The sequence below is a fragment of the Pseudomonas lurida genome (assembly GCF_002563895.1).
GTDB classification, from domain to species: domain Bacteria; phylum Pseudomonadota; class Gammaproteobacteria; order Pseudomonadales; family Pseudomonadaceae; genus Aquipseudomonas; species Aquipseudomonas lurida.
Window position 1 is genome coordinate 6,164,742 of sequence record NZ_PDJB01000001.1, and the last position, 57,671, is coordinate 6,222,412.

At 61.3% G+C, this 57,671-nt stretch carries 49 protein-coding genes (2 of these 49 cut by a window edge); 24 read left to right on the forward strand and 25 right to left on the reverse strand.

The genetic code is table 11. The features are described from left to right. Positions 1-472, reverse strand: the start of a protein-coding gene (locus tag ATH90_RS28230) for an NAD(P)/FAD-dependent oxidoreductase (RefSeq protein WP_098467592.1). 677 nt of this gene lie to the left of the window's left edge; the window shows 472 of its 1,149 coding nt (coding positions 1-472); its start codon is at positions 470-472; its stop codon lies beyond the left edge, outside the window. Positions 473-509: 37 nt separating this feature from the next. Continuing rightward, complete coding sequence (locus ATH90_RS28235) at positions 510-677, reverse strand: rubredoxin (RefSeq protein WP_015886569.1); 168 nt, start codon at positions 675-677, stop codon at positions 510-512. Between the two features lie 195 nt (positions 678-872). Between ATH90_RS28235 and ATH90_RS28240 the strand changes: the two genes are divergently transcribed. Beyond that, positions 873-1,436: a chorismate--pyruvate lyase family protein gene (locus ATH90_RS28240; protein ID WP_034110339.1), complete on the forward strand. Its 564-nt coding sequence runs from the start codon at positions 873-875 to the stop codon at positions 1,434-1,436. After that, a complete protein-coding gene (gene ubiA, locus ATH90_RS28245; RefSeq protein ID WP_098467593.1) occupies positions 1,436-2,326 on the forward strand; it encodes a 4-hydroxybenzoate octaprenyltransferase in 891 nt (296 codons plus the stop codon). Before ATH90_RS28240 ends, ubiA begins: the two co-directional genes overlap by 1 nt. Before the next feature lie 128 nt (positions 2,327-2,454). On the opposite strand, the gene ATH90_RS28250 is transcribed toward ubiA, so the two are convergent. Then, positions 2,455-2,832, reverse strand: a complete 378-nt coding sequence (locus tag ATH90_RS28250) for a COG4315 family predicted lipoprotein (protein WP_034110343.1) — start codon at positions 2,830-2,832, stop codon at positions 2,455-2,457. A 155-nt stretch (positions 2,833-2,987) separates the two neighbouring features. Between ATH90_RS28250 and phoB the strand changes: the two genes are divergently transcribed. The 3 genes from phoB (at position 2,988) to ATH90_RS28265 (ending at position 6,697) form a co-directional block, all read left to right on the forward strand. Then, positions 2,988-3,677 carry a phosphate regulon transcriptional regulator PhoB gene (gene phoB / locus ATH90_RS28255; protein ID WP_003176964.1) on the forward strand — a complete coding sequence of 230 codons (690 nt, stop codon included), beginning with the start codon at positions 2,988-2,990 and terminating at the stop codon, positions 3,675-3,677. Between the two features lie 133 nt (positions 3,678-3,810). Continuing rightward, on the forward strand, positions 3,811-5,097 hold the full coding sequence (gene phoR / locus ATH90_RS28260; protein ID WP_234010497.1) for a phosphate regulon sensor histidine kinase PhoR: 1,287 nt from the start codon (positions 3,811-3,813) through the stop codon (positions 5,095-5,097). A 259-nt stretch (positions 5,098-5,356) separates the two neighbouring features. After that, on the forward strand, positions 5,357-6,697 hold the full coding sequence (locus tag ATH90_RS28265) for a hemolysin family protein (protein ID WP_034110347.1): 1,341 nt from the start codon (positions 5,357-5,359) through the stop codon (positions 6,695-6,697). Positions 6,698-6,880: 183 nt separating this feature from the next. Here ATH90_RS28265 and ATH90_RS28270 read toward each other — a convergent pair whose 3' ends face one another. The 7 genes from ATH90_RS28270 to ATH90_RS28300 all read right to left on the reverse strand — a co-directional run bounded on the left by ATH90_RS28270 (position 6,881) and on the right by ATH90_RS28300 (position 16,381). Next, on the reverse strand, positions 6,881-7,789 hold the full coding sequence (locus ATH90_RS28270; protein WP_034110355.1) for a response regulator: 909 nt from the start codon (positions 7,787-7,789) through the stop codon (positions 6,881-6,883). Between the two features lie 168 nt (positions 7,790-7,957). Then, positions 7,958-8,719 carry a phosphate signaling complex protein PhoU gene (gene phoU / locus ATH90_RS28275; protein ID WP_025856390.1) on the reverse strand — a complete coding sequence of 254 codons (762 nt, stop codon included), beginning with the start codon at positions 8,717-8,719 and terminating at the stop codon, positions 7,958-7,960. A gap of 111 nt (positions 8,720-8,830) precedes the next feature. After that, entirely contained in the window at positions 8,831-9,664 is an 834-nt protein-coding gene (pstB, locus tag ATH90_RS28280) for a phosphate ABC transporter ATP-binding protein PstB (RefSeq protein ID WP_015886578.1), read from the reverse strand. Between the two features lie 81 nt (positions 9,665-9,745). Then, positions 9,746-11,416: a phosphate ABC transporter permease PstA gene (gene pstA, locus ATH90_RS28285; RefSeq protein WP_069078583.1), complete on the reverse strand. Its 1,671-nt coding sequence runs from the start codon at positions 11,414-11,416 to the stop codon at positions 9,746-9,748. 15 nt (positions 11,417-11,431) lie between these two features. Further along, positions 11,432-13,465 (reverse strand): ABC transporter permease subunit, encoded by a 2,034-nt coding sequence (locus ATH90_RS28290; protein ID WP_174555889.1) that lies wholly within the window; start codon positions 13,463-13,465, stop codon positions 11,432-11,434. A 384-nt stretch (positions 13,466-13,849) separates the two neighbouring features. After that, the gene (locus ATH90_RS28295; RefSeq protein ID WP_032884460.1) at positions 13,850-14,836 is read right to left on the reverse strand and encodes a phosphate ABC transporter substrate-binding protein PstS; all 987 of its coding nucleotides are present in this window, start codon (positions 14,834-14,836) and stop codon (positions 13,850-13,852) included. A gap of 255 nt (positions 14,837-15,091) precedes the next feature. Further along, positions 15,092-16,381: an MFS transporter gene (locus ATH90_RS28300; RefSeq protein ID WP_034110371.1), complete on the reverse strand. Its 1,290-nt coding sequence runs from the start codon at positions 16,379-16,381 to the stop codon at positions 15,092-15,094. A gap of 456 nt (positions 16,382-16,837) precedes the next feature. On the opposite strand from ATH90_RS28300, the gene ATH90_RS28305 reads away from it, so the two are divergent. Continuing rightward, positions 16,838-17,242 carry an acyl-CoA thioesterase gene (locus ATH90_RS28305; protein ID WP_003176975.1) on the forward strand — a complete coding sequence of 135 codons (405 nt, stop codon included), beginning with the start codon at positions 16,838-16,840 and terminating at the stop codon, positions 17,240-17,242. Between the two features lie 58 nt (positions 17,243-17,300). Next, positions 17,301-18,200, forward strand: a complete 900-nt coding sequence (locus ATH90_RS28310; RefSeq protein ID WP_098467594.1) for a D-hexose-6-phosphate mutarotase — start codon at positions 17,301-17,303, stop codon at positions 18,198-18,200. A 77-nt stretch (positions 18,201-18,277) separates the two neighbouring features. On the opposite strand, the gene ATH90_RS28315 is transcribed toward ATH90_RS28310, so the two are convergent. From ATH90_RS28315 to ATH90_RS28335, 5 genes are all read right to left on the reverse strand, one after another. Further along, positions 18,278-18,814, reverse strand: a complete 537-nt coding sequence (locus tag ATH90_RS28315; protein ID WP_034110375.1) for a DUF3299 domain-containing protein — start codon at positions 18,812-18,814, stop codon at positions 18,278-18,280. A 78-nt stretch (positions 18,815-18,892) separates the two neighbouring features. After that, positions 18,893-19,138 (reverse strand): GlsB/YeaQ/YmgE family stress response membrane protein, encoded by a 246-nt coding sequence (locus tag ATH90_RS28320; RefSeq protein ID WP_015886585.1) that lies wholly within the window; start codon positions 19,136-19,138, stop codon positions 18,893-18,895. 106 nt (positions 19,139-19,244) lie between these two features. Continuing rightward, the gene (locus tag ATH90_RS28325; RefSeq protein ID WP_034110377.1) at positions 19,245-20,330 is read right to left on the reverse strand and encodes a 5-(carboxyamino)imidazole ribonucleotide synthase; all 1,086 of its coding nucleotides are present in this window, start codon (positions 20,328-20,330) and stop codon (positions 19,245-19,247) included. A gap of 11 nt (positions 20,331-20,341) precedes the next feature. Continuing rightward, positions 20,342-20,833, reverse strand: coding sequence for a 5-(carboxyamino)imidazole ribonucleotide mutase (gene purE / locus ATH90_RS28330; RefSeq protein WP_003176980.1), 492 nt, complete (start codon positions 20,831-20,833; stop codon positions 20,342-20,344). A 331-nt stretch (positions 20,834-21,164) separates the two neighbouring features. After that, positions 21,165-22,073, reverse strand: a complete 909-nt coding sequence (locus tag ATH90_RS28335; RefSeq protein WP_034110379.1) for a LysR substrate-binding domain-containing protein — start codon at positions 22,071-22,073, stop codon at positions 21,165-21,167. Positions 22,074-22,255: 182 nt separating this feature from the next. Between ATH90_RS28335 and aspA the strand changes: the two genes are divergently transcribed. The 7 genes from aspA to ATH90_RS28370 all read left to right on the forward strand — a co-directional run bounded on the left by aspA (position 22,256) and on the right by ATH90_RS28370 (position 34,670). After that, positions 22,256-23,680, forward strand: coding sequence for an aspartate ammonia-lyase (gene aspA / locus ATH90_RS28340; RefSeq protein WP_010207594.1), 1,425 nt, complete (start codon positions 22,256-22,258; stop codon positions 23,678-23,680). 392 nt (positions 23,681-24,072) lie between these two features. Next, positions 24,073-25,524, forward strand: a complete 1,452-nt coding sequence (locus tag ATH90_RS28345) for an alanine/glycine:cation symporter family protein (protein WP_034110381.1) — start codon at positions 24,073-24,075, stop codon at positions 25,522-25,524. Positions 25,525-25,607: 83 nt separating this feature from the next. Then, a complete protein-coding gene (locus tag ATH90_RS28350) occupies positions 25,608-26,585 on the forward strand; it encodes an asparaginase (RefSeq protein ID WP_034110383.1) in 978 nt (325 codons plus the stop codon). A gap of 49 nt (positions 26,586-26,634) precedes the next feature. Beyond that, positions 26,635-27,627 carry an AraC family transcriptional regulator gene (locus tag ATH90_RS28355; RefSeq protein ID WP_098467595.1) on the forward strand — a complete coding sequence of 331 codons (993 nt, stop codon included), beginning with the start codon at positions 26,635-26,637 and terminating at the stop codon, positions 27,625-27,627. 166 nt (positions 27,628-27,793) lie between these two features. Then, positions 27,794-28,828: a histone deacetylase family protein gene (locus tag ATH90_RS28360; protein ID WP_098467596.1), complete on the forward strand. Its 1,035-nt coding sequence runs from the start codon at positions 27,794-27,796 to the stop codon at positions 28,826-28,828. Next, the gene (locus ATH90_RS28365; RefSeq protein ID WP_098467597.1) at positions 28,825-29,916 is read left to right on the forward strand and encodes a polyamine ABC transporter substrate-binding protein; all 1,092 of its coding nucleotides are present in this window, start codon (positions 28,825-28,827) and stop codon (positions 29,914-29,916) included. Before ATH90_RS28360 ends, ATH90_RS28365 begins: the two co-directional genes overlap by 4 nt. A gap of 122 nt (positions 29,917-30,038) precedes the next feature. Beyond that, positions 30,039-34,670, forward strand: coding sequence for a dermonecrotic toxin domain-containing protein (locus ATH90_RS28370; RefSeq protein WP_098467598.1), 4,632 nt, complete (start codon positions 30,039-30,041; stop codon positions 34,668-34,670). Here ATH90_RS28370 and pdxR read toward each other — a convergent pair. Next, a complete protein-coding gene (gene pdxR / locus ATH90_RS28375; protein ID WP_098467599.1) occupies positions 34,630-36,165 on the reverse strand; it encodes a MocR-like pyridoxine biosynthesis transcription factor PdxR in 1,536 nt (511 codons plus the stop codon). The two genes, ATH90_RS28370 and pdxR, sit on opposite strands and share 41 nt — an antisense overlap. Before the next feature lie 102 nt (positions 36,166-36,267). On the opposite strand from pdxR, the gene ATH90_RS28380 reads away from it, so the two are divergent. From ATH90_RS28380 to ATH90_RS28395, 4 genes are all read left to right on the forward strand, one after another. After that, complete coding sequence (locus ATH90_RS28380) at positions 36,268-36,906, forward strand: FMN-binding negative transcriptional regulator (RefSeq protein WP_098467600.1); 639 nt, start codon at positions 36,268-36,270, stop codon at positions 36,904-36,906. Further along, positions 36,903-37,349 carry a GNAT family N-acetyltransferase gene (locus ATH90_RS28385; RefSeq protein ID WP_069078593.1) on the forward strand — a complete coding sequence of 149 codons (447 nt, stop codon included), beginning with the start codon at positions 36,903-36,905 and terminating at the stop codon, positions 37,347-37,349. Before ATH90_RS28380 ends, ATH90_RS28385 begins: the two co-directional genes overlap by 4 nt. A gap of 10 nt (positions 37,350-37,359) precedes the next feature. Beyond that, complete coding sequence (locus tag ATH90_RS28390) at positions 37,360-38,031, forward strand: GNAT family N-acetyltransferase (protein WP_069078594.1); 672 nt, start codon at positions 37,360-37,362, stop codon at positions 38,029-38,031. 234 nt (positions 38,032-38,265) lie between these two features. After that, positions 38,266-39,558 carry an autotransporter outer membrane beta-barrel domain-containing protein gene (locus ATH90_RS28395; protein ID WP_098467601.1) on the forward strand — a complete coding sequence of 431 codons (1,293 nt, stop codon included), beginning with the start codon at positions 38,266-38,268 and terminating at the stop codon, positions 39,556-39,558. A gap of 75 nt (positions 39,559-39,633) precedes the next feature. Here ATH90_RS28395 and oadA read toward each other — a convergent pair whose 3' ends face one another. Beyond that, positions 39,634-41,442: a sodium-extruding oxaloacetate decarboxylase subunit alpha gene (gene oadA / locus ATH90_RS28400; RefSeq protein WP_034110401.1), complete on the reverse strand. Its 1,809-nt coding sequence runs from the start codon at positions 41,440-41,442 to the stop codon at positions 39,634-39,636. Positions 41,443-41,543: 101 nt separating this feature from the next. After that, positions 41,544-42,959, reverse strand: a complete 1,416-nt coding sequence (locus ATH90_RS28405; RefSeq protein WP_003195732.1) for an acetyl-CoA carboxylase biotin carboxylase subunit — start codon at positions 42,957-42,959, stop codon at positions 41,544-41,546. A gap of 196 nt (positions 42,960-43,155) precedes the next feature. Between ATH90_RS28405 and ATH90_RS28410 the strand changes: the two genes are divergently transcribed. Continuing rightward, positions 43,156-44,130: a LysR family transcriptional regulator gene (locus ATH90_RS28410; protein ID WP_034110403.1), complete on the forward strand. Its 975-nt coding sequence runs from the start codon at positions 43,156-43,158 to the stop codon at positions 44,128-44,130. On the opposite strand, the gene ATH90_RS29685 is transcribed toward ATH90_RS28410, so the two are convergent. From ATH90_RS29685 to ATH90_RS28425, 3 genes are all read right to left on the reverse strand, one after another. Next, positions 44,060-44,257: a PA3496 family putative envelope integrity protein gene (locus tag ATH90_RS29685; RefSeq protein ID WP_078050795.1), complete on the reverse strand. Its 198-nt coding sequence runs from the start codon at positions 44,255-44,257 to the stop codon at positions 44,060-44,062. The two genes, ATH90_RS28410 and ATH90_RS29685, sit on opposite strands and share 71 nt — an antisense overlap. Positions 44,258-44,396: 139 nt before the next feature. Continuing rightward, a complete protein-coding gene (gene hexR, locus ATH90_RS28420; RefSeq protein WP_003177007.1) occupies positions 44,397-45,263 on the reverse strand; it encodes a transcriptional regulator HexR in 867 nt (288 codons plus the stop codon). Between the two features lie 158 nt (positions 45,264-45,421). After that, positions 45,422-48,298, reverse strand: a complete 2,877-nt coding sequence (locus ATH90_RS28425; protein ID WP_098467602.1) for an EAL domain-containing protein — start codon at positions 48,296-48,298, stop codon at positions 45,422-45,424. Between the two features lie 247 nt (positions 48,299-48,545). Between ATH90_RS28425 and uvrD the strand changes: the two genes are divergently transcribed. From uvrD to ATH90_RS28440, 3 genes are all read left to right on the forward strand, one after another. After that, the gene (uvrD, locus tag ATH90_RS28430; RefSeq protein ID WP_098467603.1) at positions 48,546-50,729 is read left to right on the forward strand and encodes a DNA helicase II; all 2,184 of its coding nucleotides are present in this window, start codon (positions 48,546-48,548) and stop codon (positions 50,727-50,729) included. A gap of 277 nt (positions 50,730-51,006) precedes the next feature. Further along, positions 51,007-51,876: a Tim44 domain-containing protein gene (locus tag ATH90_RS28435; RefSeq protein ID WP_098467604.1), complete on the forward strand. Its 870-nt coding sequence runs from the start codon at positions 51,007-51,009 to the stop codon at positions 51,874-51,876. 134 nt (positions 51,877-52,010) lie between these two features. Then, the gene (locus tag ATH90_RS28440; protein ID WP_010207624.1) at positions 52,011-52,418 is read left to right on the forward strand and encodes an SMI1/KNR4 family protein; all 408 of its coding nucleotides are present in this window, start codon (positions 52,011-52,013) and stop codon (positions 52,416-52,418) included. Between the two features lie 122 nt (positions 52,419-52,540). On the opposite strand, the gene ATH90_RS28445 is transcribed toward ATH90_RS28440, so the two are convergent. After that, positions 52,541-54,304: a cation:proton antiporter gene (locus tag ATH90_RS28445; RefSeq protein ID WP_069078597.1), complete on the reverse strand. Its 1,764-nt coding sequence runs from the start codon at positions 54,302-54,304 to the stop codon at positions 52,541-52,543. A gap of 291 nt (positions 54,305-54,595) precedes the next feature. Here ATH90_RS28445 and ATH90_RS28450 point away from each other — a divergent pair, with 291 nt between their 5' ends. Beyond that, a complete protein-coding gene (locus ATH90_RS28450) occupies positions 54,596-55,081 on the forward strand; it encodes an acyl-CoA thioesterase (protein ID WP_034110411.1) in 486 nt (161 codons plus the stop codon). A 36-nt stretch (positions 55,082-55,117) separates the two neighbouring features. Here ATH90_RS28450 and ATH90_RS28455 read toward each other — a convergent pair whose 3' ends face one another. Both ATH90_RS28455 and pdxY read right to left on the reverse strand, forming a co-directional pair. Next, the gene (locus ATH90_RS28455) at positions 55,118-56,146 is read right to left on the reverse strand and encodes a hypothetical protein (protein WP_098467605.1); all 1,029 of its coding nucleotides are present in this window, start codon (positions 56,144-56,146) and stop codon (positions 55,118-55,120) included. A gap of 82 nt (positions 56,147-56,228) precedes the next feature. Continuing rightward, on the reverse strand, positions 56,229-57,101 hold the full coding sequence (pdxY, locus tag ATH90_RS28460) for a pyridoxal kinase PdxY (protein WP_034110415.1): 873 nt from the start codon (positions 57,099-57,101) through the stop codon (positions 56,229-56,231). Between the two features lie 117 nt (positions 57,102-57,218). Between pdxY and ATH90_RS28465 the strand changes: the two genes are divergently transcribed. Then, positions 57,219-57,614: a DUF3301 domain-containing protein gene (locus ATH90_RS28465; protein ID WP_015886608.1), complete on the forward strand. Its 396-nt coding sequence runs from the start codon at positions 57,219-57,221 to the stop codon at positions 57,612-57,614. On the opposite strand, the gene ATH90_RS28470 is transcribed toward ATH90_RS28465, so the two are convergent. Next, positions 57,608-57,671 carry the 3' end of a CobW family GTP-binding protein gene (locus tag ATH90_RS28470; RefSeq protein ID WP_098467606.1) on the reverse strand. 899 nt of this gene lie beyond the right edge of the window, so 64 of the gene's 963 nt are visible here — the last part of the coding sequence; its start codon lies off the right edge, out of view; the stop codon is at positions 57,608-57,610. The genes ATH90_RS28465 and ATH90_RS28470 overlap by 7 nt on opposite strands.

Consider the following 57,671-nt stretch of genomic DNA (forward strand, 5'->3'; position numbering starts at 1 on the left):
ATTCACAGCCGATCAGGCCGGCGCCAAGCAGCAGCACGCGGCGTTTGCCGGCGGCGGCGGCACGAAAGCGTGCGTAGTCTTCGAGGTCGTTGATCGGGAAAATCAGCTCAGCCGCATCGCCTTCAACCGGCACACGCACGGTTTCTGCGCCCCAGGCCAGGATCAGGTCGCGGTAGGCCACCGCTTCCTCGCCGATCCACAGGCGCTTGTGACCAGGGTCGATACCGCTGACGCGGGTATGGGTGCGCACTTCGGCCTTGAGTTGCTCGGCCATGGCGCCAGGTTCAGCCATGCTCAAGCCATCGGCTTCCTTGTTCTTGCCAAAGCCGGTGGAGAGCATGGGCTTGGAGTAGGAGCGCCCGTCATCCGCGGTGATCAGCAGCAATGGGGTCTCGCTGTCGAGCTTGCGAAACTCCCGGGCCACGTTGTAACCGGCCAATCCTGTGCCGATGATCACGACAGGTGCGCTCATTCCTTTCTCCTTCTAGTACTTATCTGAAAACCGAAAATTAGCCGATTTCGATCATTTCGAAATCCATTTTGCCCACGCCGCAGTCTGGGCACAGCCAGTCTTCGGGGACGTCTTCCCAACGGGTGCCAGGCAGAATTCCGTCATCCGGCCAGCCGTCTTTCTCGTCATAGATCAGGCCACAGACTACACATTGCCACTTCTTCATCACTTGCTTCCTCAGGGTCCAGGCATCTTGGCCGACGGTCGATAGACCCGCGTTGCCGTGCGGCTCAGGGCGTTTTGTACTGATCGGGGCCGGCAGATGCAAGCACGATCGACGCAAACAGCCGGTTCAGTCCGGCAAAACCCCGGGACGCCATGGTAAGCTCGCCGCCTCTTTTGCTGCCAATACTGACTCACCGTGCCGCACTCAATCGTCCCTCCCGATGCTTGCCAATGGCTGATCCAGAGCCTTCTGAGCCCTGCGCCCGCACCCTTGATCCTCAATTGGCTGTTCAACGAAGACTCGCTGACGCGGCGACTGACGTGGCTGTCCAACGATGGTTTCAGCGTCACGCCACTGTTCGAGGGCTGGCAGCCGCTGCGCGATGATGAATGCGCCGCCCTGGCGCTGGCACCGGCCAGTATCGGTTGGGTGCGCGAGGTGTATCTGCGTGGGCATGGCCAACCGTGGGTGTTCGCGCGCAGTGTGGCGGCGCGCAGTGCCTTGCAGGGGGACGGCTTGCACATGGATGAATTGGGCAGCCGCTCGCTGGGCGAACTGTTGTTCTGCGACAGGGCGTTCACCCGCCAGGCGATCGAAGTGTGCCATTACCCACGAACCTGGTTGCCCACCGCCGATCAGGTCGACGGGTTGTGGGCACGCCGCTCACGCTTCGATCGCGGCCCTTTGAGCGTGCTGGTCGCGGAGATCTTTTTGCCTGGCTTCTGGCACGCGCTGCACGCCCATCCGGAGAACTGCTGATGTATCAACGTCTGCTCAAGTCCCTCAACCACCTGAACCCCAGGGCCTGGGATTTCATTCAGTTGACGCGCATGGACAAACCCATCGGCATCTACCTGCTGCTGTGGCCAACGCTATGGGCGCTGTGGATCGCCGGCAAAGGCTCGCCGTCCTTGGTCAATATCGTGATTTTCGTACTGGGTGTGGTACTGACCCGCGCCGGCGGCTGCGTGATCAATGACTGGGCCGACCGCAAGGTCGACGGCCATGTAAAACGCACCGAACAGCGCCCACTGGTGAGCGGCAAGATCAGTTCGAAAGAAGCCCTGGTGTTTTTTGCGGTGCTGATGGGCATCAGTTTCCTGCTGGTATTGCTGACGAACGCCACCACCATCCTGCTGTCCCTCGGTGGCCTGGCCCTGGCGGCGAGCTACCCGTTCATGAAGCGCTACACCTATTACCCGCAGGTGGTGTTAGGGGCTGCGTTTTCGTGGGGCATGCCGATGGCGTTCACCGCCGAAACCGGCAACCTGCCCGCCGCTGCGTGGCTGTTGTATATCGCCAACCTGCTGTGGACCGTGGGCTACGACACTTATTACGCCATGACCGACCGTGATGATGACTTGAAAATCGGCGTGAAATCCACCGCCATTCTGTTCGGTGAAGCCGACCGCGTGATCATCCTGACCCTGCAGGGCCTTTCACTGGCGTGCCTATTGCTGGCGGGCGCACGGTTCGAGCTGGGGGGCTGGTTTCACCTGGGGTTGTTGGCGGCGGCGGGCTGTTTCGCCTGGGAGTTCTGGTACACCCGGGACAAGAACCGCCTGAAGTGCTTCAAGGCATTCCTGCACAACCACTGGGCAGGGTTGGCGATATTTGTCGGGATTGTGGCGGACTACGCGTTTCGCTGAATTTTTTGTGACAGCTGGGCTGACGTCTTCGCGGGCAAGTCGAATCGTCGCACCGCCGCTCCCACATTTGGAATGCCTTCCCCTGTGAGAGCGGGGTTGCCCGCGAAGGCGTCAGCGGCGCCGCAGGATCAGGGCTTGATGACGTGCCACGCCCCACCCTTGCCATCACCCGTCATATCACCGGTCTTCTTGTCATCCTTGTAGGTGTAGACAGGTTTACCGTCATAGGCCCACTGGCTGGTCTGGTCGTCGCGGGTGATGACTGTCCACTTGCCCATCGACTTGTCGGTGGACTCCGCCTTCAACGGCGGCCAATTGGTCGCGCACTGGTCCTTGCACACTGACTTGCCGTCAGCATCCTTATCGAAGGTGTAGAGGGTCATGCCCTTGTGGTCGACCAGCATCCCGTCTTTAGTCATCGCTGGCTCCGCCGCAAATGCCAGGGTCGGCAGCGTCAACGCCGCCGTTACCAGCAGGGCTTTCCAGGAAATCGTGCTGTAAGTCATCGGAACCTTCCTTTTTCGGTTGTCAGGATTCGGACCCAAAGCGTAGTCCAGAGAGGCACGAATTGCCCAAGCGACTAAATTACTGTCACACGACTGCAATAATTCCGTTATCTAATGCGGCGCAAGACAGTTAAATGACAAGAGGATTTTTGAGCATGGTTGGCAGGAGCATTCTGATTGTTGACGACGAAGCGCCCATCCGCGAGATGATCGCCGTTGCGTTGGAAATGGCCGGCTACGACTGCCTGGAGGCGGAGAACTCCCAGCAGGCCCATGCCATTATCGTCGACCGCAAGCCAGACCTGATCCTGCTGGACTGGATGCTGCCCGGCACCTCCGGCATCGAACTGGCCCGCCGCCTCAAGCGTGACGAGCTGACGGGGGACATCCCGATCATCATGCTCACCGCCAAGGGCGAAGAGGACAACAAGATCCAGGGCCTGGAAGTCGGTGCCGATGACTACATCACCAAGCCGTTTTCCCCACGCGAGCTGGTCGCGCGCCTGAAGGCCGTGCTGCGCCGTGCTGGCCCGACCGATGGCGAAGCGCCGATCGAAGTCGGCGGCCTGCTGCTGGACCCGATCAGCCACCGCGTGACCATTGACGGCAAGCCGGCCGAGATGGGCCCGACTGAATACCGCCTGCTGCAATTCTTCATGACCCACCAGGAACGCGCCTACACCCGTGGCCAACTGCTGGACCAGGTGTGGGGCGGCAACGTGTACGTGGAAGAGCGCACCGTGGACGTGCATATCCGCCGCCTGCGCAAAGCCTTGGGCGATGCCTATGAGAATCTGGTACAAACCGTGCGCGGCACCGGCTATAGGTTTTCAACCAAAGGTTGAGCTACAAGCAATTAGCCACAGGCCGCAAGTTCAAAGCGGGACTGCATTAGCTTGGAGCTTGCAGCTTGAAACTTGAAACTGCTCCGAAGGACGCACCTTGAACCAAAACTGGCATGGCACCCTGATCCGCCACATGCTTTTGCTGATCACCGGCTGCCTGTTGGTGGGCCTGGTCAGTGGTTATTACGGCTGGAGCCTGGCAGCCGGCATTGCCTTGTACCTGGGCTGGACCCTCAAGCAACTGCTGCGCCTGCATGAATGGCTACGCCAGCACAAACCCGACGAAGCACCTCCCGACGGCTATGGCCTGTGGGGCGAGGTGTTCGACAGCATCTACCACCTGCAGCGCCGCGACCAGCGGGTGCGCGGGCGCCTGCAAGCCGTTATCGACCGGGTGCAGGAGTCTACCGCCGCGCTGAAGGATGCGGTGATCATGCTCGACAGCGACGGCAACCTGGAATGGTGGAACCGCGCCGCCGAGACCCTCCTGGGCCTCAAGACACCCCAGGACAGCGGCCAGCCGGTGACCAACCTGGTGCGCCACCCGCGCTTCAAAGAGTACTTCGAGCAGGAGAGCTACGAAGAAGCCCTGGAAATCCCCTCGCCCACCAATGACCGCGTACGCATCCAGCTGTACCTGACACGCTACGGCAACAACGAACACCTGATGCTGGTACGCGACGTCACCCGCATCCACCAGCTGGAACAGATGCGCAAAGACTTCGTCGCCAACGTCTCCCATGAGTTGCGCACACCGCTGACGGTGATCTGCGGCTACCTGGAGACGCTGCTGGACAATGTCGACGAGATCAACCCGCGCTGGAGCCGTGCCCTGCAGCAAATGCAGCAGCAAGGTTCACGCATGCAGACACTGCTCAACGACCTGCTGTTGCTGGCCAAGCTGGAGGCAACCGACTACCCCTCGGACAACCACCCAGTGGCGGTGCAGGGCCTGTTGCAGACCATCAAGAACGACGCCCTGGCCCTTTCCGGCCAACGCGAGCAGCAGATCACCCTGGAAGCCGACCCGACTGTCCTGCTCAAAGGCAGCGAAGGTGAGTTGCGCAGTGCGTTTTCCAACCTGGTGTTCAACGCCGTGAAGTACACCCAGGACAAAGGCAATATCCGCATTCGCTGGTGGGCCGACGCACAGGGCGCACACTTGAGCGTGCAGGACTCCGGCATCGGCATCGACGCCAAGCACCTGCCGCGCCTGACCGAGCGGTTCTACCGCGTCGACTCCAGCCGCAACTCCAACACCGGCGGCACCGGACTCGGCCTGGCGATCGTCAAGCACGTGCTGCTGCGCCACCGTGCGCGCCTGGAAATCAGCAGCGTGCTGGGCCATGGCAGTACGTTCACCTGCCATTTTCCGCCGACTCAGGTGACCCGTTCGCGGGGGGTTGGCAATGATGAATAAGCTCAAATGACAACGATCTACCGTGGGAGCTGGCTTGCCTGCGATAGCGTCGGCACAGCCAATAGAAATGCCGCCTGACACTCCGCTATCGCAGGCAAGCCAGCTCCCACACAGGTTCAGCGACACGCTTCTTCAAGTCCCGCCCGGCAGTGGGCACTAGGCAAGCGCCCGATCAGCCGCTACATTGGCCGACTTGCGCCTGCTTTTCAGGCCTACCTGCCACCTCTTATTGAACATACGGAACCTGCAAAACCCCATCATGGACCCTTCCCCTGGTATCACCTTCGCGACACTCTTCGCCGACTTCGGCATGATTCTTTTTGCACTGATCCTGGTACTGCTCAACGGTTTCTTCGTTGCGGCGGAATTTGCCATGGTCAAACTGCGCGCCACCCGTGTCGAGGCCATCGCCCACAAGAACGGCTGGCGCGGGCAGATCCTGCGCACCGTGCACAGCCAGCTCGACGCCTACCTGTCGGCCTGCCAGCTGGGCATCACCCTCGCCTCCCTGGGCCTGGGCTGGGTCGGTGAGCCGGCCTTTGCGCATATCCTCGAGCCGCTGCTGGGCGCCGTGGGTGTCGAGTCGCCGGAAGTGATCAAGGGCGTGTCGTTCTTTGCCGCCTTTTTCGTGATTTCCTACCTGCACATCGTGGTCGGTGAGCTGGCGCCCAAGTCATGGGCGATTCGCAAGCCCGAGCTGCTGTCGCTGTGGACGGCGGTCCCGCTGTACCTGTTCTACTGGGCCATGTACCCGGCGATCTACCTGCTCAACGCCAGCGCCAACGCCATCCTGCGCATCGCCGGGCAAGGCGAGCCTGGCCCGCACCATGAGCATCATTACAGCCGCGAAGAACTCAAGCTGATCCTGCACTCCAGCCGTGGCCAGGACCCCAGCGACCAAGGCATGCGTGTACTGGCTTCCGCCGTGGAAATGGGCGAGCTGGAAGTAGTGGACTGGGCCAACTCCCGGGAAGACCTGGTCACCCTGGACTTCAATGCCCCGCTCAAGGAAATCCTCGCGCTGTTCCGTCGTCACAAATTCAGCCGCTACCCGGTGTATGACGCGGTGCGCAATGAGTTCGTGGGCCTGTTGCACATCAAGGACCTGCTACTGGAACTGGCAGCCCTGGACCACATTCCCGAGTCGTTCAACCTGGCTGAGCTGACTCGCCCGCTGGAGCGTGTATCGCGGCACATGCCGCTGTCGCAATTGCTGGAGCAGTTCCGCAAGGGCGGCGCGCATTTCGCCCTGGTGGAGGAAGCCGACGGCAAGATCATCGGCTACCTCACCATGGAAGACGTGCTGGAAGTGCTGGTGGGTGATATCCAGGACGAACACCGCAAGGCCGAACGCGGCATCCTGGCCTATCAGCCAGGCAAGCTGCTGGTGCGTGGCGACACCCCGCTGTTCAAGGTGGAGCGCCTGCTGGGCGTGGACCTGGACCACATCGAAGCCGAAACCCTGGCAGGCCTGATCTACGACACCCTCAAGCGCGTGCCGGAAGAGGAAGAAGTGCTGGAAGTCGAAGGTTTGCGGATCATCATCAAGAAGATGAAAGGGCCGAAGATCGTATTGGCCAAGGTCCTGCTGCTGGATTGATCGTCAATTGCCCAATGCAACATTGGGCAATGCGCCGACCGGCGGGTTGAACTCATCCGAGATCGGCGTCACTGCGTAGAGGGTCATGGCGTTAGCCTGCCGGGATCATTGAACGGCAGGCTAGCAAGGGATCATGACAACGGTGGATGCCGCTCCCACGCTGGATAGATTTCGCCCTACAGATCAAGCACCCGGTACAAAATGCTTCTGCGCCGTACCCCGTGCGATCAGGCGGGAGATGTAATCGAGCTTCTGCGCGTCCTGGTCGATAAACCGGAAGGTCAGCTGCAACCAATCGCTGTCAGGCTTGGGTTCGAAGGCGACGATGGCGTGCAGGTAGCCGTTGAGACGTGCCACTTCGGCGTTGTCACCTTGCTCCAGGTCGAGCACGGCGCTTTCCAGTACCTGAGGCAGGACTTCGCCGCGACGCACCACCAACAGCGCTTCCTTGATGCTCAGCGCCTTGATCACACACTGCTGGGTACCGCTGGACAGGCGCAGTTGGCCCTGGCCACGACCGCCGGCCGGCGCGGCCGTAGCGGGAGCTTGCACCGGTGGGCTGTTGAGCAAGCCTTTGCTAGGCGCTGGTGCGGCGGCAACCGGCGCTGCACGCACGGCTTCGGGCTTGCCGCCGGTCAGGGCACTGAGGGAGTCGTTGCCAAAAGCCGAGTTCATCTTGGTTGGCGCGCTGGCGATGAGGGCGTCGAGGCGGCCGATCTTGTGCAGGGCCTGCTTGACCTTGTTCAGCAACTGCTCGTTGGTGAACGGCTTGCTGACGTAGCCGGAAACACCGGCCTGGATCGCCTGGACCACGTTCTCCTTGTCGCCACGGCTGGTCACCATCACGAATGGCATGGCTTTGAGATGCGCCTGTTCGCGACACCAGGTCAACAGTTCCAGCCCGGACATCTCCGGCATTTCCCAGTCGCACAGCACCAGGTCGAACGTCTCGCGCATCAGGATGGCCTGGGCCTTTTTGCCGTTCACCGCATCTTCGATCTTGATGCCTGGGAAGTAGTTGCGCAGGCACTTCTTCACCAAGTCGCGGATAAACGAGGCGTCATCCACCACCAACACACTGACTTTACTCATCGACCCTATATCCTATAAAAACCGCGGCACGCAGAACGCCTGACTGATGGCATTTTGCCAAAACTCTGTAGTCACGGCGGGACTTTCTTTCGCCCGGCATGTAATAAATTCAGCAACCACAAACAAAAACGCCCGGCCAAAGGCCGGGCGTTAATTTCTCGGGCAACCTTACTTATCGTCCGTTTCGCCCGGAACATTAGGGATTAGATCGGCCGAACCTTCAACTTCGGCCTTCATGCGCTTGAGGCCCATGTGCCGTACGTCGGTCCCGCGCACCAGGTAAATCACCAGTTCCGAGATATTGCGCGCGTGGTCGCCGATGCGCTCCAGCGAACGCAGTACCCAGATAATGCTCAAGACCCGCGAGATAGAGCGTGGGTCTTCCATCATGTAGGTCGCAAGCTCACGCAGCGCGGTTTTGTATTCGCGGTCGATGATCTTGTCGTACTGGGCCACCGACAGCGCAAGTTCAGCGTCGAAGCGCGCAAATGCGTCGAGAGCGTCGCGCACCATGTTGCGCACCTGGTCGCCAATGTGGCGCACTTCCACGTAGCCACGCGGCGCTTCGCCTTCTTCGCACAACTGGATGGCGCGACGGGCGATTTTGGTCGCTTCGTCGCCGATGCGCTCCAGGTCGATCACCGACTTGGAAATGCTGATGATCAGACGCAGGTCGGACGCTGCCGGCTGGCGACGGGCAAGAATGCGCAGGCATTCTTCGTCGATGTTGCGTTCCATCTGGTTGATCTGGTCGTCGATCTCGCGCACTTGCTGGGCCAGGCCCGAGTCAGCCTCGATCAGCGCGGTGACGGCGTCGTTGACTTGCTTCTCCACCAGCCCGCCCATTGCCAGGAGGTGGCTGCGCACTTCCTCCAGCTCGGCGTTGAACTGCGCGGAGATGTGATGGGTTAAGCCTTCCTTCGAAATCATGGTTTTGCTCCGCAAAAGCTGTAAGCCGCAAGCTACAAGCTGCAAGCTGATGTGTGTCGTTGATCAAACTGCTTTTACTTGCCGCTGGAAACGCGCGGCTTGCAGCAGGGGCTAGCCGTACCGGCCCGTAATGTAGTCTTCGGTCTGCTTCTTCGCCGGGTTGGTAAACAGGGTATCGGTGTCGCCGAATTCCACCAGCTTGCCCATGTACATGAACGCGGTGTAGTCGGAAACCCGCGCCGCCTGCTGCATGTTGTGGGTCACGATGACGATGGTGAACTTGGACTTGAGCTCGTAGATCAGCTCTTCGACTTTCAGCGTCGAGATCGGGTCGAGTGCCGAGCAGGGTTCATCGAGCAGCAGCACTTCCGGCTCCACGGCGATGGTCCGTGCGATCACCAGACGTTGCTGCTGGCCACCGGACAGGCCGAGGGCCGATTCGTGCAGGCGGTCCTTGACTTCATCCCACAGCGCCGCCCCCTTGAGGGCCCACTCGACGGCTTCGTCGAGGATGCGCTTCTTGTTGATACCCTGGATGCGCAGACCGTAGACCACGTTTTCGTAGATGGTCTTGGGGAACGGGTTGGGCTTCTGGAACACCATGCCCACTCGACGACGCAGCTCGGCCACGTCTTCGCCCTTGCGGTAGATGTTGGTGCCGTAGAGGTTGATGGCACCGTCTACGCGGCAGCCGTCCACCAGGTCGTTCATGCGGTTGAAGGTACGCAGCAGCGTGGACTTGCCGCAGCCCGACGGGCCGATAAAGGCGGTCACGCGCTGCTTGGGGATGTTCATGCTGACGTCGAACAGCGCCTGCTTTTCACCGTAGTACAGGCTCAGGCCAGGCACTTCGATGGCCACCGTTTCCTGGGCCAGGCTCAGGCTCTGCTTGTCGCGACCCAGGGCAGACATGTTGATGCCGTGGGAATGAGTGTCGTGTTGCATGGGATGCTCCCTGTGCTACCAATTCGTTGTGTTGAACCGCCTGTGGCGGCCTACTCAAATGCTGTGTCTGGCGCGGCCCGCTTAGCTGTCCAACGCTTTGTATTTTTCGCGCAGGTGGTTACGAATCCACACCGCCGACAAGTTGAGCGTGGCGATCACCAGCACCAGCAACAAGGCGGTGGCATACACCAGCGGCCGTGCGGCTTCGACGTTGGGGCTTTGGAAGCCGACGTCATAGATATGGAAGCCCAGGTGCATGATTTTCTGGTCCAGGTGCAGGTACGGGTAGTTGCCGTCCAGCGGCAGCGACGGTGCCAGTTTCACCACGCCTACCAGCATCAGTGGCGCCACTTCACCGGCCGCGCGGGCTACGGCGAGGATCATGCCGGTCATCATCGCCGGGCTGGCCATCGGCAGCACGATCTTCCACAGCGTTTCCGCCTTGGTCGCGCCGAGTGCCAGGGAGCCTTCACGCACGGTCCGAGGAATCCGCGCCAGGCCTTCTTCCGTGGCCACGATCACCACCGGCACCGCCAACAGCGCCAGGGTCAATGAGGCCCACAGCAGGCCCGGAGTACCGAAGGTCGGGGCCGGCAGGGCCTCGGCGAAGAACAGGCGGTCAACCGAGCCACCCAATACATAGACGAAGAAGCCCAGGCCGAACACGCCGTAGACGATGGCCGGTACGCCCGCCAGGTTGTTCACGGCGATGCGGATGATCCGCGTCAGGGTGTTCTGCTTGGCGTATTCACGCAGGTACACCGCCGCCAGCACGCCGAACGGGGTGACGATCATCGCCATGATCAGGGTCATCATCACGGTGCCGAAGATGGCCGGGAAGATCCCGCCTTCGGTGTTGGCTTCCCGTGGGTCATCACTGAGGAATTCCCAGACCTTGCTGAAGTAGAAACCGACCTTGGTCATCGTGCCCATGGCGTTCGGCTGGTAGGCGTGCACCACTTTGCCGATGCCGATTTCGACTTCCTTGCCGTTGCCGTCACGGGCGGTCAGGGAGTCGCGGTTGAACTGGGCATGCAGGTCGGCCAGGCGCGCCTCGATGTCCTGGTAGCGGGCATTCAGCTCGGCGCGGTCGGCGTCCATGTCGGCTTGGGCGGCGGCGTCGAGCTTGCCTTCCAGCTCCAGTTTGCGACCGTGCAGGCGGATGCGCTCCAGCCCGGCGTTGATCGCGCCGATGTCGGATTTTTCCAGGGTCTTGAGCTGGGCGGCGAGCTTGTTGACGCGATCGACGCGTGCCTGCAGCTCCGGCCACGCGGCGTCGCCTTCAGCGATGACCTTGCCATCCTGCTTGACGTTGACCAGGGTGCCGTAGAAGTTGCCCCACTCACGACGCTCGATGGTCATCAGGTTCGCGGGCGTGGTCTGGTCCTTGAGCCACTCGCCGACGATCCAGGTGAAGTCGTTGCCGTTCAAGTCGCGGTTGCCAACCTTGATCAGCTCGCGGGTCATGAACTCCGGGCCCGCATCGGGCACCGGCAGGCCAGCGCTTTTCAGGCGCTCGCGAGGTACTTCTTCTTTCTGCACCACTTCGCCGATGACGATGTGGTTTTCCTGGCCCGGTACGTTGTAGTTGGCCTGGATCAGGTCAGCTGGCCAGAAGTGGCCCAAGCCACGCACTGCAATCACGGCCAGCAAGCCAATGGTCATGATGACCGCGATGGACACCGCGCCACCGCTGATCCAGACACCAGGGGCGCCGCTCTTGAACCATCCATTCAGGGAGTTCTGTTTCACAGACTTCTACCTTTCTTAAAGCGACGAGTATTTCTTGCGCAGACGCTGACGGATCAGCTCGGCGAGGGTGTTCATGATGAAGGTAAACAACAGCAGCACCAGCGCCGAGAGGAACAGCACGCGGTAGTGACTGCCGCCCACTTCCGACTCGGGCATTTCCACCGCGACGTTGGCTGCGAGCGTGCGCAGGCCTTCGAACAGGTTCATCTCCATCACCGGGGTATTACCGGTGGCCATCAACACGATCATGGTCTCGCCGACAGCACGGCCCATGCCGATCATCAACGCCGAGAAGATGCCCGGGCTGGCGGTGAGAATGACCACGCGGGTCATGGTCTGCCACGGCGTGGCACCCAGCGCCAGGGAGCCCAGGGTCAGGCCGCGCGGTACGCTGAACACGGCGTCTTCGGCGATGGAGTAGATGTTCGGGATCACCGCGAACCCCATGGCCAGGCCGACGACCAAGGCGTTGCGCTGGTCGTAGGTGATGCCCAGGTCGTGGGAGATCCACATGCGCATATCGCCGCCGAAGAACCAGGTTTCCAGGTACGGGCTCATGTACAGCGAGAGCCAGCCCACAAACAGAATCACCGGGATCAGGATCGCGCTTTCCCAGCCATCGGGAACCCGCAGGCGGATGGACTCAGGCAGGCGACTGAAGATGAAGCCAGCCACCAGGATACCAATCGGCAACAGCATCAACAGACTGAAAATGCCCGGTAGATGCCCTTCCACATACGGCGCCAGGAACAGGCCGGCGAAGAAGCCGAGGATCACCGTCGGCATGGCTTCCATCAATTCGATCACCGGCTTGACCTTGCGGCGCAGGCTCGGGGCCATGAAGTAGGCGGTGTAGATCGCTGCGGCAACGGCCAGTGGCGCGGCCAGCAGCATGGCGTAGAACGCGGCCTTCAAGGTGCCGAAGGTCAGCGGGGCCAGGCTCATCTTGGGTTCGAAGTCGGTATTGGCGGCGGTCGATTGCCAGACGTACTTGGGCTCGTCGTAGTTTTCGTACCAGACCTTGCTCCACAACGCACTCCAGGACACTTCCGGGTGCGGGTTGTCGAGCATCAACGGTTGCAGCTTGCCGCCGGCTTCGACGATCACACGGTTAGCCCGTGGCGACATGCCGTACACGCCCTGGCCGTCGACCACCGGGTCCACCAGCAGGGTGCGGTGGGCGGTGCTGTGGAACACGCCGAATTTGCCGGAAGCGTCGAGGGCGGTGAAGCCTTTGCGGCGCTCTTCGGCGGAGATCTCCACGATAGGCGTGGTGCCCATCTGGAAGGTGCGGATCTGCTTGAAGCGCTGCTCGCCATCCGGGTCGCGGGCCATGAACCATTGGGCCAGGCCGCCCTTGGAGTTACCGATGATCAGCGAGATACCGCCCACCAGCTGCGTGCTGGCGGTGACCTCGGCATTGCCGTCTTCCAGCAGTTTGTAGCGACCATTGAGACTCTTGTCGCGCAGGCTGAACACATCGGCAAGGGCACGGCCGTTGATCACATACAACCATTGCTGGCGTGGGTCGATGAAAATCGCCTTCACTGGCTCGGTCATCTGCGGCAGCTCGATACGCTTCTGCTCGCTGGTGACTTCGCCGGTCATCATGTTTTCTTCGCGGCTCAGGGACAGCACGTTCAAGTACGAACCGGCGGAACCTGCAATGACCAGGGAAGAATCCGTGGCGTTGAGGGCCACATGCTCCAGTGGCCGACCGGCGTCGTCCAGCACGATCGGCGTTTCGCCGTAAGGGTATTCGATCGCGGGAGTAATGGTTTTCTTGCCGTCCGGGTAGGACACCTTATAGGTGTGGCGGAATACCAGGGTCTGGCCATTGGACAGACCGAGGATCACCAGCGGGCTACCGGGCTGGTCTTCACCGATCGAGACAACGCGGGTGCCCGCTGGCAGTGGCAGGTCTACACGCTTGAGTTCAGCACCGGTCTCGACGTTAAAGAACAGCGCCTGGCCCTTGTCGGAAACCCGCATGGCCACTTGGTTCTGTTCTTCGAGGGAGATCATCAGCGGCTTGCCGGCGTCCTGGATCCAGGCCGGGGTCAGGGCGTCTTCCTTGGTCAATGAAGCGCCCTGGAACAGCGGCGCGACCACATAAGCCAGGAAGAAGAAGATCAGGGTGATGGCGCCAAGGACGGCGAGACCGCCGACCAGCACGTACCAACGGGTCAGGCGATCCTTGAGCGCGCGAATGCGGCGCTTGCGTTGCAGCTCAGGCGTATTGAAATCAATGCGCTTGGGGGGAGAAGTCGTCGTCATGGTGGAATTGGCCAGATCATTCATGCGCACACCCTAGCGATCCTGTATGACAGAAAGATGACAGTGCAGTGACGCAACAAATCCGCCGCGAAGCAAAGCTGGCAGCGGACTAGAAAATTCGGATGCGGGACCGGTAGGCCGGCCCCGCAGAGGCAATCAGTTGCCTTCTTTCAGACCCAGGTCAGCCAGGGCCTTGGCGGCGACTTTGGCTGGCAGGGGGATGTAGCCGTCTTTCACCACAACTTCCTGGCCCTGTTTGGACAGAACCAGTTTCACGAACTCGGCTTCCAGCGGGGCCAGAGGCTTGTTCGGGGCTTTGTTGACGTACACGTAGAGGAAGCGCGACAGCGGGTACTTGCCGTTCAGGGCGTTTTCTTCGGTGTCTTCGATGAAGTCAGTGCTGCCTTTCTTGGCCAGGGCCACTGTCTTCACGCTGGCGGTCTTGTAGCCGATGCCCGAGTAACCGATGCCGTTCAGCGAGGAGCTGATCGACTGCACGACCGAAGCCGAGCCAGGTTGTTCGTTCACGTTTGGCTTGTAATCGCCTTTGCACAGGGCTTCTTCCTTGAAGTAGCCGTAAGTGCCGGATACCGAGTTACGACCGAACAGTTGCACCGGCTTGTTGGCCAGGTCGCCAGTCACACCCAGGTCACCCCAGGTTTTCACGTCAGCTTTGCCACCGCACAGACGTGTCGAGGAGAAGATCGCGTCGACTTGTTCCATGGTCAGGTGCTGGATCGGGTTGTCCTTGTGCACGAACACAGCCAGGGCATCCACGGCGACCGGGATAGCGGTTGGCTTGTAGCCGTACTTCTGCTCGAAGGCCGCCAGTTCGGTGTCCTTCATCTTGCGGCTCATCGGGCCCAGGTTGGAGGTGCCTTCAGTCAGCGCGGGTGGCGCGGTAGCGGAGCCGGCAGCTTGAATCTGGATGTTGACGTTCGGGTATTCCTTTTTGTAACCCTCAGCCCACAGGGTCATCAGGTTAGCCAGGGTATCGGAACCGACGCTGGACAAGTTGCCCGACACACCAGTGGTCTTAACGTAAGCCGGAATTGCCGGGTCAACACCAGCGGCCACCGCGTTGGCGGTCGCAACGCCAGCAGCGACAAAAGTCATTGCCGCCATCAAACGTTTCAGTTTCATGCCTTGCTCCTAGCAGATAGGGATAGTTGGATCGGGGCCAAGTATCGGGAGGCCGTGTGAACACTCTATGTCTGCAATGTGACAGTTAGATGAAAGGCCACTATTGGGAGCGAAGGCGTATGAGGAGCGAAACAGTGAATACACAGAAGGGGCGAGGTAGCTTGCTTGCGCCGGGCCGCGAAACGGCCCCAAAAAAGGGACTGCCACGCAGTCCAACGCGAGCAAGCTCAATCGCCACCGGGGATCGGGCGGGTTTCAGCGTCCGCGCTTCCACAGATAGCCACCCACCAACAGGCCCATCACACACAGGGCAGCCACGTAGTAAGACGGCCCCATCGGGCTTTCCTTCATCAGCAGCGACACCGCCAACGGCGTCAGTCCCCCGAATATGGCGTAGGCCACGTTATAGGAGAACGACAACCCGCTGAAACGCACCACCGGTGGGAAAGCCTTGACCATGACGTAAGGCACTACGCCGATGGTGCCGACGAACAGACCGGTCAACGTGTACAGCGGGAACAGCCAGTCCGGGTGAGCGATCAGGCTGTGATACAGCGTCCAGGAGGTTGCCAGCAACAGCGTGCAACCAACGATCAGCACGCGGCCGGCACCGAAGCGGTCCGCCAGGGCGCCCGAGGCAATGCAGCCCAGGCTCAAGGCGACGATGGCCAGGCTGTTGGCCTGCAGCGCGACGGTCGCGCTGAAGTGATAAACCGTCTGCAGCACAGTCGGGGTCATCAGGATGACGACGACGATACCCGCCGACAGCAGCCAGGTCAGCAGCATCGACAGCACGATGGCGCCCCGGTGATCACGCAATACCGCGCGCAACGGCAGCTCGGCGGCCAGTGTCTTGCGTTGCTGCATCTCGGCGAAGATCGGCGTTTCATGCAGCCAGCGGCGCAGGTAGACCGACAGCAGGCCGAACACGCCACCGAGCAGGAACGGGATACGCCAGGCGTAATCCGAGACCTGCTCCGGGCTGTAAATCGTATTGATCGCGGTGGCCACCAGCGAGCCCAGCAGGATCCCGGCGGTCAGGCCGCTGGTCAGGGTGCCGCAGGCATAGCCGATATGGCGGGGCGGTACGTGCTCGGAGACGAACACCCAGGCGCCAGGTACTTCGCCGCCAATCGCCGCGCCCTGGATGATGCGCATCAGCAGCAACAGGACCGGCGCCCACAGGCCGATCTGCGCGTAGGTCGGCAGCAGGCCCATGATCAGGGTCGGCACGGCCATCATGAAGATGCTGAGGGTGAACATCTTCTTGCGGCCCAGCAGGTCACCGAAGTGCGCCATGATGATGCCGCCCAGGGGGCGGGCGAGGTAACCGGCGGCGAAGATGCCGAAGGTCTGCATCATGCGCAGCCATTCGGGCATGTCCACGGGGAAGAAGAGTTTTCCGACCACGGTGGCGAAAAACACGAAAATGATGAAGTCATAAAACTCCAGCGCCCCGCCCAAGGCAGACAGCGACAGGGTTTTGTAGTCGTTGCGGGTCAGCGGGCGCGACGGTTGCGCACTGCTTGCGGGCACGGAGGACATGGCAAGGCTTCTCTTATAGTAATCAGGAGGGCAAGCGGGACTTGCGGCAGGTTTGGCAAGATAGCAAATCGCTAGAAAAAGCACAGCGTTGAGCGAATAACAGTTCAAAGCGATGAAATATTCCCCATTCCTGCTCTTTAACGGCGCCCAGAAGCACAGTTGCCGGAAAAAGCCGCGATACAGCCGCTAATTGCCGACCAAATGAGCGCCCAGAGGTCGTCGTGGCGCCAGGGTCTCGATATACTCGGCCCCTGCGAGCGCAAGACCCCCAGTCTTGAGGGGCTGCTGTGCCAAAACGTCGTTGGGCGCCATCCAGCCGATTTGGCAGAGTTTCCCTTTAGTACGCCTTACGAGAAATGCATCACGCGGTGTATGTTGGTGCTGAAACGTTTTTTTCGAAGACGGCTATCCACTTGAAATACCCATGAAGCGTTACGGGTCAGAGGCACCCTCGGCATGATCGAACTCGAACAAGAAGATCCTATCCCGCAAGGCGATCTCGCCCTGCAAATCACCGCACTCCCGCGTGAAACCAACGGTTTCGGCGACATCTTCGGCGGCTGGCTGGTCGCGCAGATGGACCTGGCTGGCACCGCAATGGCCAGTAAAGTTGCAGGCGGTCGAGTGGCCACTGTCGCCATTGATCGCATGGCGTTCCTGGTGCCGGTCGCCGTGGGCGCGCAACTGTCCTTCTATACCCAGGCCCTGGAGATCGGCCGTAGCTCGATCCAGATGATGGTCGAGGTGTGGAGCGATGACCCGCTGTCCAGCGAATGGCGCAAGGTTACCGAGGCGGTATTCGTGTTCGTCGCCATCGATGGCAGCGGTCGTACGCGTTCGGTTCCGTCGCGCGCGCGTTAAACCTCACCGGGTTTTAACGGTCAATTGCCCCATTGCCTGCCATTGAGAGTGCTTTGTTATGCCGACGCCCCACGTTGAAACCGTGAAAATCGACGAGCTGGATTGCTGGCGCATCCGCCACAACGGCGCCGAGCTGATGGTGGCCCAACAGGGCGCGCATATCTTCAGTTACCAGCGCGCCGGCGAGCAGCCGCTGATCTGGCCGAACCCTCAAGCGGTGTTCAAACAGGGCAAGGGCATTCGTACCGGCGTACCGGTGTGCTGGCCGTGGTTTGGCGTATTCGACCGCAACCCGCAGAGCGTGAAGGCGATGCGCCAGAGCGAGCAACCAGCCGGCGCCCACGGTTTTGTGCGTACCGCGCTGTGGGAATTGGCCGCGAGCGAGTGTGAAGGCGACGCGTTGCGCGTGGACCTGGTGCTGCCGGTACCGGCAGGCGGCTTTCCGGGCTGGCCCCATCAGGTCGACCTGAAGCTGAGCGTGTTGCTGGACGACCAGTTGCATATCCACCTGACCAGCCACAACCGTGGCACTGACACCGTGACCCTCAGCCAGGCGCTGCACACCTACTTTGCCGTGAGCGATGTGCGCAAGGTGCAGGTCGAGGGCCTGGACGGGCTGGCGTATATCGATACCGCCGACGGCTGGGCCGTGAAGAATCAGTCCGGCCTGCTGCACTTCACCGCCGAGACCGATCGCATCTACCTCGACACACCGCCCCAACTGGCTATCGTCGACAACGACTGGCAGCGTCGCATCCAGCTCACTGCCGAGGGCTCGACGTCGACAGTGATCTGGAACCCCTGGACTGAACGCGCGAAGGCGTTCGACGACATGGCTGACGATGGTTGGACCGGCATGCTGTGCATCGAAACGGCGAACGTGCTGGACGATGTGGTCAGCCTGGCGCCCGGTGAACGTCACACCTTGGGCGTGAGCATCACCGGTATCGCCTTGTAGAAACGCCGATCAAAATGTGAGACCTGGCTTGCCTGCGTCGCAGGCAAGCCAGCGCCCACATGGGTAAGTGTTGGGCCTTAGAGATCTGACTCCTTCACCACCCGCACTTTCCCCGCATCCAGCGCATAAGCGGCGTCCGCCAGATCATTATTCACTTTCTCCACCTTCAACGTGCCCGTCACCCACAGCGGTGTGTAGATGTCATCCAGCTTCAGCCCCTTGGGATAGCGCACCAGTACCAACTGGTTAGGCGGCGGAGGCGGCACGTGGATGCAGGCGCCTGGGTACGGCACCAGGAAAAACAACGTGCTGCGGCCCTTGCCGTCGGTTTCCAGCGGCACCGGATAGCCGCCGATGCGGATGTCCTTGCCATTCATGGCGGCCACGGTCTTGGTCGAATACATCACCGCCGGCAAGCCCTTGCTCTGCTTCAGGCCACCCTTGTCGGTGAACGTACCTTGGGCTTCGGGGGAGTTGTGGTCGATCTCGGGCATGGCTTCGAGGGCTTTTTGATCCGACAACGGCATCAGGTCAAGCCAGTCGGTTTCCGGCAGTTCGCCGGCATGGGCCAGGCCAGAGCCCAGCAATAAGAGCGTAAACAGAAGACGGCGCATGGAGGGGCTCGACAAGGTTAACAGTGTCGGCATTCTAGCCCCCTGCGCCTGCGCAGCGCAGAGGGCCGTGACGCTAAATCATTTTTTTCGCAGCAGACCGTAGATCACCAACAGCACGATGGCGCCGATCAGCGCGCCGAGGAAACCTGCGCCTTGACCTGCCTGGTAGATGCCCAAGGCCTGACCACCGTAGGTGGCCACCAGGGAACCTGCGATACCCAGCAGGATGGTCATGATCCAGCCCATGCTGTCGTCGCCGGGCTTGAGGAAACGCGCGAGCAGACCGACGATCAAGCCGATAAAGATGGTTCCGATGATACCCATGGCATTTCCCTCTGATTGAATGTGAGTCATGGCAAAGCCTAGTCAGGCTTTGCCATCCTGCAATCAGAGAGACGGCGGCAACCAATGGTTCCCGCCGATCCGAGGCTTATTGCTCGGCGATCAGCGCCTCGACCTTGAGGATCTGCGCCTCGAGGGTCGCACGATCCTTGCAACGCAGGTTGGCGTGGCCGACTTTGCGCCCGGCCTTGAAGGCCTTGCCGTAGTGATGCAGATGGCAATCGTCGATGGCGATGACCTTTTCCACTGGCGGTACAACACCGATGAAATTGAGCATGGCGCTCTCACCGACCTTCGCGGTGGAGCCCAGCGGCAAGCCCGCAACCGCCCGCAGGTGGTTCTCGAACTGGCTGCACTCGGCGCCTTCGGTGGTCCAGTGCCCGGAGTTGTGCACGCGCGGGGCGATTTCGTTGGCCTTGAGGCCACCGTCGACTTCAAAGAACTCGAACGCCATCACGCCGACGTAGTCCAGTTGCTTGAGCACACGGCTGGAATAGTCTTCGGCCAGGGCTTGCAGCGGGTGGTCGGTGCTGGCCACGGACAGCTTGAGGATGCCGCTGTCGTGAGTGTTGTGCACCAACGGGTAGAAGCGGGTTTCACCATCACGGGCGCGCACGGCAATCAGCGAGACCTCGCCGGTGAACGGCACGAAGCCTTCCAGCAGGCAAGCGACACTGCCCAGCTCGGCGAAGGTGCCGACCACATCGGCTTCGGTGCGCAGGACTTTCTGGCCCTTGCCGTCGTAACCCAGGGTGCGGGTTTTCAGCACGGCCGGCAGGCCGATGCTGGCGACGGCAGCGTCCAAGTCTGCCTGGGACTGGATATCGGCGAAGGCCGGGGTCGGGATGCCCAAGTCCTTGAACATGCTCTTCTCGAACCAGCGGTCGCGGGCAATGCGCAGGGCTTCGGCGCTCGGGTACACCGGCACGAACTGCGACAGGAACGCCACGGTCTCGGCCGGGACGCTTTCGAACTCGAAGGTCACCAGGTCGACTTCATCGGCCAGCTGGCGCAGGTGGTCCGGATCGCTGTAGTCAGCGCGCAGATGTTCACCCAGGGCGGCCGCACAGGCGTCCGGCGCCGGGTCCAGGAAAGCGAAGTTCATCCCCAGCGGGGTGCCCGCCAGGGCCAGCATGCGACCCAATTGGCCGCCACCGATTACACCGATTTTCATCGTCAACAACCTCAGGCAATGCGTGGGTCTGGATTGTCCAGCACGCTGTCTGTCTGCTCAGCACGGAATTTTTTCAGCACCGCATGGAACTGCGGATGCTTGGCGCCCAGGATGCTGGCGGACAACAACGCGGCATTGATCGCGCCGGCCTTGCCGATCGCTAGGGTTGCCACCGGGATACCGGCTGGCATCTGCACGATGGACAACAGCGAATCCACGCCCGAGAGCATTGCCGACTGCACTGGCACACCGAGCACCGGCAGGTGGGTCTTGGCCGCACACATGCCTGGCAGGTGCGCTGCACCGCCTGCACCGGCAATGATCACCTCGATGCCACGGGATTCTGCTTCATCGGCATACTGGAACAGCAAATCCGGAGTGCGGTGGGCGGAGACCACTTTCACTTCGTAGGGAATGCCGAGTTTTTCCAGCATATCGGCGGTGTGGCTAAGGGTGGACCAATCGGACTTGGAGCCCATGATCACGCCAACCAATGCACTCATCGTCGTGCCTCTTCTCTCTGGGCGCCCACAGGCGCGTCAAAAAACAACAAGCCACGCGGGAAATCCGGCGTGGCTTGTTGTACGAATTAAGGCCGGTTGGACCGGCCGAAGGCCGCGCAGTATACCGTAATAATCAAGATAAACAGCCCCTTGGATGACCATCTGTCTAGCGGCGCAAACCAGCGGTTTTATTGACTTTCAGGTCAGCGAAAACACCACAAAACCCTGTGGGAGCTGGCTTGCCTGCGATGGCGGAGGCTCGGTGTCTGAAATGTCGACTGATACACCGCTATCGCAGGCAAGCCAGCTCCCACATTTGATCTGTGTTGGCTCAGGTATGCTGCGCTGCCCCACCTTCCAACTTGCGCCACAACAACCGCACATTCGCCTTGCGCACCAGTGCACAGCGATACAGGCGGATCTCCAGCGGCACATGCCATTGCGGCCCGCCGCACACCACCAGTTCGCCACGGGCCAACTCCGCCCGCACGCTCAACTGCGGCACCCAGGCAATCCCCAAGCCTTCAAGGGCCATGCTCTTGAGACTGTCCGCCATGGCCGTCTCATACACGGTGGTAAAGCGCAGTGCGCGTTGGCGCAGCAGCAGGTGCACCGAACGCCCGAGGAACGCGCCAGCACTATAGGCCAGCAGCGGCACACTGCCCTCGCCTTCCAGGTCGAATAGCGGCTTGCCGTCGGCATCGGCGGCGCACACCGGGAGCATTTCGGTGTTACCGAGGTGCAGCGACGGGAAGATTTCGGCGTCCATCTGCATCGCGGCGTCCGGGTCGTAGAATGCCAACATCAGGTCACAACCGCCTTCGCGCAGCGCGTGCACGGCGTCACCGACGTTGGTGGCCACCAGCCGCGTGGCGATGTTCAGGCCTTCGTTGCGCAGTTGTGCGATCCAGCGCGGGAAGAAGCCCAGGGCCAGCGAGTGGGCGGCCGCCACTTGCATGACTTCGCCCTGCCCGCCTTCCAGGTGATGCAAATGGCGCAGGACTTCGCCCAACTGCTCAACGACCGTACGCGCAGTCACCAGGAACAACTGCCCCGCCGCCGTCAGCTCGACCGGCGTGCGCGAGCGGTTGACCAGGGTCAGGCCCAGCGCGGCTTCCAGGCTGCGGATACGTCGGCTGAACGCGGGCTGGGTGACAAAGCGCCGCTCTGCCGCCTGGGAAAAGCTGCGGGTTGCCGCCAAGGCACTGAAGTCTTCCAGCCATTTGCTCTCAAGGTTCATCACTTCCTCCCACGGGTACGCACCATTTTGGCACACACGCCCGCCATGATAACCGGGTCACACCGACATTATGCCGTTTGTGCATAGGCCAGTGTTTAACAGCATTGGCCCAAAAAGCTCTACAAGCCTAGCATTCGCAGCGTTCCGGCCAGTTCCGGGTCCATATCGAGATGATTTCCGTCATGTCCTCCGCTGCATCTTTCCGCACAGAAAAAGACCTGCTTGGCGTACTCGAAGTACCTGCCCAAGCGTATTACGGCATCCAGACCCTGCGAGCGGTGAATAACTTCCGCCTCTCGGGCGTTCCGATTTCGCATTACCCCAAATTGGTGGTCGGCCTGGCAATGGTCAAGCAAGCGGCGGCTGATGCCAACCGCGAGCTGGGTCAACTCAGCGAAGCCAAGCACGCGGCTATCAGCGAAGCCTGTGCCCGTCTGATCCGCGGCGACTTCCACGAAGAGTTCGTGGTGGACATGATTCAAGGCGGCGCTGGCACTTCTACCAACATGAATGCCAACGAAGTCATCGCCAATATCGCGTTGGAGGCCATGGGCCACAACAAGGGCGAATACCAGTACCTGCACCCTAACAACGACGTGAACATGGCGCAGTCGACCAACGACGCCTACCCCACCGCGATCCGCCTGGGTCTGCTGCTGGGCCATGACGCGCTGCTGGCCAGCCTCGACAGCCTGATCCAGGCGTTCGCCGCCAAGGGCGAAGAGTTCAGCCACGTGCTGAAAATGGGCCGCACCCAACTGCAAGACGCCGTGCCGATGACCCTCGGCCAGGAATTCCGCGCCTTCGCCACCACCCTCGGTGAAGACCTGGCCCGCCTGAAAACCCTGGCGCCAGAGCTGCTGACCGAAGTCAACCTGGGCGGCACCGCCATCGGTACCGGCATTAACGCCGACCCGCGCTACCAGGCCCTGGCCGTACAGCGCCTGGCTGTAATCAGCGGCCAGCCGGTTGTCCCAGCCGCCGACCTGATCGAAGCCACCTCCGACATGGGCGCCTTCGTGCTGTTCTCCGGCATGCTCAAGCGCACCGCGGTGAAGCTGTCGAAGATCTGCAACGACCTGCGCCTGCTGTCCAGCGGCCCGCGCACCGGCATCAACGAGATCAACCTGCCGGCCCGCCAGCCAGGCAGCTCGATCATGCCCGGCAAGGTCAACCCAGTCATCCCGGAAGCCGTGAACCAGGTTGCGTTCCAGGTGATCGGTAACGACCTGGCGCTGACCATGGCGGCCGAAGGCGGCCAGCTGCAGCTGAACGTGATGGAGCCGCTGATCGCTTTCAAGATCTTCGACTCGATCCGCCTGCTGCAACGTGCCATGGACATGCTGCGCGAGCACTGCATCGTCGGCATCACCGCCAACGAAGCGCGCTGCCGCGAACTGGTGGAGCATTCCATCGGCCTGGTGACCGCGCTGAACCCTTACATCGGCTATGAAAACGCCACCCGCATCGCGCGCATCGCTCTTGAAAGCGGCCGCGGCGTGCTGGAACTGGTGCGCGAAGAAGGCTTGCTCGACGACGCCATGCTCGACGACATCCTGCGCCCCGAAAACATGATTGCCCCACGTTTGGTCCCGTTGAAGGCCTAAGCGTTTGTTGCACCGCTCACCAGGTTGAGGGACTAGACACCTCTCACCTTTTGAGGGCCTGAAGGCTCGTTCTTCAGGCCCTTTTTTTTGCCTCAAGGTTGTGAAATGACGCCCATAAAAAATCCAATATCGCCCTGCAAACCCTCCTTGCCCGCCGCCGCCTGGCTGAAACCTTTAATCAGACCGTGCAGACGGATGATGCTCGCCTAGGTATAGTGCCGCCCCTCTTCGCGTCAGAGATCGTCGGTAACGAGGTCCTGGACAGCGCGAAACCGCATGAATAACAACACCCGCAAAAGGATTGGGGTCGAAGCGTCGTGCACTGCCTGGTGCCATACGACGTGTCGGACCGTCCTGCGTTTGCCATTAGAAAAATCAGCGAGGAACACTCCATGCTCGAAGTCATCAACGACTTCCTCTCAGGGAAAGTCCTGATCGTGCTCATTGTCGGGCTCGGCGGTTATTTCACGATTCGCTCGCGTTTCGTTCAGTTGCGCCACTTTTTCCACATGTTCTCGGTGTTTAAAGACAGCCTGAAGAGCAGCTCCGGCCAGCTCAGTTCGTTCCAGGCGCTGATGCTCAGCCTGGCTGGCCGCGTCGGTGCCGGTAACATCGCCGGCGTCGGTATCGCCGTGACCCTGGGCGGCCCAGGTGCCGTGTTCTGGATGTGGGTCACCGCGCTGGTGGGTATGTCTTCGAGCTTTATCGAATGCTCCCTCGGCCAGTTGTACAAACGTACTGATGCGGAAGGCACCTACCGTGGCGGCCCGGCCTACTACATCCAGCACGGCCTGCAGAAGCGCTGGCTGGGCATGGTCATGGCGTTCCTGCTGCTGGTGACCTTCGGCTTCGCCTTCAACGGCCTGCAAGCCCACGCCGTGACTCACTCGCTGAACAACGCCTTTGGCCTGGACACCACTTACACCGGGCTGGCCCTGGCGGTATTGCTGGGCCTGGTGTTCATCGGCGGGATCAAGCGCATCGCGTCGATCGCCGACCTGCTGGTGCCGGTCAAGACCCTGGTCTACATCGCCGTGACCCTGTACGTGATCGTGCTGCAATTCGACCACGTGCCGGCCATGCTCGCGACCATCGTCAAGAGCGCCTTCGGCCTCGACCAAGCCTTTGGTGGCCTGGTGGGCAGCGCAATCATCATGGGCGTGAAGCGCGGCGTGTTCGCCAACGAAGCCGGGTTGGGCAGTGCGCCCAACGTGGCGGCGGTGGCTTCGGTAGAACACCCGATCGCCCAAGGCGTGGTGCAGGCATTCAGCGTGTTCCTCGACACCTTCGTGATCTGCACCTGCACCGCGTTGCTGATCCTGCTTTCCGGCTTCTATACCCCGGGTTTCGAAGGCGACGGCATTGCCCTGACCCAGAACTCCCTGGCGGCGGTGGTCGGCGACTGGGGCCGCATGTTCATCTCGGTAGCCCTGGCGTTGTTCGTGTTCACCTCGATCATGTACAACTACTACCTGGGCGAGAGCAACCTGCGCTTCCTGGTGGGTAACAACCGTAAAGTCTTGATGGGCTACCGTGCGCTGGTGCTGGTGCTGATTTTCTGGGGTTCCATCGAGAACCTGAGCACCGTGTTCGCCTTCGCCGACATCACCATGACGATGCTCGCGTTCGTCAACCTGTTCGCCCTGGCGTTCCTGTTCAAGATCGCCATGCGCATCCTGAACGACTACGACAACCAGCGTGCAGCGGGCATCAAGACCCCGGTGTTCGACTCCAGCCAATTCCCTGACCTGGACCTGGATCGCAAGGCCTGGCCAGCGAATCCGGTGAAGCCTGAGCCAACGGCTCACGCATCGGCAGAGCTGAACACTCAAGCGCAACGCTGAGCGTAGCCCGCCTAGATAGATGACACGCCGCCCGGCCTTGGGCATGCTCTGGGCCCGGCGGCGTTTTTCGTTCAGGAGATCTTATGCAACCCGCTAACAACGTAATGGTGCTCTACACCGGCGGTACCATCGGCATGCAGGCCAGTGCCAATGGCCTGGCGCCTGCATCCGGTTTCGAGGCCCGCATGCGTGAGCAACTGGCCAATCAGCCAGTGCCCGCCTGGCGCTTCCAGGAAATGTCGCCGCTGATCGACAGCGCCAACATGACCCCCGCCTACTGGCAGCGCCTGCGCACCGCCGTGGTCGACGCCGTAGAGGAAGGCTGCGACGCCGTGCTGATCCTGCACGGCACCGACACCCTGGCCTACAGCGCGGCGGCCATGAGCTTCCAATTGCTGGGCCTGCCGGCGCCGGTACTGTTCACCGGCTCGATGTTGCCCGCCGGCGTACCGGACAGCGATGCCTGGGAAAATGTCAGCGGCGCCCTCGCCGCGCTGGGTGAAGGCCTGGCGCCGGGTGTGCAGTTGTACTTCCACGGTGCGCTGATGGCGCCGACCCGTTGCGCGAAGATCCGTAGTTTTGGTCGCCATCCGTTTGCCGCCTTGCAGCGCAATGGTGGCGTTGCCAAGGCCGACGCAATTCCCGCCGCCCTGGACTATCGCCAGCCCAAAGCACTGGCCAACGTCGGCGTGCTGCCGCTGGTACCGGGCATTGCCGCCGGGCAACTGGATGCACTGGTCGACAGCGGCATCCAGGCGCTGGTGCTGGAATGTTTTGGCAGCGGCACCGGCCCGAGCGACAACCCGGCGTTCCTCGCCAGCCTCAAGCGTGCGCAAGATCTTGACGTGGTCGTGGTGGCAATCACCCAATGCCATGAAGGCGGCGTGGAGCTCGACGTGTACGAGGCCGGTAGCCGCCTGCGCGGCGTTGGCGTGCTGTCCGGTGGCGGCATGACCCGCGAAGCAGTGTTCGGCAAGCTGCAGGCCCTGCTCGGCGCCGGGCTGCTCACCAGCGAAGTGCGCCGCCTGGTAGAGCTGGACCTGTGCGGCGAACTGCGCTGACCGGCATATAACTTGCTGTCCTTCCAGCCTCCCCTGGCTGGAAGTTCCCATGCTGCACTCCCACCTCACCACCCTCAATGCGGTCTCCCTGGTGCTCAGCACGTTCAAGGCCGAAGGCGTGCCCTTTGATGCGCTGTTGGCCGGTAGCGGTATCTGTGCCGCGGACTTGAACCGCGCCGACACGCGCATCGCCACGCACCAGGAGATGCAGGTGTGTGCCAATGCCGTCGCCCTGCAGCGCGATATCGGCTTGATCGTGGGACGGCGCATGCACGTCTCGTCCTACGGCATGCTCGGCTACGCCCTGCTCACCAGTGCCACTTTCGGTGACGCTTTGCGCCTGGCGCTGCGTTATCCGGCGCTGTTGGGAACACTCTTCGAACTGAGCCTGGAGGAGGACGGCGAACGTATCTGGTTCACCGCTGGCGATTACCGCGAGAACCCGGCACTGGCCGCCTTCAATGTCGAGCTGTGCCTGGGGTCGCTGAAGGTTATCTGCGACGACCTGCTCGGCCACCCGCTGCCCTTGCTGGGCGCGCGCTTTGAGTACGATGCGCCGGATTATCAAGCGCGCTACACCGAGTCTTTCGACTGCCCGTTGCAGTTCCAGGCCACCGCCAACGCGTTCGCCTTTGATAAACGCTGGCTGGCCCAGCCCTTGCCCCTGGCCGACACCGTGACCCACCAGGCCATGGCGGAGCGCTGCCGTAAACAGAACACCGAATTTACCGGGCGCGAGGCCTGGCTGGGACGAATCCGTCAATTGCTCGCGTCGCAACTGCACGCTGCACCTGGGCTGGAGGGCCTGGCCCAGCAGATGAACTGTTCGCCGCGCACCCTGCGCCGGCACCTTCATGACCTGGGCTGCAGTTATCAGGAACTGCTCGATGAACTGCGTTTCGAGCGCGCCAAGCAGTGGCTGGCGCAGGACCAGTGGCCCATCCACCGGATTGCCGAACAGTTGGGTTTCAGTGAGACCGCGAGTTTCAGGCATGCGTTTGTGCGCTGGAGCGGTGTGGCGCCGAGTCAATTTCGCCCCTGACTCGCACCGCGCGCTGCCTTCGCGAGCAGACCATGCGCTCCCATGGGGCGAATTACGGACAGACAATCTGGCCATATTTATCCCCTTTTGGCCGCTCTTGCCGTTCTCATAACACCCGTCGCCAGCAAGACTGCATGCACCGATACCGCCTGCGGAGAACAACAACATGCTGACGATTTACTCGGACGATCACCACCTGCATCACGGCCGTTGTGAACTGATGGACGGGCAACTGATGCCCTGCTTCGAAATGCCCTCGCGCGCCGACCACGTGCTGCAACGCGTCAAGGACCGCGAACTGGGCCCTGTTCACCCGCCGCAGGACTTCGGCCTGGCACCGCTGCAGCGCATCCACAGCCACGACTACCTGGACTTCTTCCAGGGCGCCTGGGCGCGCTGGACCGAATTCGGCCAGGACGGCGACTTGTTGCCCTACACCTGGCCGGCGCGCACCTTGCGCCGCGTAGTGCCCGCCAGCCTGCATGGGCAGCTGGGTTACTACAGCTTCGACGGTGGCGCGCCGATCACCGCCGGCACCTGGCAAGCCGCCTACAGCGCAGCGCAAGTCGCGCTCACGGCCCAGGCCGCCATCCAACAGGGTGCCCACAGTGCTTTCGCCTTGTGCCGGCCACCGGGGCATCACGCCGCCAGCGACTTGATGGGCGGTTATTGCTACCTCAACAACGCCGCCATTGCCGCCCAGGCCTTCCTCGACCAGGGCCACAAAAAGGTCGCGATCCTCGATGTCGACTACCACCACGGCAACGGGACCCAGTCGATCTTCTACGCGCGCAGCGATGTGCTGTTCACCTCGATCCACGGCCATCCGGAAGCCGAGTTTCCGTTTTTCCTGGGCTATGCCGACGAACGGGGCGAAGGCTCGGGCGAAGGTTTCAACTTCAACTACCCACTGCCGGCCGGTTCCGGCTGGGAGTGCTGGAGCGCAGCGCTTGAAGAAGCCTGCGCAGAGATCGAGCGCTATGGCGCCGACATCATCGTCGTGTCCCTGGGCGTGGATACCTTCAAGGACGACCCTATCTCGCAATTCAAGCTCGATAGCCCGGATTACCTGGCAATGGGCACGCGCATCGCGGGCCTGGGCAAACCCACGCTGTTTGTGATGGAAGGCGGCTACGCCGTGGAAGAAATCGGCATCAATGCCGTCAACGTTCTTGAAGGTTTTGAAGGGGCTGCCCAATGAATATGCTCAAGTCACTTGTCCTCTGCGCTGCCGTTATCAGCGGTGTTGCCCATGCCGAAGAGAACACCCTGCGGGTCTATAACTGGTTCGACTACATCACCCCCAAGGCACTGGAAGACTTCAAGGCGCAGAACACCCAGGTCAAACTGGTGTACGACATCTTCGACACCAACGAGGCGCTGGAAGCCAAGCTGCTCACCGGTAACTCCGGGTATGACGTCGTGGTGCCGTCCAATGTGTTCCTGGCCAAGCAGATCGAAGCCGGCGTGTTCCAGCCGCTGGACCGCAGCCAGTTGCCGAACTGGAAGCACCTCGATCCCAAGCTGATGAAGCTGATCGAAGCGAACGACCCCGGCAACAAATTCGCGGTGCCCTACATGTACGGCACCATCCTCATCGGCTTCAACCCGGACAAGGTCAAGGCCGCGTTGGGCGCCGATGCTCCGGTAGACAGCTGGGACCTGATCTTCAAGCAAGAGAACATCAGCAAGCTCAAGCAGTGCGGCGTCGCGCTGCTGGATTCGCCGTCCGAGATCCTGCCGCTGGCCTTGCAACACCTGGGCCTGGACCCCAACAGCAGCAACCCCAAGGACTATGACAAAGCCGAAGCGCTGCTGATGAAGATCCGCCCCTACGTCACCTACTTTCACTCCTCCAAGTACATGGCTGACATCGCCAACGGTGACATTTGCGTCGCCGTCGGTTACTCCGGCAGCTTCTCCCAGGCCGCCAACCGCGCCAAAGAGGCCAAGAACGGCGTGACCGTGGACATGCGCCTGCCTAAAGAAGGCGCGCCGATCTGGTTCGATATGCTCGCCATTCCCAAGGGTGCCAAGAATCCGCAAGACGCCTACACCTTCATCAACTACCTGCTGCAACCCCAGGTGATCGCGCCGATCAGCGACTTTGTCGGCTACCCCAACCCCAACAAGGACGCCACCGAGCAGGTTGACCCGTCGATCCGCAACAACCCCAACCTGTACCCGACCGAGGCGGCGATGGCCACGCTCTACACCCTGAAGCCGCTGGGCCGTGACGCCGAACGCGCCCGCACGCGGGCGTGGACCAAGATCAAATCGGGCACCTGACACCCTTTGGCGGCACCCCATGGGTGCCGCTAACTAACTACCGCCGTCACCACTGAACACCTGGCTACTGTGGGGCAATCACGCTGCCAACTCGCGGCGACCCTTGCCTGACGGATTGCCCAATGACCGATTCTTCCTCACCCGACTCCCGAACGGCGCAGACCACCAATGCCCTGGTCACTCAGCTGACGACGGGGCCCTCAATGCGCGAGGTCGCCGCCAAGACCTTGCGCCCGGCCTTGAAAGCGCTTTACCCACAGCTTGATATCGACCCGGACCTGGCGATCGTCGTGTCGCCTTCCTGGCGGGTCGTGGAGGGGCAAGTCACCCCTGGCGCGCCTCGCTATGAACACCTCAGCAGCGTCCTGGCCCTGCAAGCCAACGCCGACACACCCGTGGTCTATATCGATGGCGAGCATTACTTGACCTACCGCAACACCAACAGTGGCCCGGATATTCATCTGCCGGTACGAATCGACGACATCGCCCGGATGATCAACGAATTCGCACCGCTGCTGTTCATTGCGCTCCAGGAACAACAATTGGATTACTGGAACCACACCGCCGACCCCACAGGGCCACGCTGGAAGACCTTTGCCAACACATTGCGCGGTGCCTGGGGCTTGCAGGGCAACGATTGGGACGAACACGAACAGGCCATCGCCAGGCTGGTGTTCCAATACCCCGACTACGCACTGCGACTACCCAATGACAAATACCGTACGCGCACCTATCTGATCGATGTCGATGTGAACAGGGATAACCGCATCAAACATCTCGGCTATGCCTCCTACTCGGTGTTGATTGGCACCCACGAGAAACGAGCCATCATCCTCGCCTACTCGATTGCCACCGGACACAAGCGATTCGACAGCCTTCAAAACCTGGGAGAAACCCTCAACCGTCATGCCGTCACCGTCCAGGGACATCCGTTGCACTGGCGGTTGTTCGAACCGGAAGGTGATTTTTTTGAGTTCCAGGCCTGTATGTTGATCAGCCAGCAAATCGACGCCCTCACCGAGATTGATTTTTCCGAACGGACCCCGCCCTCAGCCGACGATCCCGAGCAGCAAGACTTGACGCTGGAGTTCAATCAAATATCGGTAGCGAACCAGTCCAAACTGCAATTGATCCGTGATGTGATGCCTGACTGGCTGAAGAGCGCGTCATTCACCGATGGGTCGCTGTACAGCCGTTACTTGCTTGACCTGGCAATGCTCAATGACAGCCAGGCCAACAAGACCTACCTGGACGGGATTGCCCCGATCCGCGACTACGCCCTGCAAGCCCTCCAAGAGGCAATGCTCAAAGACCATCCGCGATCGACCAACCTGAACGTGCAAAACATTCGCGTCACCATCACCAGCCAAGTGGTGCTGGGGCTGTTCACCGCCCCAGGGTTGGTAGATACCCAGACCTTCGCCTTGGTCGACATGGCCCTGGAAAACCTGATCGCCCTGCCCCTGGGCAACAAGACGGTGTACTACGAAAACGGCGGTGATGTGCCAGAGTGGATGACTGCCGATTACCTCGAAAGCCTGATTACCCAAGTGGACGTCGGCAAGCACTATCCGGCTCTGATCAAGCGCACGCTGCTCGATAACCCGACCGAGTCCCTGCGCAGGCAAACGCTCTATGCCAACCAGTTGCGTCTGCAATTGCCGCTGCTGGCCTTGCAATACAAAATCCTCAACCAGTTCGGGGTGGATGAGCTGGGTTACCGCTACGTATGCGCCCTGATGAAAACCGACCCCGACCAGCGACGGGTCGACGGCCAGGCCATCGTGATCCGCCCCCTGGCTTTCATTCCCTCGCGCCGGTTGACGCAAACTGCGGACACTGTCGCCAACATGTTCGTGATCGGGCCTCAGGACGCCCAGGCAGGTCCGTGCCTGCTGTACCGTCCGCTGTCCAACATGCCGTTACTGCAATTTGCCTCGCACACCAACCTGCTCTACGCCATCAAACAGGACACCTCGCTGCGCCAGGCCGTGTTGGCCTGGCTGCCCGACAGCAGCCGTTTCAGCTATGCGCAGTTCGTGTTTCCCGGGTCATTATCTTCGCCGTGGGTCTTGTCCAAGCTGTTGATCGAACCGTTGACGGCCGTGGTCATGAGCGGGCCCATCGCCTTGGGTGATGGGGCTGTCGGCGGCGACTACATGGCCGCGCTGTTCAAGTCCAATGCCAACGCACTGGTAACGCTGGCCGACCAGCAATCGGTGTCCAACGCTGAAGGACGCTGGGAAAGCTTCAAGCAAGCCGGATGGCTGGTCTTCAATGCCGCATTGCCATTCCTGGGCAAGACGGTGGGCACGGCCGCCTGGATCAGGCAACTCGTGGATGATCTGGAGCAAGCCATCGAGGCGAATGAACGCGGCGACGTCGAGGCCAAATGGTCAGCCGTGACCGACATCATTCTCAACCTGGGCATGGCCCTGGCCCTGCATGTCGCCGACAGGCATAAACCGCCTGTGGCGCGCCCCGCCCGCAAACCGCCCGTCGACGAAGAGAAAACAACCCCACCGACGCCGGCGCGCGCGCCCACGATCATCCAGAAACCCGACATCGAAATCGCACAATTGCCCATCGGCCACGAACCCTCGCTGCATACACTGGGCACCCTGACCCGCCCCCCCCCAAGCCTGAAAAAGACCCTGGACAGCTTCAGCGTGGCCAAGCCCGAGGGCCTGGGGGCGCAACATGCCCAGGCGGGCGCCTATCAACATCTGTACCCCTTGCAAGAGCACTGGTACGCACCGGTCGCACAGCAGTGGTTTGAAGTGGTGGTCGACGAAAATGACGCCGTGATCATTGTTGACCCAAAGCAACCCACGCGCCTGGGCCCGGTGTTGATCAACAACCGCCTGGGCCAGTGGTTCATCGACACACGCCTGCGTCTGCGGGGCGGTGGGTTCAGGAGCCGCCTCAAAGGACGCCAGCGCCTGCGGCCGCCGAAGATCAATGAACTGCGCGAGCAACTGGACGCCTTCGACGATCAGAGAGAACAGAAACTGGCCGAGCTTATGGCTGCCCGCAACGCCAGTCTGGCGGCACCCTCCGCATCGGCCGAGGCCAAGCGGGCTGAATACACCAATAAGCTGCAAAAGCGCCGGGAGGAGTATGAGATCCCCATCGCCCAACTCAAGTCTCTGAACATTCTCGATACCGTCCCCGACTACCCGGAAAGGATGATCCATTACCTCAAGCATCAAGTCCTGCTGACACGAGCCACCATCGACGTGGTCAGGGACGACTTCCAGCAGCAACTCGACGACATTGGCCCGCACCTGAACGACGAGTCGCCGACGATAGACCTGCATCAACGCGTGGACGCGACGACAGTGCAAATGGTGCAGCAACTGGAGTATATGCACGCCCGCTTCAAAGACCTGCAAGGGCTTGGCGCCAATGGCCTTGCCTTCGTGGAAGACACTCGCCTGCACATGCCCGGCACCCGCCTCAATGACCTGAAAGCCTTTCGGATTTCACTGGCACGCTATTGTGCCCTGAAGACAGGCAATGCCGCCGCCCGGAGCGGTGCACGCCAGGCGCTCAACCGTATCGTCGAGTCAGCCGACCTGGCGGTTCAAAGCCTGGAGGAGGTCCAGCAACTGCAAGAGACAGCGCCTCTGAATGAACGGGTCGAGGTACTGGACAGCCTGGTGGACCAATTTGCCACGATCAACCAGGACCTTCTCGACCTGCCCGACGAATACCCGAGGGAGGTCTTGATCGAGCACCTCGAAGACGTGCGCCAACTGATCGATGAATTCGCCCAGCGCGCCACGCGGCAATTGGTGAGCGCCTTGCGCGAGCGGAAATCCCTGGAACCCAAGCCTCAAGCATCAGGCTCCAGCCAGGCGCCCCGGCGCAAAATCATCAAGACCCGTTACAAAGGTATGGTGGTGGGAGAGCCCCGGCCCCATGAGTCGGGCCTGGTCGATGTCACGGAGCCGCTTACCCACAAGGTCATCGCCACCTTCCACGAGAAAACGCCGGGCGTCTGGCTCAGGCGCGAACCGCCACGACAGGAAGCGTCCCGTAAACCGCCACCGGGTCTCTCCGCCAGCATGAAGAGCGGTCGGGAACTGCTCGCTGACGTGGATGGTTTTATCGAACGCACCAAGGTCCAGGCGCGCAAAAAGCAACGCTTGCCGGTGGAGATAGAAGAGAAAGTCCAGCGCCAGGCGAAAAAACTCGAGGAGGCAAGTGCGACCATCGAACACGCTGCCAATGCCACCAACCAAACCGATAACACCACTTCCGAAGCGCTACGCCAGCAGCTCGGCGTGGCCGTTAAAAAACTCTACGACGAAGGCCGGCGGATCAAGCTCGACATGCTTAAGACACGACCTCCCACTGCGGCCCATGTGCAACTGCTGCACCAGGCCAAGGAGGTCACCATAGCGATCAGCGGCAGCCGCCGCAGGCTCAAGGGCCCGCGTAAGGACTACCTGCAGGAATACGAAATACGTGACAAAAAGACTAAACGGGTTTTGTGGTACGCCCACTTTCACTACCAGGCCCCGAAGAGCGGCGATGAGCTTTACAGCGCAGCGCACTTGAAAACGCCCGAACAACGCCGCCTGGGAGGCGCATTCGTGGAGCGCGGCGTCACCTCGGAACAGGCCGGTATCGCGGTGTACCGCAGTGAAATCGGCCCACACCTGGCGCAGTTACTGTTCTTGGGTAAACCCACGGAGCCGGAGGCGTCTACGTCCACGCCTGGCGCAAGCGCATCAGTGCCGAGCTGATCTGCAGTTCGGGCACGGCAGCGAACCCCAGCACCAGACCGGCGCGCTGATCCACCGGCGTACAGGCGTCTGGCAGCCAGTAGTCGCTCAGGCCGTTGATTTCGACACCGACAACAGCGGCCTGGGCGATCAACGCCTGCTCACGCGCAACGTTCTGCACTGGCACCGTCAAGTGCAGGCCTGCCGCCACACTGGGCAATTGGCCAACCCCGTCAATGCCTTCAGGCCATTCGGCCAGCAACGCATCGAGTCGACCCAACGCTGCCCGACGCATACGCCGCACATGGCGCTGAAAGTGCCCTGCCGCCATGAACTCCGCCATCACTGCCTGGGTACTGACCTCCGAATGACGCACATCCACCGCGCGCCGCCGGGCGAAAGCATCCACCAGCGTGGGCGGCAGCACCAGGTAGCCCAAGCGCAGCGCCGGGAACGCGACTTTGCCGAAGGTGCCCACATAAAGAACCCGTCCGCTGCGATCCAGGGCCGCCAGCGGGGCCAGCGGAGCACCGCTGTAACGGTACTCGCCGTCGTAGTCGTCCTCGATGATCCAGCCGCCGCTGCGCTCGGCCCAGGCCAGCAGCTCCAGGCGACGGGCCAGGCTCATGACCACACCCAGCGGGTACTGATGGGAGGGCGTGACATAGGCCAGACGGCAGCCGTGGAGGCTGTTCAACGCGTGACAGTCAAGGCCTTCGCCGTCCACTGCCACGCCATGCAAGCGTCCACCGGCGAGGGCGAACGCATGCCGGGCAGCGCGGTACCCGGGATTTTCAACCGCCACACCGTCGCCGGGTACCACCAGCAACTGTGCACAAAGGCTGATCGCCTGCTGCGCGCCACTGGTGATCACAATTTGCTCAGCCGTGCCCTGCAAACCGCGGGAACTGCGCAAATACGCGGCGATCAATCCGCGTAATCGCTCATCCCCTGCGGGGTTGCCGTAACACAGTTGCCCAAGGTCCGGCTTACGCCAGAAAGCCGCACTCAGCTTGGCCCAGACGTCGAAAGGGAATAGATCGAGTGCCGGAACCCCTACCCGAAACGCTCGCGGCGGCCCCGTGGGCGGCAGGGGCAAATGGTTGTGCTCAAGCCGTTCCAACGCCGGGCTGTGGATAACTTTACCGAGCGAAAAATCGCGTTGTTGCGCGTCAATTGTGGATAAGGCTGGGGATAAGCCTGTTGAAAACCCTGTGGACAGTTTTGTGGATAATTTTTTTGCGCTGGGCAATTGTGCCACGTAGGTCCCATCGCCCACCCTGCCCTCAATAAACCCCTCCGCATACAGCTGATCGTAGGCGCGCACTACGCTGTTACGGGAAATCGACAACGCTGCCGCCAAGTCACGCGTGGCTGGCAATCGCGTGCCGCTGACCAGGCGGCCGTCCAGCACCCGCTGGCGCAAGGCGTCATACAGCTGGCGCGTCAGCCCTTGGCGGCGATCCAGCTCGATCCCGGCAGGGTTGAACGACAACGGCGGCGCAAGGGGTGACATGGCAGAAGCTCCGGAATTGGACCTATGAAATTGGCCCTAGATGGCTCTTACAACGAACCATTAGCCTGCCTAGGATGCAAGCATTCGCCAAGGAAAACTTCCATGTACACACCACGCGCCTTCGCCCTCGACGATTTGCCCGAACTCCAGCAACTGATCCAGCACACCCGCCTGGCCCAGGTGGTGACCTTTGGTGAGCAAGGCCTGCAAGCCAGCCACTTGCCGCTGCTGCTCAACCCCGATGAAGGCCCGAACGGCACGCTCTACGGCCACCTGGCGAAGGCCAATCCGCAGTGGCGCGACCTGCACAATGGCAGCGAGGCATTAGTGATCTTTGCCGGTGCGGAAGCCTACATCAGCCCGGCGTTCTACCCGGCGAAGGCCGAACACGGCAAAGTCGTCCCTACCTGGAATTACATCGCCGTGCATGCCTACGGCAAGGCCGATGTCTTCAGCGATGCCGAGCGTTTACTTGCGGTGGTCAGTGCCCTGACCGATCGCCACGAAGGCAGTCGCGCCCAACCCTGGACAGTCAGTGATGCCCCAGCCGACTACATTGACGGCATGCTCAAGGCCATCGTCGGCTTTGCCCTGCCGATCGACCGCCTGATCGGCAAACGCAAACTCAGCCAAAACCGCAGCCCGGCGGATATCGCCGGCGTGCGCGAAGGCCTGGCCGCCAGCGTCGATGTGCGCGACCAGACCCTCGCCCGCTTTATTCCTCAAGGAGCCTCAGAATGAGCCAGATCGACATCCGCCCGGTTACCGCCGCCGACCACGCCGCCTGGCTGGCGCTGTGGCAAGCGTATTTGACGTTCTACAACACCGAGTTGCCGGACGCCGTTAGCCAGAGCACCTGGCAACGCCTGATCGATGGCAACGAGCCTACTCACTCGGCCCTGGCCTGGCAGGACGGCAAGGCAGTGGGCATGGTCAACTTCATCTACCACCGCTCCAACTGGAGCATCGAGAACGCCTGCTACCTGCAGGATCTGCTGGTGGTCCCGGCCCAACGCGGCACCGGCGTCGGCCGCAAGCTGATCGAATTCGTCTACACCACTGCCAAGGCTGACGGCTGCTGCAAGGTCCACTGGCTGACCCATGAGACCAATGCCACCGCGATCCAACTCTACGAACGCATCGCCGAACGCCCTGGCTTCATTCAATTTCGCAAAGGTCTTTAAGGAGCGCAGCATGACTACCTCTCTCGCCGATTGGAAAGGCGTCCCGGCACCCACGGTCCAACTGCTCGAAGGGCGTTTTATCCGCCTGGAAAAACTCGACCCGGCCCGCCATGGCGACGACCTGTTCAACGCACTGCAAGGCCCCGGTGCCGACCCCAAGCTGTGGGACTACCTGCCTTACGGCCCTTTCCCCGAGCGCAGTGCCTTCAATGACTGGCTGAACAACCATGCTGCCCACAGCGACCCGTATTTTTTCAGCGTGATCGACCGTGCGACCGGCCAGGTACAAGGCATCCTCAGCCTGATGTCCATCGTGCCCGAGCAGGGGCGCATTGAAATCGGCCACGTCACCTTCGGCGCACCGATGCAGCGCTCGCCGAAAAGTACCGAGGCCGTGTATTTGCTGGCCAAGTACGCGTTCGAGCAAGGCAACCGCCGCCTGGAATGGAAGTGCAACAACGCCAATGGCCGCTCCAAGTACGCAGCAGAGCGGTTGGGCTTCAGTTTTGAAGGGGTGTTCCGCCAACACACCGTGGTCAAGGGCAAGAACCGCGACACCGCGTGGTACTCGATCATCGACTCGGAATGGCCGAAGGTGGGCGCCGGGTTTGAGGCGTGGCTGTCGGAAGGAAATCAACGGGGTGACGGGCAGGTGAAGTCACTGGCACAGTGCCGGGGCTGAGTCTTAGGTCGTTCCCACGCCTGTGGGAACGACCACATCACAGCGTGCCGCGCGCCAAGGCATCCTGAATGCTTTCAGTCAGCAGGGTTTGCTTAAAATTTTGACCCGTCATCACGTGCTTTTAATCGCGCCGTACTAGAGACAACTCCCGCAAACCAGAGCTCGATAGCCTGACATTTATCACCCCGCCATCTCGCTAAATTCCCGGCCTCACTCATCAGAGGTTGGGACTTCATGCCTTTTACCCCTTGCAGATTCGCCCTTGTCATCGCCCTTGCCCTCAGCGCCGCCAGCCTTCAGCCCGCGCATGCGCGAGGCGATATCGAATACACGCCGTACCCGTCGCAGCCCTACGAGGCGCCGCCCGATGCCTGGTTTTACCCGCCCGAAGCCCAAGCACAGCCCCTCAACGGCCACCTCACCCGCAGGGCCACCTCGCACAATGGCCTGCAAGTGGCCAAGGTGCTGGACCCCGCGCTGATTCGGTTATTGCAGTCCGGCAGCCTGACCGCCGAGCAAGTCAAAGCCCTGGAAAAATTCGCTGCAGCGCTGGGCCAACAACCCGGCGGGATCGGTGCAGGCCTCGAGCAATTGGCCGGCAGCCAGAACGCCAACCTCGCCACGGCAACGCAGAACACCACCCAGCATCTTGGCAGCCAGCTGCTGTCGGCCCTGCGCACACTACCTGCGGACGACGATGGGAACTTGTGGGTGCAAGGCCTGGGCAACGACGGCAGCCTCGATAAGCAAGGCGGCAGCGCCGGCTTGAAGTACGACGTCAACGGACTGCTGCTGGGCGCCGACTGGGCACTGGATCATGCCTGGCGCGTTGGCGTCCTGGGCGCAAAAACCATCAGCCATTTCGATACCCAACGCTTCTCCGCCGACGTGGACAGCTGGCACCTGGGCGCGTACGCCGTGCGCCAGGACGGTCCGCTGGCCCTGCGCCTGGGGGCGATCTACAGCGACCATGCCGGGCAGAACAAACGCGACGTGAGCCTGCTTGATTACAAGGAACAGCTCAAAGGCCAATACAACGCCCAGAGCCAAACCCTGCTATCGGAGCTGGGCTATCAATTGGGCAGCGCGGATCTCAGTGTCGAGCCTTATGTCGGCCTAGGCTTCCAGCGCTATCACCGCGACCGTTTCAAGGAAACGGGTGGCCGGACTGCATTGAACGTTGGCGCACACACCCAGCAAAACCTCAGCAGCACCTTTGGCATTCGCCTGGCGACGGTGTATCGATTCGATAACCAGATCAGCCTCACGCCCCACCTCAGCACCGGCTGGAAACACCTCTACGGTGAAGTCGACAGCCAGGTGCGCCAGTCCTACCGCGCCCTGCCCGGACTGATTGAAGGCTTCACCGTCAATGGCACCGCGCTGGATCGCAACAGCCTGGACGTGCAAGCCGGCCTGGACCTCGCCGTGTCGAAACAACACACCCTTGGCCTGGCCTACAGCGCCCAGGCCGGCACAAACAGCCACAATCAAGGCCTGACGGGGCAGTGGAAAATGAGCTTCTGACCACCAAATTGCGGGCGAAAAAAAAGGGGGGCACCCGCCCCCCCGAGGATTAAACGTTAGTCTCGAAGGCTGCTATCAGCCTTCGATTTCAATCAGGATTTCGCCAGGGTTTACCCGGTCGCCCTTGGCCACGTGAACGGCGGTCACCTTGCCGGCAATGGCAGCCTGCACTTCGGTTTCCATCTTCATGGCTTCGGTAATCAGTACGGCCTGGCCAGCCTTGACCACGTCGCCTTCCTTGACCAGCACATCGACGATATTGCCCGGCATCGCCGTGCTGACATGGCCAGGCTCGGTGGCGTGCTTGCGTTTGCTGCCGCCGCTGCTGACGAATTCGTTGAGCGGTTCGAACACCACCTCTTCCGGCATGCCATCGATGGACAGGTAGAAGTGGCGCTTGCCTTCGGCCTTCACGCCGACACCGGTGATGTCGACGCGGTAGCTTTCACCATGCACGTCAATGACGAACTCGGTCGGCACACCTTCGCCACCGGCACGCGCTACGCCGCCAGCTTCAGGGATAGGCAGCAGCACTTCCGGCGCCAGGGTGCCGGCATCGCGTTCTTCGAGGAACTTGCGCCCGATGTCCGGGAACATGGCGTAGGTCAGCACGTCTTCTTCGGACTTCGCCAACGCGCCGATCTCACCGCGCAGCTTGGTCATTTCCGGCTTGAGCAGGTCGGCCGGACGCACATCGATCACGTCTTCGCTGCCAATGGCCTGGCGACGCAGTTTCTCGTTCACGGTGCCCGGCGCCTTGCCGTAGCCGCCTTGCAAGTAGAGCTTCACTTCGTTGGTGATGGTCTTGTAGCGCTCGCCGGCCAGTACGTTGAAAAACGCCTGGGTGCCGACGATTTGCGACGTCGGTGTCACCAGCGGCGGGAAGCCGAGGTCTTCACGCACACGCGGGATCTCGGCCAGCACTTCACCCATGCGGTTGAGCGCGCCCTGCTCTTTCAACTGGTTGGCCAGGTTGGAAATCATCCCGCCCGGGACCTGGTTGACTTGCACACGGGTGTCGACGGCGGTGAATTCGCTTTCGAACTGGTGGTACTTCTTGCGCACGGCGTAGAAGTACAGGCCGATCTCTTGCAGCAGCTCCAGGCTCAGGCCGGTGTCGAACTCGCTGCCTTTGAGGGCGGCGACCATCGACTCGGTACCCGGGTGGCTGGTGCCCCAGGCGAAGCTGGAGATGGCAGTATCGATATGGTCGGCACCATTTTCGATAGCCTTGAGTTGGCACATCGCGGCCAGGCCAGCCGTGTCGTGGGAGTGGATGAAGATCGGCAGGTTCTGTTCGGCTTTCAGTGCCTTGACCAGTTCGCCGGTGGCGTACGGCGTGAGCAGGCCGGCCATGTCCTTGATCGCGATCGAGTCGCACCCCATGGCTTCCAGTTGCTTGGCCTGGGCGACGAAGGCCTCGACGGTGTGCACCGGACTGGTGGTGTAGGCGATGGTGCCCTGGGCATGTTTGCCGGCGGCTTTCACCGCTTCGATGGCCACGCGCAGGTTACGCACGTCGTTCATGGCGTCGAAGATGCGGAACACGTCGATACCGTTGACAGCCGCCTTGGCCACGAACGCCTTGACCACGTCGTCACTGTAATGGCGATAGCCCAGCAAGTTCTGGCCGCGCAGCAGCATCTGCAAGCGGGTGTTGGGCAACGCGGCGCGCAGTTTGCGCAGGCGCTCCCACGGGTCTTCCTTGAGGAAGCGCACGCACGCGTCGAAGGTCGCGCCGCCCCAGACTTCCAGGGACCAGTAGCCGACTTTGTCGAGCTTGTCGCAGATCGGCAGCATGTCGTCGGTGCGCATGCGGGTGGCCAGCAACGATTGGTGGGCGTCGCGCAGGACAGTGTCTGTAACGAAGATTTTCTTAGTCATTGGTATCTCCTCATAGCGGCAAGTTTCACGCTACAAGCTGCAAGAAAAAGCCACTCTGCTTTTACTTGATGCTTGCGGCTAAAAGCTCGCAGCTGCTTCATTCATAGGCCTGCGTGGGCGGCGATGGCGGCGGCGATGGCCAGGGCCAGCTCTTCGGGTTTGCGCTTGATCGAGTAGTTGGTCAGCTCAGGGTGGCTTTCCACAAAGCTTGTATTAAATTGGCCGCTGCGGAATTCCGGATTGCGCAGGATTTCCTGGTAGTAGGCGGCAGTGGTCTTAACGCCTTGCAGGCGCATGTCGTCCAGGGCACGCAGGCCGCGGTCCATGGCTTCTTCCCAAGTCAATGCCCACACCACCAGTTTCAGGCACATGGAGTCGTAGAACGGCGGGATGGTGTAGCCGGTGTAGATCGCCGTGTCGGTACGCACACCGGGGCCGCCGGGTGCGTAATAACGGGTGATCTTGCCGAAGCTGGGCAGGAAGTTGTTCTTCGGGTCTTCGGCGTTGATGCGAAACTGCAACGCGAAGCCACGGTGCTGGATATCTTCCTGTTTCACCGACAGCGGCAGGCCCGAGGCGATGCGGATCTGCTCGCGGACGATGTCGATCCCGGTGATTTCTTCGGTGATGGTGTGTTCCACCTGCACCCGGGTGTTCATTTCCATGAAGTACACCTCGCCCTCGGCGAGCAGGAACTCCACAGTGCCAGCGTTCTCGTATCCCACGGCCTTGGCCGCGCGCACCGACAGGTCGCCGATATAGGCACGCTGTTCCGGCGTCAGTTGCGGGCTGGGGGCAATTTCGATGAGCTTCTGGTTACGCCGCTGGATCGAGCAGTCACGCTCGAACAGGTGCACCACATTGCCAAAGCTGTCACCCAGGATCTGCGCCTCGATGTGCTTGGGGTTGACGATGCACTTTTCCAGGAACACTTCCGCCGAACCGAAGGCCTTGGTGGCTTCGGAGATCACGCGGGGGAAGGCTTGCTCGAGTTCTTCACGGCTGTTGCAGCGACGGATGCCGCGCCCGCCGCCGCCGGAGGTGGCCTTGAGCATCACCGGGTAGCCGATGCGGTCGCCTTCGGTCAAGGCTTCGTGGATATCCGCGACGTTGCCTTCAGTGCCGGGTGTGACCGGCACACCGGCCTTGATCATGCTGCGGCGCGCTTCGGTCTTGTCGCCCATGCGGCGAATGACTTCAGCCGACGGGCCAATGAACTTGATCCCGCGTTCGGCGCAGATGTCTGCCAGTTCGGCGTTTTCCGACAAGAAGCCGTAGCCGGGGTGCAGCGCATCGCAGCCGGTTTCCACGGCCAGGTTCACCAGCTTGCGCGGGTTCAGGTAGCCGGCCAGGGGCTCGGCACCAATGCTGTGGGCTTCGTCGGCACGTTTGACGTGCAACGCATGGCGGTCGGCGTCGGAGTAGACCGCGACCGAGCGAATGCCCATCTCGGCGCAAGCACGCACGATTCGTACGGCAATTTCACCACGGTTGGCGATCAGGATCTTTTTTATCACTTGGAAATTCCCTTGAGCCGATTGCTGCGTTCTTCGACCCGCTGGAGCCGGGTCGGCGCGTGACCAAATGTTTCATGACAGTCGCGAGACACACACTAAGCCCGCAGAGGGATTAACAAAAATCAATAATTATTGGGTCATACATAAGTAAAGACTTATAGTTGGCCGGACGGCCTTGGGCGAAAGGATTGAGATAATGCGTAAGTCATTGATGCGTATGACATTGCGTCAACTGCAGATCTTCAATGAAGTGTGCGACTTGCGCTCCTACAGCCGCGCCGCTGAGGAAATGTCCCTCACACAGCCGGCAGTTAGCCTACAAATTCGCCAGCTGGAAGAGCTGATTGGCCAGCCGCTTTTCGATTATGTCGGTAAAAAGCTCTACATGACCGAAGCCGCCGAAGCCTTGCAGCGCGCCAGCCGCGACATTTTCGGGCGCCTGGAAAACCTCGATATGCAGCTCTCGGACATGCAGGGCTCACTGCAAGGCCAGTTGAAATTGGCCATTGAATCCAGCGCCAAGTACTTCGTGCCGCACCTGTTTGCCGCGTTCAAACGCCAGCACCCGGAAGTGCAGCTGCACCTTACGGTGGTGAACCGCGCCCAGGTGATCCGTCGGCTGTCGGACAACCGCGATGATTTGGTAATCATGTCCATGGTGCCCCAGGACATGGGCCTGGAATTCCTGCCGTTCCTCAACAACCCGATCGTTGCCGTGGCACCCCTCGACCACCCCTTGAGCCTGCAAGGCCCGCTGCGCCTGCAGGACCTGGAGCCCTACACGCTGTTGCTGCGCGAACCGGGCTCTGGCACGCGGCTGGCCTGCGAGGAGTATTTCAAGGAGAAACGCGTGCACTTCACCCAGACGGTGGAAGTGGCCTCGGCCGAAGCGCAGCGTGAATGCGTATGCGCCGGGCTGGGCGTGGCCCTGCTGACACGCCACGCGGTCAATATGGAACTGGCCACCGGCGGGCTCAAGGAGCTGCCGGTGGAAGAGCTGCCGCTGTACCGCAGTTGGTGCCTGGTGCAGGCCAAGGCCAAGCGCCTGTCACCGGTGGCCCATGCGTTCCTGGGCTTTATCCGCAGCGAACGGGTGCAGATCAGCGCGCTGGCTGAGCGCTTCGCTGGGCTGCCGCGGGTGCCTGCCAGTGGAGTTCCGGGTAATCCGTGATGCTCTGGAGCAGTTGGCGCTCCTCACAACGGTCTTCGATTGCGCGACGGAACGCCATGCGGCGCTGGTCTTCCTGCTGACGACGGGTTTTGACGGAGCTGCTGCTTTCTTCGTAGTGCCGGGCCATTTGGAGTCTCCCAATGCGAGTACGGGGAGCTCAGGATGGCCTTGGGCGATGACGGTTTGGCGGCGCGGGGGTTACAGGACGATGAATATTCCAGATAGGTCAGAGATTCAAATGTGGGAGCGGGCTCTGTGCAAAGCCCTTAGTCGTCGAGGGCTTTGACGGACTTGGGCGACAGCCGCAGGCTGCGCAAGCTGCGCTTCACGCTCTTGAGGTGGTTGACCAGGCTCGGCCCGCGCGCCATGGCCACGCCCATCGCCAGTACATCGATCACCACCAGGTGGGCGATGCGCGAGGTCAGCGGTGTGTAGATCTCGGTGTCTTCATGGACATCGATTGCCAGGTTGACCGTGGACAGTTCCGCCAACGGCGTCTGGCTCGGGCACAGGGTGATCAGCGAAGCACCGCTTTCACGCACCAGGTTGGCGGTGATCAGCAAATCTTTGGAGCGGCCCGACTGGGAAATGCAAATGGCGACGTCAGTGGGCTTCAAGGTCACCGCCGACATGGCCTGCATGTGCGGGTCACTGTAGGCCGCTGCGGTGAGCAACAGGCGGAAGAATTTGTGCTGGGCATCGGCCGCTACCGCGCCAGAAGCACCGAAACCGTAGAACTCGACGCGCTGGGCCTGGGACATGGCCGTCACGGCCTTCTGCAATTCCACCGGGTCGAGCTTCTCGCGCACTTCCATCAAGGTGTGCAGGGTGGTGTCGAAGATTTTCAGGCTGTAGTCAGCGACCGAATCGTCTTCATGGATCGCAAACTGCCCGAAGCTCGCACCGGCGGCCAGGCTTTGGGCCAACTTGAGTTTCAAATCCTGGAACCCGGAGCAACCGATGGCGCGGCAGAAGCGCACGATGGTCGGCTCACTGATGCCCACGCTGTGGGCCAGGTCGGCCATGGAACTGTGCATCACAGCCGCAGGGTCAAGCAGCACGTGATCGGCAACCTTGAGTTCCGATTTGCGTAACAGGTGGCGCGACTGGGCGATATGTTGCAACAGGTTCAAAGGGCAGGACTCTTGTTATGGGCAGGGCCAAGGATGTAGCAAGCTTGTAGTTATACTACAAGAATTGTCGTTTTGCCCGTCCGACGCATCACTAAATCGCCCTGCCCGCCTTTGAATCTAAGGGCGGCGCCGTTGTAGCCACCGGAGCGGCCTCGGTGTCACTGGGGAAAATCTGCATTTTTCCGTAACAAATCTGCCAGCCCTTCGGCCTCCATTGGCCGGCTGATCAAATAGCCCTGCACCTCGTCACAACGCTCGCCGCGCAGGAAATCCAACTGCTGCTGGTCTTCCACGCCTTCGGCCACCACCTTGAGCGCCAGCCCGTGGGCCATGGCGATGATTGCCCGGGTGATGGCGGCGTCCTCTCGCCCCTGGCCAAGCCCGCGGATGAAGGTCTGGTCGATCTTCACGTAGTCCACGGGAATGCGCTTGAGGTAACTGAGGGACGAATAGCCGGTGCCAAAATCGTCGATCGCCAGCTTCACGCCCAGATCGCGCAGTTGCTGGAAGGTGGCGATGATGTGTTCGACGCTGTCCAGCAATTGGCTTTCGGTCAGCTCCAGCTCGAGGTATTGCGGGTCCAGGCCGGTTTCTTCGAGTACCTGGCGCACCAGGCTGACCAGCTTGCCCTGGCGCAGTTGATGCACCGAGAGGTTCACCGACACACGGATCGGCGCCAGCCCCTGACGCTGCCATTCACACGCCTGCCAGCAGGCCTGGCGCAGCACGAATTCGCCCAGCGGCACGATCAGGCCAGTTTCTTCGGCAAGGCCGATAAAATCGCCCGGGGGCACCATGCCCCACTGCGGATGCTCCCAGCGGATCAACGCCTCGACAGCATTCAGTTTGCCGCTGGCCAGGCACAGCTTCGGCTGGTAGAACACTGAGAGCTGGCGGTCGTCGATGGCTTTGCGCAGGTGGTTTTCCAGCTGCAAGCGCTCCAGGGTGCTGGCTTGCAGGCTGTCGGTATAGAACTGGAAGTTATTACCGCCCAGGTGCTTGGCATGCTGCATGGCCATGTTCGACTGGCTGACCAGCGCAGAAATTTCCCTGGCGTTGTCCGGCAACAGGCTGACGCCCATCGAAGCACTGACCACCAGTTCATGCCCCTCCACCGTCACCGGCACCCGAAGCTTTGCCAGCAGACGCGTAGCGACGCGCGCCAGGCTCGACAGGTTGCCGTAGGCGTCGAACAACACGGCAAACTCATCCCCGGACAGCCGGGCAATGGTGTCGGCCTCGGGCAAGGCGTTGATCAGGCGACGCGCCATCTTCTGCAGCAATTGGTCGGCGACTTCATGACCGAGGCTGTCATTGAGCAGCTTGAAACGGTCCAGATTGATGTGCAGCAGTGCCAGGCTGCGCCCGCCCTGGCGAACCCGCTGGTGAGCCTCACGCAGCCGTTCGCGGAACAGCGAGCGGTTGGCCAGGCCGGTCAGCTCGTCGTAATGGGTAAGGTAGCGCATGCGCTCTTCGGATTCACGCCGCGCCGAGAGATCGGCGAAGAAGCCGACGATATGGCTAACTTTTCCTCGAACATCGCGCACCACGTTCAATTGCAGCCATTGCGGGTACAGCTCGCCATTCTTGCGCGTCTCCACCAACTCGCCCTGCCAGGTGCCATGGCTGAGCAACGCCTGGCGGATCACCGGGAAGTGGCGACGGGCGTCACGGCTGCTGGGCAGCTCAACCACGTTGCGACCGAGCATATCGTCGATTTCAAAGCCTGTGACGCGACTGAAGGCCTGGTTCACAGCGATCAGTTTGTAGTCTGGATCGAGGATCACAATGCCTTCGCTGGCCGCTTCAAATACGGTCGACGCCAGACGCTGCTGTTCCTCCAGGGCTTTGCCGGCGCTGATGTCGCGGCGTGTGCCGAGCATGCGCGTGACCCGGCCGCTGGCCGTACGCTCGACGGCGCGGCCTCGGTCTTCGATCCATACCCAGTGCCCATCGCCATGGCGCACGCGGTATTCCACCTGGTAGTCCTCGCTGCGGCCCTTGAGGTGTTCCACCAGGGCACGCTTGAGCAGCGGCAGGTCTTCGGGATGCAGGCGCGGCTTGAGATGGCTGAGCATCGCCGTGACGTACTCCGGTTCCAGGCCGAACAGCTCCTTGAGCTGGGTGTGGTGGACTTCGTCGGTTTGCAGGTTCCAGTCCCACAGTCCCAACTCACTGGCCTGCAGGGCCATGGCCAGGCGCGCTTCGCTTTTATTCAGGGCCAGGCTGGCCGCGTCCAGCTCCTGGCTGCGCTGCGCGACGCGGTCCTGCAGGCCGATCTGGGCGTTGCGCAGCTCTTGCTCGGCCTGACGACGCTGTTCGACTTCACGCACCAACTCCTGATTGAGTTGCTCGCTGCGCTGCTGCGCCTGTTGCAGATGCTCGATCAGCGCCTGGTTCTGGAAGCCGCGCAACAGCCCGCGCTGGATCAGGCGGTTGACCTGCCACGCCACCAGGCTCAAGGACGCCAGCAGGATCAGGCCGAGTACGCCCCAGCCACGCTGCTGTGGTTCGCCGCTCCAGAACAGATAAAGGATGGCCGGCACCAGGCACGGCAAGGCGAACGACAAAAATGCCGGCAGGCTCACGGCGTAGGCCACGCTGGCCGACAACGTCGCAGCACCGATCAGGCCAAACACCCAGGCCTGTTGCATAAAGCTGTCCACTGGCACCAGGGCGATGGCGGCGATAGCCAGGGTCAAGCCGCTGACCGCCGAGCCGAGCATGAACATGCGCCGCCACACCGGCTGGGCCTGGCGGCTGGGCATGGCCGAATCGAACGCTGCCACTTGGATCACACGCATCGCCACCAGGGCCAACAGCCAGACCAACCAGATGCTGTCCAACAGGTATTGCTGGGGGTTCCAGAGCAGCCAGGCGCAGACCAGGCCATTGACCAGCATCAACAGGGTCGGCAGCAGCGAGCCCTGGTACAGCAGGCGCGTGCGCTCGACCGCCATCTCGGTGGCGTAGTGTTTGCGAAGAACCTGTGCGGGCGCCACCGAGGGGCCGAGCAGGTCGGTGCTGAGGGTCATAGGCAGTGTTCTTATAATGGTGAGCCCGAAACGTCGACGGAGCATACACAAGCAAGCGCTTGGGCCAAACTGCTCTACGTCATAAAAACTGCACGGTCACGCAGCGCAAACTTCCGGCCCAGACGGCTTGAGCGAGACGCTGCGCGGGCTGTGGCCATTGACCGACCGGTCATCACCCTGAATGTTTTCCGTCGACCACCCAGCATTGTTATTTGCCCCACTCTCCCGTGGGCCATAGAATGCGCCGATGCGCGATGATCTCTCCCTTCTGCTGAACTCCCTCAACGATGCCCAACGCCAGGCCGTAGCGGCCCCCGTTGGCCGTCAGTTGGTCCTGGCCGGTGCTGGCTCCGGTAAAACCCGAGTGCTGGTGCACCGCATCGCCTGGTTGATCCAGGTCGAAAACGCGTCCCCCCATTCAATCCTGTCGGTGACGTTTACCAACAAGGCTGCGGCCGAGATGCGCCACCGCATCGAACAGCTCATGGGCATCAGCCCGGCCGGTATGTGGGTGGGCACCTTCCACGGCCTGGCGCACCGCCTGTTGCGAGCGCACTGGCAGGAAGCGGGCCTGAGCCAGACCTTCCAGATTCTCGACAGCGATGACCAGCAACGCCTGGTCAAGCGGGTGATCCGCGAGCTGGGCCTGGACGAACAGCGGTGGCCGGCGCGGCAGGCGCAATGGTTCATCAATGGCCAGAAAGACGAAGGCCTGCGCCCACAACATATCCAGGCCAGCGGCGATTTGTTCCTGGCCACCATGCGCAGCATTTATGAAGCCTACGAGGCGGCCTGCGTGCGCGCCGGGGTCATCGACTTCTCCGAGCTGCTGCTGCGCGCCCTCGACCTGTGGCGTGACAATCCTGGCTTGCTGGCCCATTACCAGAAACGCTTCCGGCATATCCTGGTGGACGAGTTCCAGGACACCAACGCCGTGCAGTACGCCTGGTTGCGCCTGCTGGCCAAAGGTGGCGACAGCCTGATGGTGGTGGGCGACGATGACCAGTCGATCTACGGCTGGCGTGGCGCGAAAATCGAGAACATCTACCAGTATTCCGAAGACTTCCCGGACGCGGTCACCATCCGCCTGGAGCAGAACTACCGCTCCACCGCCGGGATCCTCAAGGCTGCCAACGCCTTGATCGCCAATAACACCGGGCGCCTGGGCAAAGAGCTGTGGACCGACGGCGGCGAAGGCGAAGCCATCAACCTGTACGCCGCGTTCAACGAGCACGATGAAGCGCGCTATGTGGTGGAAACCATCGAAAGTGCGCTGAAAACCGGTCTGGCGCGCAGCGACATCGCCATCCTGTACCGTTCCAACGCCCAATCGCGGGTATTGGAAGAAGCCTTGCTGCGCGAACGTATTCCGTACCGCATCTATGGCGGCCAGCGCTTCTTCGAACGTGCCGAAATCAAGAACGCCATGGCTTACCTGCGCCTGCTGGAAGGCCGTGGCAACGATGCGGCGCTGGAGCGGGTGATCAACATCCCGGCACGGGGCATCGGCGAGAAAACCGTCGAAGCCATTCGCGACCATGCGCGCCACGCCGATGTGTCGATGTGGGAAGCCATGCGCTTGCTGATCGCCAATAAAGGCCTGACCGGCCGTGCAGCCAGTGCGTTGGGTGTGTTTGTCGAGCTGATCGAGAACCTGGCCGCCAAGTGCGCGGAAATGCCCCTGCACCTGATGACCCAGACCGTGATCGAACAGTCGGGGCTGATCGCCTACCACGAAGCGGAAAAAGGCGAGAAAGGCCAGGCCCGGGTAGAAAACCTTGAGGAACTGGTCAGCGCTGCTCGTGCGTTCGAGAACACCGAGGAAGACGAAGAACTCACCCCGCTCGCCGCATTCCTCGGCCATGCGTCGCTGGAAGCCGGGGATACCCAGGCCGACGAGCACGAAGACAGCATCCAACTGATGACCTTGCACAGCGCCAAGGGCCTGGAGTTCCCGTACGTGTTCCTGGTGGGCATGGAAGAAGGCCTGTTCCCGCACAAGATGAGCCTGGAAGAGCCCGGCCGTCTTGAGGAAGAGCGCCGCCTGGCCTACGTGGGCATCACCCGCGCGATGCAGAACCTGGTGATGACCTACGCAGAAACCCGACGCCTGTATGGCAGCGAGACCTACAACAAGGTGTCGCGCTTCGTACGTGAAGTGCCGAAGGGGCTGATCCAGGAAGTGCGCCTGTCCAACAGCGTCAGCCGCCCGTTCGGCGGGGGCCAGCAGCAGAACTCCAGCAGCATGTTTGCCGGTTCAGAGATTCCGGAAACCCAATTCAGCCTTGGCCAGCAGGTCAGGCACTCTGTATTCGGCGAAGGCGTGATCCTCAACTTCGAAGGGGCCGGCGCCCAGGCGCGGGTGCAGGTGAATTTCGCCGAAGGCAGCAAGTGGCTGATGATGGGTTACGCGAAGCTTGAAGCCATCTGAAACACTGCACGCTCACTGCAGGAGCCCGGCTTGCCGGCGATGGCGGTCTTAACGTCGCTGTCGCCGCGTCGCGACGACCCGACAAGCCGGGCGCCTACCCCGTGAAGAATCCTGTCCCTCCCTTGTTTTTTATCCGTCCGGGCCAATATCTGTAATTAGTCCTACAGACCCTTCGGAACTGGTCTTACGCAAAAGCCCGAAACATTATGCCGCTAGCCACTATCACTACACCTGTGCAACATGGCGCGCGTGCAATCCACAAATGGGAATTCCCTTTATGAAACGTTTTCTTAGCATCGCCATGGCGTTGTGCATCGGCCTGACGATGAGCATCGACGCCAACGCCAAGCGCTTTGGTGGCGGCAAAAGCATGGGCTCGGCACCGACTCACCAGACGAGCCAAATGGCCCCATCCGCCGGTGCCGGCGGTGCTGCGGCCACCGCAGGCGCAGCCGGTGCTGCAGGCGCCGCTGCCAAGGCTGGCGGTGCTTCGCGCTGGTTGGGCCCTCTGGCCGGTATCGCAGCCGGTGGCCTGCTCGCTTCCATGTTCATGGGCGACGGCTTCCAGGGCATGCAGATCTTCGACATCCTGATCATGGCGGTCATCGCCTTCCTGATCTTCCGCTTTATCGCCGCCCGTCGCCGCAAGCAGCAGGAGCAATTGGCTCCAGCCGGCGCGCCAATGCAGCGTGAAGTGTTCGAGCAAAAACCAGCCATGGGTTCGATTTTCGGTGGCTCGGCAGCACCTGCCGCAGCCCGCCCGGTGATCAATGCGCCGGCCTGGTTCAACGAAGAACGTTTCGTCGAAGCGGCCCGCAGCCACTTCCAGTCCCTGCAGCAGCACTGGGATGCCAACGAAATGGACAAGATCTCCGAGTTCGTGACCCCGCAACTGCTGGAGTTCCTCAAGCGCGAACGCGCCGACCTAGGCGACGGCTTCCAGTCGACCTACATCGAAGACCTGCGCGTACAACTGGAAGGCGTGGATGATCGCGCCGACAAGACCATCGCCACGCTGACGTTCAGCGGTGTGTCGAAGACCTCGCGTTTCGACCAGGGCGAAGTGTTCAGCGAAAGCTGGAACATGGAACGTGCCCAGGGTGACAACCAGCCTTGGCTGGTCGCCGGTATCCGCCAGAACGGCTAATCCCTGCACGCCTGCAAGCAGATACAAAAAACCCCGGACCTGTCCGGGGTTTTCTATTTCACGGTTGCACTTATAGCGAGCTACTGTATAAAACGCCCCTATAAACCGCGCCATCTAGCAAGAGGATCCCGGCCGTGGAAGAAATCATCGAACAATTGCGTGAAGCCAATGAACCGGTCCCGGTTCCTCTGGAGCTGCCTGACGAAGATTTGCTGGTGGAGATCGAGGAACAACTGTTCATCGACATCCCGTTTGTCTTCCGTGAATTCCTGCTGACCGTCAGCGACGTGGTGTACGGCAGCCTGGAGCCGGTGACCGTCACCGACCCGCAGTCCCACACCTACCTGCCGGACGTTGCAGCCAACGCCTGGGACGCCGGTGTTGATCGCAGCCTGATCCCGATCTGCCAGGACGGCGACGACTACTACTGCGTCGAAGAAGACGGCACCGTGGTGCTGTGGTCCGGCGAAGAAGAAATCGTCACCGAAGAAACCTGGGAATCGGTGTGGCACTGGGCGCGGGATGTCTGGCTGGAAAGCTGATAGCACTGCGGTCCTGTAGGCGCCGGCTTGGCGAATCTTCGCGCTGCGGCGATGGCATCGTCGCAGTGCATCAGATGCACCGCTTCGCCTGAATCGCCGGCAAGCCAGCGCCTATAAGGAAATCAGTGCTCCTGCGTATCCTTGTGGTTATCCAGCGTTTCCAGCAAGGCGACCTGCATCCGTGTATGCACACGGATGAACCACCGCCACAATACGGCCGCTACCGCCGCCGTCACCACGGCGATCAGCACCAGCAACTTGTTGGTCGGCAGGATACTGGCCGACAAGGCTGCCAATAGCAGAAAGATCATCAGCAGCGAGAGGATCGGGATCAGTTCCGCGATCACCCGCCGCACACGCTGGGTATGCCGCCCGGCCATTTCCGGCTTCACGCTCATCTCCGCCAGCAGCATCGACAGCGCCTTGAGCTTGCGGTACGCCGCAATCAGGAATGGCAGCGACAACAGCAACGCCCCGCCCCAGATCAACGCCTTCTGCCAGCTTGGATCGCTGATCCAGCCTTCCAGGTACCCACCAATACGCGCCGCGAAAAAGCTGCCGGCAAAGAAGATCGCGATCACCAGCGCCAGGTTGACGCCTACCTGCAGAATGATCTTGCGGATCATCGACGCCAGCATCGCACCCTCGCCCTGTGGCTGAATGCTGCGCAGCCATTCGCCGTACATCCCGAACACTCGGCTCATGCGCTTGGGCATGACCGCCGCGATCTTCAATGACAACGGATCGGCGCCACGGATCAGGTACGGCGTGAGCAATGTGGTAATCGCCGACACCGCCACGGCTACGGGATAGAGGAAATCGCTGGTCACCTGCAACGTCATCCCCAACGCCGCGATGATGAAGGAAAACTCACCAATTTGTGACAGCCCCATGCCCACACGCAGCGAGGTGCGGCCATCATTGCCGGCGATAAACGCGCCCAGGCCGCAGGACAACATCTTGCCCAGCACCACTGCGACGGTGATCACTGCAATCGGCCAGGCATATTGCAGCAGGATCTGCGGGTCGATCATCAAGCCGATCGCCACAAAGAAGATGGCGCTGAACATGTCGCGAACCGGCTCGATCAGGCGCTCGATCTTAATCAACTGACGGGACTCGGCCATGATCGCGCCGATCAGGAAGGCACCGAGTACCATGCTGTATTCCAGCTTGACCACCAGCAGGCAGAAACCGAAACACAGGCCCAGTACGGTGATCAGGAGCATTTCATTGCTTTCGAACTTGGCCACATAGGCCAGCAGTCGCGGCACCAGCAAGATACCGATGACCAGCGCAACGATCATGAACAGCGAGAGCTTGCCGACCGTGGAAAATACCTCGCCGGAGCTGACCGTGCCGCTCACGGCGATGCTCGACAGCAAGGCGATGATGCCGATGCCGAGGATGTCCTCGACGATCAGCACACCGAAAATCAATTGGGCGAAGCGCTGGTTCTTCATCTTCAGGTCGTTGAGCGCCTTGACGATGATGGTGGTGGAGGAGATCGCCAGGATCGCGCCGAGGAACAGCGAATCCATGGTATTCCAGTCGAACCAGCGGCCGATCTCGTAGCCGATCCAGATCATCAGGATGATTTCCAGGAAGGCCGCGATAAACGCCGTGGCGCCGACCTTGAACAGTTTGCGCAGGCTGAACTCCAGGCCCAGGCAGAACATCAGGAAGATCACCCCCAGCTCGGCGAGGGTCTTGATGGTGTCTTCGTCGTGGATCAGGCCGAACGGTGGGGTGTGGGGGCCGATGATGAACCCCGCGACGATGTAGCCCAGCACCACCGGCTGCTTGAGGCGGTGAAACAGGATGGTGACAACCCCTGCCACCAACATGATCACGGCCAGGTCCTGGATAAAGCTGATGGCGTGCATGGCGAGGGGCTCCTTGAAAGTACTGGCACTTCTCCCACTTCCACCCGCGCCTTTGAACCGTTGCAAAGTGCGGAAGGAAAAGTCTGCCTTGATCGTAAGAAATGCCCTGACACGGGCTTTTGAAGGTTAACACCGCGACTTCCAGCAGAAAGCCGGTGCAATATATGGAAACAGATCGGTGCACGCGTGACGGCAAGCCGCCCACTGGCGTCCCGTTATGGATGGCGCTGCAAAGATTCCAGCACCCGTAGAGGTGCCCCCCAACCAATGCCTACAACCCGTGAGTGTGCTATGGAACCCGGAAACGCCCAGCTGTCGATGACGGTATTGATGACCCCTGATATGGCCAACTTCTCAGGCAATGTCCACGGCGGCACCCTGCTCAAGTACCTCGACGAAGTGGCCTACGCCTGCGCAAGCCGTTATGCCGGCCGCTACGTCGTGACGTTGTCGGTAGACCAGGTGATTTTTCGCGAGCCGATCCATGTTGGCGAGCTGGTGACGTTCCTCGCATCGGTCAACTACACCGGCAACACCTCGATGGAGGTGGGCATCAAGGTGGTGACCGAGAACATCCGCGAGCGCTCGGTGCGCCACACCAACAGCTGCTTCTTCACCATGGTCGCCGTGGACGACCAGCGCAAGCCGGCCGCCGTGCCACCGCTGCAGCCGCACAACAGCGAAGACAAGCGCCGGTTCGTGCAGGCCCAGCAGCGCCGGCAGATCCGCCAGGAGCTGGAAAAGCGCTATCAGGAAATCAAGGCAGACGCGCCGTAAGCCATGCCCCCCGTGTAGGCGCGAGCAAGCCCGCGCCTACAACCTCCAGCACCCATCGTAGTGGGCACACACATCAAAGCGCTGATCCAACTGGCTCATGCGCTCCAGGTGATGGTTCACGATGTCCACCATCACGGCTTTGCTGGTGTTCTTGTAGTACTGCGCCATCAATTTGTCGTTGGCCTTGACGCGCTCGACGACAACGGCGTCCGTCGGGTTCTGCCATTGCTCCAGAATCGCATCTTCGGTGCCGCTCAGGCGCATGCGGTAGACCCGCTCATAAAGCTCCAGCGTACGCGCCTTGCGGCCGGCCATTTCCTCGTTCACCCGTGCATAGTTCTGACGGAACTCAACCCAGTAGGCCTCAGGTGGAGTGAAGGTGCCAAATTTCGCCTTGCGCTCGGCGATCGCCTCTTCAGTGGCTTGCGGGCGTTGCGCGGTGTCGGGCTCCATCAACGTGATGAGCTGCATATGGGTTTCAACGATCGCGTTGATCAATGCGGTACGGTGAGGCGTAGCCGGGATCACCTTGCCGAATATCGGGCTCTTGCCCGCGCAAGACGGCATGCCGTTCTCGAATATCGGCTGGGGAATGCGCACATCCTTGCCCTGCGCACGCGTCAGACGCTGAAGCGAGGTCGTGCACATGCCCCGTTCCATATCGAAGGTCACTTCATACTCTTCCCCGGCCTTTGGCGTGATGCTCATGGATTTGCCGCAGACATAGCTTCCGCCATTGGTGTTGATCATCAGCATGGTTTCTTTGCCGGGTGCCAGCTTGAACTCCAGCAGGCCCCTCGCCTTGGCCGGCGGGGGCACGGACATGCCGACACGTCGGCGGGTATCGACCAGGAAAATATTGTTGAGCATGCCAGTGGTCTGGCCCATGCAGTGCTCAGCGTCGTAGACGTCGATGGTGGTATTGGAGGTATTAGAGATGAAGCGCAGTTTGGCGGCATCAGCCTCGGTGGCGTCAGGGTAAGTACCGTTCACACTGCAACCGGCCAGCAACGATGTCAGCACCAGGGCGGTTAGCACCCTTGGCGAGGGGAATACGGGGGACATGGATCTTCCTTGAAAAGCACGGGGGACTAAGAAGCGTCCGATAGTAACGGACGCCCTTTGCCTGGCTCAATCAAGAATATTCCTACAGCTCGATCGGTGTGGCTTCAAAACGCACGCGAGGATGGGCAATGCGATCCTGGGCGCGCACCAGCTCCAGCTCGTAACTGGCACAGGCCTGGGTTTCCAGCAGCACTTCATGGACCGCGGCGGCAGTGAACTCAAAGGCCGCCAGCAGGCTGTCGCCCAGCAACACCCGCGCCAGGAACAGGCCCGAGGTCAAATCGCCAACGCCCACGGGCTGGCGCGGAAACGCCAGCAGTGGACGACGCAAATGCCAGCTGCCTTCGGCGGTCACCAACAGCATCTCGAAACCGTCCGGCAGCTTGCCCGGATAATCCAAGTGCTTGACCAACACCGCCTTCGGCCCGCGCGCCAGCAATGCCTTGGCCATGGCCAGGCAATCGAACAGCGACTGCGGTTTGCGCCCGGCAAAGCTGTCCAGTTCCAGCTGGTTGGGGCACAGGAAGTCAGCCATGGCCGCGGCTTCGTCCAGCAGGAAATCGCTGACCTCCTGAGGCACGATGCAGCCCTTTTCCGGGTGGCCCATCACCGGGTCGCACAAATACAGGGCCTTGGGGTTGATGGCCTTGATCCGCGCAACCCCCGTCAGGATCGCCCGGCCCTGATCCGCACTGCCCAGGTAGCCGGACAGAATCGCATCGCAGTTGCCCAACTCGCCGATGGCGGCAATACCTTCCACCAGCGCCGGAATCTGCTGCGGCGCCAACACTTCGCCCGCCCACTGGCCATACTGGGTGTGGTTGGAGAATTGCACCGTGTTCAGCGGCCAGACGTTCACCCCGACCCGCTGCATGGGGAACACGGCGGCGCTGTTTCCGGCGTGGCCAAAGACCACATGAGACTGGATCGCAAGCAAATGAGGTGTGCGTTTCATGCAGAGGATTTCCGTAGAGCCGTTGAAATTCTGGCCGCGCAGTATGCGACTAAACACAGCCTGTACGACAGGCCGGCGACGCAGTTAAGCTGCTCTCACTTTGTTGGAGTTCATCGCATGCTCACCCTGGGAAACATCTTCGTGTTGATGCTGCTGGCCACCGGCGCCGCCTGGGTGTGGCACAACCACGGCCTGCGCGAACGCGCGCTGGAGCGGGTCAAGCAGCATTGCGCCAAGCTCGACATCGAACTCCTTGACGGCGCGGTCGCGCTCAAGCGCATCGGTTTTGTGAAGGATGCCAACGGTCGGCGACGCCTGGCACGTATCTACAACTTTGAATTCACCGTGACCGGCGAAACCCGCCATCCGGGGACCATCACCCAATTCGGTGCCCACAGTGCGCAGATCGAACTGGCGCCCTACCCGTTCGAGATCAAGACGCCACTGCCCAGCGCCGAAGTGATCGAGCTGAGCCAGTGGCGTCAGGACCACGGCACCAAGAACCGTCAGTGACGGCAGGCTGCCAGGGCGGCCTGCAACGCGGTCACATCCTGTGGTTCGCTGAAAATC

Excerpts from the sequence above, each read along its gene's own strand:
- ATH90_RS28235 (WP_015886569.1), bottom strand. The coding sequence starts at position 677 with ATGAAGAAGTGGCAATGTGTAGTCTGTGGCCTGATCTATGACGAGAAA.
- ATH90_RS28310 (WP_098467594.1), top strand. The coding sequence starts at position 17,301 with ATGCCGACGCCCCACGTTGAAACCGTGAAAATCGACGAGCTGGATTGC.
- ATH90_RS28450 (WP_034110411.1), top strand. The coding sequence starts at position 54,596 with ATGGAACCCGGAAACGCCCAGCTGTCGATGACGGTATTGATGACCCCT.
- phoR (WP_234010497.1), top strand. The coding sequence starts at position 3,811 with ATGCTTTTGCTGATCACCGGCTGCCTGTTGGTGGGCCTGGTCAGTGGT.
- ATH90_RS28345 (WP_034110381.1), top strand. The coding sequence starts at position 24,073 with ATGCTCGAAGTCATCAACGACTTCCTCTCAGGGAAAGTCCTGATCGTG.
- ATH90_RS28250 (WP_034110343.1), bottom strand. The coding sequence starts at position 2,832 with ATGACTTACAGCACGATTTCCTGGAAAGCCCTGCTGGTAACGGCGGCG.
- ATH90_RS28365 (WP_098467597.1), top strand. The coding sequence starts at position 28,825 with ATGAATATGCTCAAGTCACTTGTCCTCTGCGCTGCCGTTATCAGCGGT.
- ATH90_RS28410 (WP_034110403.1), top strand. The coding sequence starts at position 43,156 with ATGCGTAAGTCATTGATGCGTATGACATTGCGTCAACTGCAGATCTTC.
- phoU (WP_025856390.1), bottom strand. The coding sequence starts at position 8,719 with ATGATTTCGAAGGAAGGCTTAACCCATCACATCTCCGCGCAGTTCAAC.
- pstB (WP_015886578.1), bottom strand. The coding sequence starts at position 9,664 with ATGCAACACGACACTCATTCCCACGGCATCAACATGTCTGCCCTGGGT.
- ATH90_RS28465 (WP_015886608.1), top strand. The coding sequence starts at position 57,219 with ATGCTCACCCTGGGAAACATCTTCGTGTTGATGCTGCTGGCCACCGGC.
- ATH90_RS28315 (WP_034110375.1), bottom strand. The coding sequence starts at position 18,814 with ATGCGCCGTCTTCTGTTTACGCTCTTATTGCTGGGCTCTGGCCTGGCC.
- oadA (WP_034110401.1), bottom strand. The coding sequence starts at position 41,442 with ATGACTAAGAAAATCTTCGTTACAGACACTGTCCTGCGCGACGCCCAC.
- ATH90_RS28305 (WP_003176975.1), top strand. The coding sequence starts at position 16,838 with ATGATCGAACTCGAACAAGAAGATCCTATCCCGCAAGGCGATCTCGCC.
- purE (WP_003176980.1), bottom strand. The coding sequence starts at position 20,833 with ATGAGTGCATTGGTTGGCGTGATCATGGGCTCCAAGTCCGATTGGTCC.
- ATH90_RS28335 (WP_034110379.1), bottom strand. The coding sequence starts at position 22,073 with ATGAACCTTGAGAGCAAATGGCTGGAAGACTTCAGTGCCTTGGCGGCA.
- ubiA (WP_098467593.1), top strand. The coding sequence starts at position 1,436 with ATGTATCAACGTCTGCTCAAGTCCCTCAACCACCTGAACCCCAGGGCC.
- aspA (WP_010207594.1), top strand. The coding sequence starts at position 22,256 with ATGTCCTCCGCTGCATCTTTCCGCACAGAAAAAGACCTGCTTGGCGTA.
- ATH90_RS28350 (WP_034110383.1), top strand. The coding sequence starts at position 25,608 with ATGCAACCCGCTAACAACGTAATGGTGCTCTACACCGGCGGTACCATC.
- ATH90_RS28380 (WP_098467600.1), top strand. The coding sequence starts at position 36,268 with ATGTACACACCACGCGCCTTCGCCCTCGACGATTTGCCCGAACTCCAG.
- ATH90_RS29685 (WP_078050795.1), bottom strand. The coding sequence starts at position 44,257 with ATGGCCCGGCACTACGAAGAAAGCAGCAGCTCCGTCAAAACCCGTCGT.
- ATH90_RS28435 (WP_098467604.1), top strand. The coding sequence starts at position 51,007 with ATGAAACGTTTTCTTAGCATCGCCATGGCGTTGTGCATCGGCCTGACG.
- ATH90_RS28265 (WP_034110347.1), top strand. The coding sequence starts at position 5,357 with ATGGACCCTTCCCCTGGTATCACCTTCGCGACACTCTTCGCCGACTTC.
- ATH90_RS28445 (WP_069078597.1), bottom strand. The coding sequence starts at position 54,304 with ATGCACGCCATCAGCTTTATCCAGGACCTGGCCGTGATCATGTTGGTG.
- ATH90_RS28385 (WP_069078593.1), top strand. The coding sequence starts at position 36,903 with ATGAGCCAGATCGACATCCGCCCGGTTACCGCCGCCGACCACGCCGCC.
- ATH90_RS28300 (WP_034110371.1), bottom strand. The coding sequence starts at position 16,381 with ATGTCCTCCGTGCCCGCAAGCAGTGCGCAACCGTCGCGCCCGCTGACC.
- ATH90_RS28325 (WP_034110377.1), bottom strand. The coding sequence starts at position 20,330 with ATGAAAATCGGTGTAATCGGTGGCGGCCAATTGGGTCGCATGCTGGCC.
- pdxR (WP_098467599.1), bottom strand. The coding sequence starts at position 36,165 with ATGTCACCCCTTGCGCCGCCGTTGTCGTTCAACCCTGCCGGGATCGAG.
- ATH90_RS28320 (WP_015886585.1), bottom strand. The coding sequence starts at position 19,138 with ATGGGTATCATCGGAACCATCTTTATCGGCTTGATCGTCGGTCTGCTC.
- ATH90_RS28360 (WP_098467596.1), top strand. The coding sequence starts at position 27,794 with ATGCTGACGATTTACTCGGACGATCACCACCTGCATCACGGCCGTTGT.
- ATH90_RS28370 (WP_098467598.1), top strand. The coding sequence starts at position 30,039 with ATGACCGATTCTTCCTCACCCGACTCCCGAACGGCGCAGACCACCAAT.
- uvrD (WP_098467603.1), top strand. The coding sequence starts at position 48,546 with ATGCGCGATGATCTCTCCCTTCTGCTGAACTCCCTCAACGATGCCCAA.
- ATH90_RS28425 (WP_098467602.1), bottom strand. The coding sequence starts at position 48,298 with ATGACCCTCAGCACCGACCTGCTCGGCCCCTCGGTGGCGCCCGCACAG.
- ATH90_RS28455 (WP_098467605.1), bottom strand. The coding sequence starts at position 56,146 with ATGTCCCCCGTATTCCCCTCGCCAAGGGTGCTAACCGCCCTGGTGCTG.
- ATH90_RS28270 (WP_034110355.1), bottom strand. The coding sequence starts at position 7,789 with ATGAGTAAAGTCAGTGTGTTGGTGGTGGATGACGCCTCGTTTATCCGC.
- phoB (WP_003176964.1), top strand. The coding sequence starts at position 2,988 with ATGGTTGGCAGGAGCATTCTGATTGTTGACGACGAAGCGCCCATCCGC.
- ATH90_RS28355 (WP_098467595.1), top strand. The coding sequence starts at position 26,635 with ATGCTGCACTCCCACCTCACCACCCTCAATGCGGTCTCCCTGGTGCTC.
- ATH90_RS28390 (WP_069078594.1), top strand. The coding sequence starts at position 37,360 with ATGACTACCTCTCTCGCCGATTGGAAAGGCGTCCCGGCACCCACGGTC.
- ATH90_RS28395 (WP_098467601.1), top strand. The coding sequence starts at position 38,266 with ATGCCTTTTACCCCTTGCAGATTCGCCCTTGTCATCGCCCTTGCCCTC.
- pdxY (WP_034110415.1), bottom strand. The coding sequence starts at position 57,101 with ATGAAACGCACACCTCATTTGCTTGCGATCCAGTCTCATGTGGTCTTT.
- ATH90_RS28295 (WP_032884460.1), bottom strand. The coding sequence starts at position 14,836 with ATGAAACTGAAACGTTTGATGGCGGCAATGACTTTTGTCGCTGCTGGC.